Below are 56590 nucleotides of genomic sequence, written 5' to 3'. Positions count from 1 at the left end.
GATTGATTCTGGCCGACTACGGCCGTACCCGTGGCGACCGTTGACGACTGAGGGTCACAGCGTGTGGACTGTGCCGAAGCGATAAACCGCATAAGCGGGGCCACTCAAGCAGGAGGGATAAACGTGAGCGCGACCGCGGGTCAGGCGCAGGGCGAGCGCGGCCTGGCCGAACGGCTCGGCCTCAAGCCGGGTCAGGTGGTGCAGGAGATCGGTTGGGACGAGGACGTCGACGACGAGCTTCGCGACTCCATCGAGAACCTGACCGGCAACGAGCTGCTGGACGAAGAGAGCGACGACGTCGTAGACGTGGTGCTGATGTGGTGGCGCGACGGCGACGGAGACCTCTTCGACGCCCTCAGCGACGCCATGCGAGCACTCGCCGACGGCGGCCGGATCTGGCTGCTGACTCCCAAGGCCGGACGCGACGGCCACGTGGAGCCGAGCGACATCGGGGAGGATGCCGCTACCGCGGGTCTCTCACAGACCAGCAGCATCTCCGCCGCACCGGACTGGTCCGGGACCAGGCTCGTCACGCCCAAGGGCAAACGGTAGGGAGTCCGAGCGCCTTCCGTACGGCAGGATGAAGCCGTGAACGCACATCCTGCCGAGGTCGGCGCCCTGGCTCCGGATTTCGAGCTGCAGGACCAGCACGGCACCCCGGTGAGCCTGTCTCAGTTCCGGGGCACGAAGGTCGTGCTGGTCTTCTACCCGCTTGCCTTCAGCGGGATCTGTCACGGTGAGCTGTCCGCGCTGCGCGACCAGCCGCTCGACGGGGCACAACTGCTGACCGTGTCCGTCGACTCCCTGTTCACGCACCGTGCGTGGGCCGATCGCGAGGGTTACACGTTTCCGCTGCTCTCCGATTTCTGGCCACACGGACAGGTCGCGCGGGCGTACGGTGTGTTCGATGAGGCGAAGGGGTTCGCTCTTCGGGGGACCTTCATCATCGACGGCGAGGGTGTGATCCGGTGGTCGGTGGTCAATCCGACCTCCGCCGCACGCGACATCGCCGACTACATCAAGGCACTCGCCGACATTTCTTGACCTCGGAGGGAACGATGCCCTGCTACCGATGCGGGGCCCGGCAGACCGACCCGGTGCGCGGCGCCAGCCCGTGGCAGCGCGGGGTGCGCCGCGAAACGCAGGTGTTGATCTGCCCGGACTGTCAGCGGCTGCACGACCTCGACCTCGACTCGTGCGCGGCCTGCGGGTCGGTCGCGCTGATCTGCCGGCTGGGCGAGGTGGAGTGCCGGTCCTGCGGCGACGTACGGCTGGCGCGCTCGGACGCGCTCGCGGGCTCTCCCGTCTCCCCACCGTCCTCACCCCCCGGCCTCTCGGCGGAGGTGGAAGCGGCCCTCAACCGCGTACTGGGCCGCACCTGAGCTCCACGACCGGACACGAACCCACGGAGCCCTGAGCCCGGACACAGAGGCACGGGGGCCTGGACGGGGAGGACGGGGGCACGGGGGGCCTGGACGGGGAGGACGGGGGCACGGGGGGCCTTCACAGCGCCGCGAGCAGCTCTGAGCCCTCGGCAGGCTGCCCTGGGCCCCGAATCCTGGATCCCTCGGCGCAGGGCAGGGCTTGGGCAGGGCTCGGCCGGGTGGAGGTCCAAGCCAGGCCCGGCCAAACCGGGTCCAAGCCAGGCCCGGCCAAGCCGGGTCCAAGCCAGGCCTGCCCAAGCCCTGCGCCGCCCTGCCAAGCCGGATCCAAGCCCCGGGAATCCCTGCAGCGAATCCCTGCAGCGAACCCCGCGGGCGAAGAGACTCTTTCCAGACATTTGCTGAGCTGCGCTATCGTCTCCTCCGTGTCCGAGATGACTCCGAGCGTGAGCGAGAGCCCGAACCCGAGTGTGAGCGTGAGCCCGAACCCGGCTCCGAGCTCGTTCGTCGTCGCGCTCGACGTCGGCGGCACGTCCATGAAGGGCGGCCTGGTCAGCGACTCCGGTGTGGTGCTGCTGAGCGAGCGGCGCCCGACCCCGCGGGCGGAGGGCCCGGAGGCGGTCGTGTCCGCCATCTCCGACTTCATTAGCCACCTGGCCTCCTCGGGTGACGGCACCCCGGCAGGCGTGGGCCTGGCGGTCCCCGGCCTGGTCTCCGACAACGCCGCCGTCTACGCCGCGAACCTGGGCTGGCGCGACGTCCCCGCCACCAGCTTCACCACCCTGGACATCCCCGTCCTGCTCGGACACGACGTACGCACCGGCGGCCTCGCGGAGAGCATCCTCGGCGCGGGGCGGGGCCTGTCCGACTTCCTCTTCCTCCCCATCGGCACGGGGATCGCGGGCGCCTCGATCATCCGCGGCGAACCGTACGGCGGCTCCTCCGGCTGGGCGGGCGAGATCGGCCACACCCCGGTCTTCCCGGACGGGGAAGAATGCGCGTGCGGCCAGTTCGGCTGCCTGGAGACGTACGCCTCGGCCGCCTCGGTGGGCCGCCGCTACAGCCAGCGCGCCGGCCTGGAGGGCGTCAAGGCGGAGCAGGTGGTCTCCTCCGACGACCCGATCGCCGTAGAGGTCTGGGACGAGGCCGTGGAGGCCCTGTCGCTGGCCCTGGCCACGTACACGCTCCTGCTGGACCCCACGGTGATCGTCCTCGGCGGCGGCCTCGCCGAAGCGGGCCCGGCCCTCTTCGACCCGGTACGCACCCGCCTCGTCAAACGCCTGGCCTTCCGCGAGGCACCCCCACTGGTGCCGGCCGCACTCGGGGTCGACGCGGGCATGCTCGGAGCCGCCCTCCTGGGCTGGCGCGCCGCAGGCCGCCCCGAACTGGGCCCGGGCTGGACAGTGGATGTGCGATCGGGCCCCGTGGTGTCGTAAGGTGTAGTGCCGATCAGGGGCGGTTAGCTCAGCGGTAGAGCACTCGCCTTACAAGCGAGGGGTCACTGGTTCGAACCCAGTACCGCCCACCTGCGTAAACATTTGATCTCTGATCTTGAAAACGGCGTCTGAGTGACTAAGTGAGTGACTAACTCCCAAAGATCTTGTCCATCGCCGCAGCTCCCTGCATGATCACGGGCCGGATCTGGTGCCGGTAGACCGTCTCGGTGACCACCGTGTTGGAGTGCCCGACCAGGCGCGAGATGTCCTCGATGGGGACACCGGAGTCAGACAGCACGGACACAAAGCTGTGCCGCAACTCGCGAGGCGACCACTCCCGTCCGGTGAGCCCTGCCGCTTCCACGACCTTCCGGAAGTCGCGCCGTACGTTGTGAGCCGTCACGGGCGTGCCGGTCCGCGTGCAGAACACGAGATCCGTGCCCTTCCACCGGTCCCCCGCCTTCTCCTGAGCGATCTCTTGGGTTTCCTTGAGCAGGCGCAGCGCATCAACGCAGCGCCGGGGCAGCTTGAGCGAGCGGCGGGACTTCACCGTCTTGGTGTCGCCCTTCTGCCGGACGGACCACCAGACGTAGATCGCGAACTCCTCGTGCTCCCAGCCCGTGTCCCCCACCGGGAGCCACGCGGCCCGAGCCTCGTCGTAAGCCACGACGTGCGACCAGAGCAGCGCCCTCAGTTCCTCCGTACGAGCGCCGATCAGCAGTGAGAGGACGATGTAGGCCCGCATGCGCTCACCGCCCTCCTCAGCCTGTGTGAGGACGGCAAGAGCTTGAGCCAGCGTCAGGGCCTTGGACGGACGACCCGCGCGTCCCTCAGGGATGTCGCAGAGGTCCACGACGTTCCGCTTGACCTTGTCGCGACGCATCGCGCTCTTGACCGCCCGGTTGAGGATGCCGTGGATCAGCTTGAGTGACCGGGTGCCCAGTTCGCCCGTCTTACCGGCCAGCCACTTGTCGACGTCTTCCACGGACAGGTCCCGCAGCTTGCGGGCACCGAGGGCGGGGATCACGTGCGTGTCGGCGTAGGTGTTGTACATCTTGACGGTTGCGGGAGAACGCCCGCCGAGGCCGTGCTGAAGCCAGTAGCGGACCGCATTGGCCACCGTGTAGTTGGTGGGCGCGATGGCCAGGCCGTCCTCATGGTCGCGAACGATCTCTTTGAGCTTGGCCTTGGCTTCGGTCTTGGTCTTGCCGCTGGCCTTCTTGACGATGCGCTTGCCGGCCGGGGTGTAGCCGACCGTCACCGAGGCGATCCAGCGTTGCCGCTGCTCGTCCCAGTGCAGGCCGCCGTCTCCTCGGCTGCGTCGTTCGGTCATGAAGCCTCCTGTTCGAGTAGGGAGATGTAGTCCTCTATGGCTGAGGCGGGGATGAGCCGGGTGCGCCCCTGGGTCACGGAGCGGAGGCGTCCTGAGCGGATGAGTTCGTAGATCACGCTTCGACTGAGGCTGAGCAGGTGCATGGCCTCGCAGACGCGGTAGAGCCGCCGGTCGTGGGCGGGTGGGGGTGGGGTCATCCATCCGTCTGATCTGCCGCGATCTTGCGGGCGGTCTGGACGCGCTGGCGGATGTGTTCGGCCATGATCGCTTCGCCGGGGGTGTAGCCGATTCCGGCGAACCGCCAGTGGCCCAGGACGAGCGTGGTGACGTCGCCGAGGGCGGGCAGGCCGTGACGCTCGCGGGCTTCGGCCGCGCGATGGGCGGCACGAGCGTTGCGCAGGTCGGTGAGGTTGAGCGAGTAGGCGCGGCTCTTGCTGGAGAAGTGGCCGCGAAAGCCGAGCATGTGAGCCCAAAGACGGAGCCGGAGCGCCCGGAACTCAGGGCGTCCGCCGAGGTCCCAGCAGGTGCGGATCATGCGCCGTGCATGGTCGGTGACGGGCAAGGCGTCCAGGTTCAGACCGGGCTTGAGGCCCGTGCCGTGGCAGTGACCGCAGGCGGCCATCAGGCTCAGTCGCCCGCGTCCGGCGCAGGCCCGGCAGGACAGGCGGTGATCAACGGTGCCGGAGGCTTCGGCACCCTTGGTGGCGTACTTGGCGATATAGGAGGCGACGGCTCGTTCGCTGAGCCCGTCGGCGCTGGGGTCGAGCAGGATGGGGCGGATGTCGAGCTGGTCGCCCCAGGTGAGGGTCCACCGGCCGAGATCGCTCGGGGGTGTGGTGACGGCGACCTGGTGGGCGGCGGGTGGGATGGCGTGGGTGAGCAGGTGGTGGTCTGCCCAGTCGGGCGGCGGCTCGTTTGGTCCGGCGGGTCCGTCGAGGCGGATGATGGCGTGGAAGTGGATCAGGCCGCGCCGCTGGTACTCGGCGACCTTGGCGAAGGACACCTTGGCATGCTGGGCGAAGGCGCGGCGGGTCATCCCGGTCTGGTTGGCCAGCTCCTGGCGGATGGCCAGGGTGAAGCGGTGCCACAGCGCGCCCGCGTGTGCCTGCCACAGCACCGCCCGTGTAGTCGTAGCAGTCGGGGCAGATCGGCTGGCCGAGCCGTTCGTCCTGGGGTTCGTGCCGGAGGTGGCAGCCGACCGGACGCCCGTGCTCGCACAGCCTGTCGCGGTTGCGGGGACGGCAGGGACGGCCGTTGCGGTGCGAGTGGACGGGGCCGAAGGAGGGGGCGGTCAGGGTGACGAACACCCGCGCTGACGGTCTCGGGTACGCCCTTGCCGCCGGACAGGCCCGCCCGGATCAGGTGGAAGGTGTCGGCCTGGTAGGTCTGCGAGCACGCCGGGCACACCGACGCGCGGCGGTTGCCGCAGGCCACCAGGAGATGTCCCGAGGGCTCACCATCAGTTGTGTACGCGTGCAGGATCTCCCCCGTGCCCGCGTCCACGATCATCGACTGGCCGGCCAGGTGCACCGGATGGGCGCACCCGCCGGTCGCCGCAACCATGGACCGCCACCGCGCGTATCCCGGCGCGTTGACCAGGCGGGCCAGATCAGCCATCCGCTCGGCGCCGGATGGCTGATCGTCGTGCCGTTCCTCCTTGCTCATAGGGCACCACCTCCTTAGCTTGACTACCTGTACTACAGATTGACAGACATGGCGCATGCTCGTCAGCCTGTAGTACAAGTAGTCCTGAGGATTTACCAAGGAAGGTCACCATGGACACCAGCCCCGACGACAAGGACGCCCGCTGGCGCGTCATCGCCACCGACCTACGAGCCGCCATCCTGGACGGCCGCTATCCCCCCGGCGGCGCACTGCCCAGCGAACCCGAGCTCGTCAGGAAGTACGACGTCTCCCGCCCCACCGTCCGCAAGGCCATCGACACCCTCGTCTCCGAAGGGCTGGCCTACGTCATGCGCGGACGCGGCTCCTTCGTCCGCCCCATGCCCGAACGCCGCACCATCCTCATCACCGACCGCGACCGGCCCGACCTCGCAGCCCCCGGAAACCACCCCGACGTCCAGGCATTCGGCTGGGACCTCGCCCAACGCGACCGCGAACCTGAAGCCCCGCTCTTCATCGGCGAGAAGACCACCGCCAACCGCGACGTCGCGATCATGCTCAGCGTCCGCCCCGGCCACCCGATCATCCGCCGCCGCAGCATGTGGCACCGAGGCCACACCGCCGCCATCCACGGCGCATCGGCCCGCCTGGAGATCAACTCCTACACCAACGCCGACCTGCTCCCCGACTGGGATGACCCCAAGCGCCACGCCCAGTACCGCAAGCGCCCCGGCTTCTTCTACCAGTCCCTCATCCGCGAACACGGCCCCGTCCGCTGGATGACCCTCACCACCGCCCGCATCGCCTACGAAGACGAACGCACCGCACTCGGCATGGACTACGCCGAAGCCGTCCTCATCATCCGCCGCGCCATGGCCCACCCCAACGGCCACCCCATCGAGGTCACCGAAGTCAAAGCCGCCGCCAACCGCTACGAGATCGGCCACCACCGCGAACTCGCCGACGACCCCGAAGCCGACCTCACCCCACAAGAACTCAGCGACAACGGCATAGACCTCGTGATCTAGCTATGTGCACGGTCGGCGCTGACAGGTCACTTCGGCCCTCGACTGATGCCCAGTCGTCGGATAGGCCCCTGGTTGCAACCGGGACCGCCCCCGTACAGAACCGGGGAGGCTGCTTCGCTACGAAGTTGGATACCTCGGAAGCCGACCGTGCGCCAAGACCATAGCCGCCAGCGCCGACAAAAGGATCAGACTCATACGCGTCTGTCGACCGATTCTCCCTGGGGCTGCTTCATGCGAAGCAAGAGGCTCTGCGCCTCGGTACGAACGCCCTCGTCCTCATCGGAGGTCAACTCCCGCAACTGCTGGACAAGCTGATCTGCACCGCTCTCCGTTACCCAGCGGGGATCGCCACAGATTTCCGCCCACAGTTGATCAGCGGTTTCGAAACCCTGCGCACAAGCGAGTGCCGCCAGCACGGCGCGCAACCCATATGCGTCCCCCCGCTGCATGAGAGCTTTCGCCGTCTCCTGGGTGACCCCTGTGTCATCGGGATCCAGCAGGAGGCGGTGAAGGATCTCGGACACCTCAGGTACGTGTGCCGCTGCCGCAAGACGCCGTCCGGCGGTGGCTCTCACTGACCACAACGGGGAGTCGGCCTCATGAACGGCGCTGGTGATCGAGTCCACGCGTGGCCGTTCCTGGTCGGGGTCATCGCGCACTCGCTCCACTCTAAGCCCGTGGATGACGACCGTGCCGTCCGGTCTCCCGAAGGCGTCGATAACACCACGATCCTGGACAGAAAGCGATCATGCGAGAGAGGACACGCGTCTGTCGGCGAACTGGCTCAGAGTTTCTTTACAGGTTGAACTGGCTCAGAGTTTCTTTACAGGTTCAAGGCGACGGCGCTCCGCGTCGTGCGCACGGCCCCGCGCCCGCCTGCCGTCCCGGGCATGCGGCCTGGGGGCCGGTCCCGGGCGGCAGCGGCTCGGGCCGTGCCTCCACACGGCCGCCGCACCGCCGTACACCCTCTGTCGTCGACCTCCGCACCGTCGCCCCGCTCCGCCGCCGGCCCCCACCGCTTCGCGGCCCTTCGGGTGCTTCGCATGGGCGCCGGCCGCTCCGCTCACATAGGACGGGCAACTCTTCAAGCCTTGTGCCTCCGGCGGGAGCGCTCCGGCACCGAGGTGGTCACCTCGCACACCATCGACTCAGGCAAGCCCAGCAGCCCGACTCCTCCGCATCAAGCCCGGCCCTGATCGCAGGACAACGCATGATCGAGGAACGGCGACCGGCGAACGTACACGCGAAGCCGGGCTTGACACTCCGTCCCCGGCCCGCTGCCGCTACGCGGCGAGTCGACGGCGTACGAGGTGAGTACGAAGCTGCCCCCCGACCGGAACACGGCTGAGCGGCTATCGCGACGAGGGAAGAGGCGACGCGGGACGCACCGCCCCCTCTTCCGGGGGCGGTTCGGCCAGATGGACGCAGGCCTGGCAGGCACGCGTAGCTGTGGGCAGGAAAGGCAAGCACCAGCCGAGGGTCGGCAGCGGGCGCACTACCTCGCCGCACAAGCTGACCTTCTGCTTGGCCCGTACGGCATGCTGTACGGCGTTCCTCTCGTGGTTGGACAGGCCGAGCCGGTAGTCGCATGCTGGCTTCTCCGATCCTGCCGAATCATCGTGTACGAGCAGGTCATCCCAGTGGAATGGCCAGCGCTGCACCCCTCCGGGCAACTCGTGCGGCTGTCCGTCGAGTTTGAGCAAGCCCAGGGTGCCGTTACGCAGCACAGCTACCACGGTCCCGCGACGACCGAGCAGCACTGAGGCCCACGCTCGTGTCTGCGCTGGGCTGTGGAGCAAGTCCACGATCTCGGCATGACAGCCGATTCGCGACGAAGGGTTGCTCACAGCGCCTGCTCCGCTGCTTCCTGCTCCTTCAACCGCTCGGCCAGTTGAGCGACGTCATCCGCGTCGATCGTCTGGCAGAGACCGTGGTCCACCTCGTACTGGGATAGACGTCGGCCGTTTCGAGTTGCCCAGAGACGCCCTACAGAACTACGCCAAATACACCAACCGGGAAAAGCCGCTTGGAGATCTCCGAGAATTACCGGGGTTGACATGGGATCAGCGTGCTTACTTTTGCGTGACGAACCCACCGCGTTATAGAGACGTCCAGGACGTTATGGCGTTACGCTCAAAACGTCCCTGACGTCCTCTGTCCCGAGGTGTACCGTGGCCAACGTCGCCCTACGCAGCGCCATGCTGAACGCCAAGGTCACAAACCTGAGCCTGGCCGACCGGTGTGGCGTGGACGTCAAGACGGTGGAACGCTGGCTGCAGGACGAGGCTCGCGTCCCGCACCTGCGGCACCAGTGGGCCGCCGCAGAGGCACTAGGAGTTGAGACAGCCGTGCTATGGCCAGATGCAATTCGCAATACGGTGAAAACGGGGCCGGACAAGGAAGTATTGGCCGTTTATCCGTATCGCTCCGCGTGCCCGAAATCAATCTGGCGCAATCTCATCAACGCGGCGCGCAACGAGATCGTGTTCGCCGGTTATACGAACTACTTCTTGTGGCTGGAACACCCGAACCTGGCGAAGGCCCTCAAGCGGAAAGCGCAGCAGGGCTGCAAGATCCGGTTTCTCGTCGGCGACCCGGACAGCGAGGTCACCCAACGCCGCGAGGAGGTGGAGAACGTCCCATTGACCGTGTCCACGCGCATCCGGATCACGCTGTCGGAGATCGAGCAGCTACGCGACGTCCCCGGCATCGAGGCTCGATACGGCGACGAGCACATCGCCATGAGCGTGTTCCGCTTCGACTCGGAGATGCTGGTCACCCCTCACCTGGCCAAGCTGGTGGGGCACGATTCGCCGATGCTGCACCTGCGGCGGTACCAGGACGATGGCCTGTTCGACCGATTCGCGTACCACGCCTCCGAGCTGTGGAGCAACGGCCGTGACGTATGGCAGCAACCGCCGCCCACGGGCCAGATGCTGGGTGACTAACTGAGTGACAATCACCCCGGACGGCCCTGGACTTCAGAGGACCGTCCGGGACCATAACTCCAGGTGGGGGCGGGTATCGGCCAAGATCCCACCCCCACCTGATGTGCCTTACAAGCGAGGGGTCACTGGTTCGAACCCAGTACCGCCCACCTGCATCAAGAGCCCCGTCTCCAATCATGGAAACGGGGCTTCGTCCCATTTACCGGTGCGACAGAGCCCATTCGAAGATCCATTGGAGTTGTTCGCGATCTTTGCGTCGGCGATCCTGCGGTCAGCCTTGGCCGTGATGCGCTGATAGATCAGCGCTGCCCGAACCAAGTCATGCCCCATGCGCAGTATGAGATCTTTGGGGCTCGCGCCGGCGCTCGCCGCGATCGCGTTGCCGGCGTGTCGGAGATCATGGAGGCGGAGGCTCGGGAATCGATCTTTCTCGTGCTCGTGTCTCACTTGGCCGCGCGCCGTAAGTTCCTCCGGCAGAGGATGCCGAACCGTGAGCCGGTGAAGATCAGCGCATCGGGCCTCTAAGGTGGGTCAAGATGGTCGCGGAGCCGCGCAGGAGTCCATACGGTCGCAAGCCCGAAAAGGATTACCCTGGCACCTCCACCGCCCCGCGGCGCACCCGCCCCACACCCCGCCGCAGCCAAACGAACCCGCCGCAGCCAAACGAACCCGCCGATCCAAGCTAGCGCCATGCCGCCGCCAGGTTGCTTCACGAAAAGCCGCATACTGGCGCCATGTCGACCATGACAGCAAGACTCGACCGACTGCGAGCCATCGAAACCGGCCGACCCGTACACCTGCACAAGTTCTACCGACGCAATAAGCGGTTCCTCATCTTCGGCGCTGAACGACACCAGTACCGCAACACCCCGCTCGACCCGACCTCGGTCCTGGCCCTAGAAGACGATCTCGGCGTCCAATTACCACCCGCATACCGGGAGTTCCTGCTCCAGGTCGGCCCCGGCGCGGGCCCCTACTACGGCATCTGGGAACCGCAGGAGATCGTAAAAGAGACCGAGGGCGATCCTGCCAAACCCTTCCCGCTCACCCGTCGCGACGCCGAGGAGATCTACAACGCCTGGTACGCATGGGTCCAGGAACCAGAGCCCGACTCCGGTGGCGGCCCCAGCATCGAAGCCCCCTACCCCACACCTGGCTGCATCTTCATCGGCACCCAGGGCTGCTCCAGTGTCACCGCGTTGGTGACCACAGGAGAGCTGACGGGCACGGTTTGGGATGTCTGGCTCGACGAAAGCGCCTGGCGACCGGCCACGGCCGCCCCTGCCAGCTTGGAGAGCGAGCTCTATGACCTGGCCGCACCGACGTATCTCGGTCCTACGCCCACCTTCGACGCTTGGTATGAGGCATGGCTCACACGCGCCGATGTCGAACTGTCACCTCCAGGAGAAACCTCCTGAGCGGTGCCGCATCATCACGCAAGCCCCGTTACGCGCGAGCGCTCCCGTTGGTTGCCGACGCCGAGGCATGCCACCACACGTGATGCGTCGGGAGGCAGGAAGAGCTGAAAGTTGTAGGCGGACTCGGTGCTCTTGACGATGCCGAGGAGGAGAGGAGGTGCTGAAGTCCGCAGGTGCCATGCCGCGCGATCGCCTCGTCAAAGCCAAGGGACGGGTTCCCCATCCGGCGGGTAAGACGAGCGCGACGCCGGTAAGTCCTGGTCAGGGATAGCGCCTCGACCGGGTCCTGCCACACCTCGAAGGACGCTCCAGCCGTGAGCGCCCGTCGGCAAGCGCGGCCTGCTTCCCCTGCATTGTCGAGGAGTTGAACGAGCGTCTCTCTGTCCACGAAGGCAGCGTACGCACAGCGCGGTCTCCCGGTGCCATGCGATATACGTGCAATGATCACGAGGACATCGGCATGCAGGTACCGTTCCGTCCCAGGTAAATAGGGTCACAAGCTCCGTGCGGGTGGATCGCCCGTAGGGGCGCCGGGTTCGCTTCCGTGCCATCTGCATGCCGCAAGGCCGTGCCATATCCCGCAAGCAGCTCCTTACGAGCGAGGGGTCACCGGTTCGAACCCAGTACCCGCCACCTGCATGAGCACCCTGTCATCGATCTTGAGAACGGCGTCTGGGTGACTAAGAGGTCGCGCCGCTAGGTGATGGCGTCGTTCGGGGCGCTTGGTCCAGCAGTGGGTGATCCAGGCCCCGACGGATCAGGCTACGGATCGCGATGACGGTGTCGGCGAAGTCGAAGAACGCATCGACGATGGCCGTTGGGCGTTCGTGGCAGCGGGCGAGTCATTCGCCGACGCCGACCTGCCACGCGCAGTGCCCGTCACTTCCCAACGAGGCCAGTCGCAGCGGCGATCCGACCCAGGGTCCGGCGCAGGGCCGCCACCTCGGCGGGGTCGATGGCGCTCAGCAGTTCCTCGTCGTTCTGCCGCGCCAGCGAGAGCGTCTGGTGCCGTAGATCCCGGCCGGTCGGTGTCAGCTCGATGAGCTGACGCCGACGGTCTGCGGTGTCCCGTACTCGTCGTACGGCATCGAGCTTCTCAAGTTCGTCGAGCATGTCGACGACCACACTGGCGGTCACCCCGACGGCCTTGGCCAGCTCCAGCTGCGCCCGGGGCCCGTCGGCCAGGAGCTCAAGGACCGCACAATGCCGTGGCCGCAGGCCGAGCGGGGCCAAGCGATCCGCGAACTGCCCGTTCGCCTCCTGGCCCAGCTTGCCCAACAGGAAACCCACCGTGTTGATCAACGACTCTTCCACCATCACACCACCGATGCTAGCCTAACCATATGATTCGGCACCCGAAAGATATGGCTCCCTCATTAAATGTCCGTCGATTCGGCGCACTTGTCGTGCTCCTCACCGTGGTCACATCCGGCTACTTCGCAGTGTCCAGCCTGGCGGACCCGGGCGGGCTGGTGCCTGGAGGCGATCAGGCCGCCCCCAGGACCTATGCCGCCTACATGGCGGCCCGCAGCGTGGTGCTGCTCGGCGGAATGGTCTGGTTGCTGGCCCGACACGCCTGGCGTTCCCTCGGGCTGCTCCTCGCATTGAACGGCGCGGTCCAGATCGGCGATGCGGCGATCGGCGCTGCGCACCATCAGGTCCCTCAGACGATCGGCCCCCTGGTGTTCGCCGTCGCCCTGCTGACAGCCGCCCGGCTGCTCACCGGCCGCAATCCGACCGCCCCCGTATGAAAACCCTGGCTTCGGCCTGGGAAACCACGGAAGGTCCGGGTCATCGGGGCCGGGAGCCCTTCCCTTTACGGCGGGCCGGTACGGCGCGGCGGCCGGAGCCGGTTTTCGCGGGTTTCTGGGCCTGCCGCTGTGCCGGTTTCTCCGCAGGGGCGGCGGGGGTACGGCCCCGCGAGCTGTTCACTGTCCGGCCGCGGACGATACCGATGAAGTCTTCCACCAGGTCGGTGGTCGCGTCCGTGGGCCAGGCCAGCGCGACCTGGGACTGCGGCGCTTCCAGCACCGGCCGGTAAGTGAGGTCCCTGCGGTGATAGAGGCGTGCCAGCGACTGCGGAACCAGGAGCAGCCCGGCGCCGGCCGCTACCAGCTCGATCGCTTCCGCCGTTGTGGCCGGGCGGGTGAACGCGGGCTGCCCAGGCCGGACCGTCCACTCGATGGTGTCGTCCAGAGGATGGAGCACCTCGTCGTCGGCCAGGTCGGCGATGGTCACCTCGTCGGCGGCGGCCACCGCGTGGTCCTTGGGCACCACGACCACCGTGGTCTCCACGTAGAGCGGAATCACGCTGAGCCCGTCCCGGTCGACCGGCAGCCTGACGAATCCCGCGTCGGCGCCGCCGTCCCGAAGGAGACCCACCACCTCGGCCGCGGGAACAGTGGCCAGGGTGATCGGCACGTCGGGCAGCCTCTCGGACCAGATGTTGACCCATTTCGCGGGTGTCACCCCGGGCACGTACGCCAGCCGGAACGCCTTGGTCTCCCCATCAGTCACTTCCTCAGGGTATCGATGTCATGGAAACCCGTTCCGACTGACTACTCTTGACGTCATGACCTCGCCCAAATCGAAGAGCATCCAGACGATGAAGCCCGAGACCGCGGCCAAGAAGCTGGGTGTCCTCCTCTCGGCCACTCCCGCCGAGTTCCAGGCGGGCGTCGTCTCCAGGGACGAGCTGAACGAGTTGCAGGCGACGCCACCCGCCTGGCTCACTGATCTGCGCCGCAACGGCCCGCACCCCAGGCAGGTCGTCGCCGCGAAGCTCGGGATCTCCAATTCGGGCCTGCTCAGGGCCGGGATCACCGAACCGCTCACCACCGCTGAGATCGACGCGCTGAAGGCGGAGAACCCGGCGTGGCTGGAGCACGAGCGGTCCGTCCAGGCCGAGTCCCGCAAAGAAGCACTCCGCCTCAAGCAACGGCAAGACGGCTGAGGCCCTGAGGCTGGGGTGATGCGGTTCGCGCCGGGCCAGGCGCGGGCCACTGGCGACGACTCCTACCACATGGGGTCAACAGCGACGCGGGGGTACGCAGCCGATCAAGGTTGAGCACCCGATAAGGACGCCGTGCCGATCCGTACCTTGGACTCAAACGACGGACGTCTTCCGGTGGAACGCGGCAAGTGTCAGAGTATTGCGGTGGCTGAGCAACCCGATGACACGCGAAGGCTTCGCCCGACATGGCCGATCTGGGTCAACCTGCTCTTCATCGTCTTCGGCCTGTTCGTCCTCGTGACCCAGACCTTGGGGCTGCTCGCGGGCGGGCCCTGGGACCTGTTCGGCCGGAACCTGGGGTCATGGTCGTGGCTGGGGCGGCTCGTGGTGATCTTCGGCTGGGTCCTGCTCGTTCACCTGCATGTTCGAGATCTGCTGCGGAAGCACAAGAAGAGCGGGTTGGACGTCACGGGCGGATCCTCACCTCGCCGGTGAAGGTACGACCGTCGGTCAGATGACCGGCGACGGAACCGGTGCAGCCGGCCGCCGCCTTCGCGATGGCGGCGCCGTCCACCCGGAGTTCGCCGTGCGGGAGCGCCGTCGCGGCGAGCCTTCCGTCGGCGATCGCGCGGACCGTACTCAGGAGGATCCCGTGGGGCCCGCTCCCGGAACGACCGGATGAGTCGCGCCGGGGCGGGTTCACGTCGAGGCGGGCCGCCGCGGCGGGGGTTGCCCGGAAAGCGCCCGCCAAATCACGCCGAGCGGCCGATCGTGTCGGCGCGGACGGCATGCGCGAACGGCAGGCCCCGCGTGTACCGTTCCAGCTCGTCGAGTGCCGAGTGGGCCAGGCGGCGCAGCTCGCCGCCCACCGAGCCGGCGACGTGCGGGGTGAGCAGGACGTTCGGCAGGTCGTAGAGCGGCGAGTCCGCCGGGAGGATCTCGGGCTCGGTGACGTCGAGCACGGCGTCGATCCGGCCCGAGGCCAGTTCCTTGGTGAGCGCCTCCATGTCCACCAGCGAGCCGCGCGCGGTGTTGATGAGCGTGGCGCCGTCGGAGAGCAGTCCCAGGCGCCGCGCGTCCAGCAGGTGCCGGGTCTCCGGCAGCGCCGGGGCGTGCACGGAGACGACGTCGGAGGCGGCCAGCAGCTCGTCGAGGCCGACCGGCCGGGCGCCGAGCGCGGCCGCTGCGGTCTCGTCGAGGTACGGGTCGTTGATCAGGAGCTCGAGGTCGAACGGGCGGAGCAGGTCGAGCACCCGGCGGCCGATGTGAGAGCCCCCGATGATCCCGACCGTCCTGCGGTAGTTGCCCAGCGAGGGGAAGTGCGCCGCCCAGTCGAGGGCCCGGCGCTGCGTGCGGTAGAGGTCGCGGATGCCGAGGACGCGTTTGCCGGCGAACAGGATCGCGGCGACGGTGTACTCGGCCACGGGGAGCGCGTTGGTGGCGGCGCCCGACGAGACGGCTATGCCGCGTTCCCAGCAGGCGTCGGTGATCAGGCTCTTGACCGTGCCCGCCACGTGGACGACGGCCCGCAGCCCGGGTGCCCGCCGCAGCACGGAAGCGTCGACGGGCGGGCAGCCCCAGCAGGTGACGAGGACCTCGGCCGCGGCCAGCTCCGGCACGTCCGCGAAGTCGCTGACGACCAGGCCGGGGTCGACGTCCACCAGCCGGGTGAGCCGGTCGAGCTCGTCCGGCCCGAACAGGTCGTCCTTGAATCGCGGCTCCATGGCGAGCAGCGCGCGGGGAAGGGTCACTTGACGGCTCCAGCGGTCATGCCCGCCCTCCAGTACCGCTGCAGCACCACGAAGGCGATGACCAGCGGCACGACCGCCACCAGCGAACCGGTGATGGCGAGCAGGTAGTCCTCCGGATGGCCCTGGTTCAGCGACGTGGTCTGCCAGGTGTACAGACCCAGGTTGAGCGGGTAAAGGTGTTGGTCGGTCAGCATCACGAGCGGCAGGAAGAAGCTGTTCCAGATGCCGGTGAACTGGAAGAGGAAGATGGTGACGAAGGCCGTGCGGAGCATCGGGAATCCGATGCTGAGGAAGGTCCGCAGGTCACCGGCGCCGTCGACGCGGGTCGCCTCGATCACCTCGTCGGGCACGTACGCGGCGCTGAACACCCGGGCGAGATAGACCCCGAAGGGGAAGACCAGGCTCGGGAGGAAGACGCCCCAGAAGGTGTTCACGATGCCGGTCTTGGACGCCAGCAGGTAGATCGGCAGGGCCATCGCGCTGGCCGGTACGAGCACGCCGAGGAGGATCAGCCCGAAGATCTTCTCCTTGAACGGGAACGAGAGCTTGTCGAAGGCGTACCCCGCCGCCACGCACAGGGTCGTGGCGATGAGGGCGCCGCCCACGGCGTAGAGGGCGGTGTTGCCGAGCCACCGCAGGTAGATGCCGTCACCCGCGCTGAACAGGTGCGCCAGGTTGGCACCGAGGTCGAAGGTCCGCCCGAAGGCGAAGCCGCCGGTGCCGAACAGGTCACGCATGTTCTTCGTGGCCGCCATGAGCAGCCACAGCAGCGGCATCACCGTGTAGAGCACGGCGATGACGAGGACACCGTTGACGGCCGCACGCGAGAGCAGGCGCGGCATCGGGCGGGAGCCGGGCTTCCTGCGCCGCCTTGAGGCGGGAACCGGCGGTGCGGGCGTCGCGGTCAACGTCATGGCTGCACCCTCCGCGCCGAGAACCGGGTCACGATGAAGGACAGGACCCCGCCGAGCAGGGCGATCAGGATCGAGGCGGACGCGGCCAGGCCGTAGTCGTGGTTGTCGAAGGCCGCGCGCATCGCGTACATGTTCGGGCTCCAGGCGCTGCCGATCTCGGTCGACGCCCGGTAGATCACCTTCGGCTCGGTGAAGAGCTGCAGGGCGCCGATGACGGTGAAGAGCACGTTGAGCGCGATCGCCGGGCGGATGAGCGGGACCTTGATCCGCAGCGCGATCCGCAGCCCGCTCGCCCCGTCGACCGTCCCCGCCTCCAGGACGTCCCTCGGGACGGCCTGCAGGGCGGCGTAGAGGATGACCATGTTGTACCCGACCCACTCCCAGGTGGAGATGTTGACCACCGAGAGCAGGGCGTGGTCGGCCGACAGGAAGCTCCACTTCACGCCGGCCGACTCGAGCATGTCGATCACCGGGCTGAGCCCGGGCGTGTACAGGTACACCCAGATGATCGCGGCGATGAGCCCCGGTACGGCGTGCGGCAGGAAGAGGCCGAGCTGGAAGAAGCGTTTCGCCCGGACCATGGCCGAGTCGAGGAGCAGGGCGAGCAGGAGCGCGCCCCCGATCATCACCGGGATGTAGAGCAGGACGTAGGTCGCGATGACCAGGAAACTGTCCCGGAACGCCGCGTCGCCGAGCGCCCGGGCGTAGTTGCCGAGGCCGACGAAGAAGGTCTCGACGCCGCCGAAGCCGAGGCCGGAGCTGCGCTCGGTGAACAGGCTGAGCCACCCCGCGTACACCAGCGGCGCGACGGAGAAGGCGAGGAACAGCAGGAGGAACGGGCCGACGAGCAGGGCGGCGGTGCGCCCCTGCCCGCGGGCCGGACGGGTCGCCACGGCATCTCCTTGAAGGGGGGAAGTGGGCACTACTGGGCGACGCTCAGGCCGCGGTTCTTGAAGTCCGCCACGGTGGCCTGCTGGGCGCTCGTGAGCACGTCGGCCAGCTTCACCTCGCCGCCGGCGACCTTGCCGAGCGAGTCGGAGATCGCCGTCCCGGTCACGCTGGCGCTCGGCCCCCACGTCCAGCCGGCCGGGATCGACTCGTACGCCTGGGAGACGACGGAGAAGATGTCCTGGCCCCCGTAGAAGTCGGTCTTGAAGGCACTGGTGGCCGGCAGCAGGGCCGGCGCGGCCGGGAGCATGCTGCTGGTGCCGCTGGACAGCCAGGCCTTCATGCCCTCGGGATCCGTGGTGATCCACTTGATGAACTCGAGAGCCTGCTCAGGGTGCTTGGCGCCCTTGGGGACGGTGAAGGCCGAGCCGCCCAGCATCGCGGAGGCCGGCCGGCCGTCCCAGCTCGGCACCGCCGCGATGGCCCACTTGCCCTTCTGGTCGGGAACGGTGGACTGGAGGGCCCCCGCGCACCAGTTCGCGCAGATGTAGGAGACGACCTGGCCCTTCTGCACCGCCTGGAAGAAGGCGTCGTCGCTCGTCGAGTTGTACGTGCCGACCAGCCCCTTCAGGACCAGGTCGTTCCAGTACGCGGCCATCTTCTTGGACGGCTCGTCGTCGATGGAGACCTTCCACGACTGGCCCTCGGTGCCGTACCACCGGCCACCGGCCTGCCAGGAGAGCGCGGCCAGCACGCCGGCGTCGGCGGTCGCGAAGATCCCGCCGCGCGCCTTCGCGTCGGCCTTCTTCACGTCCGCGAGCAGCTTCGCGTAGTCGTCCCAGGTCTTCGGCAGCTCCAGCTTGTGCTTGTCGTAGAAGTCCTTGCGGTAGAAGAACATCAGCGGGGCGACGTCGCGAGGGATGCCCCAGGTCCTGCCTCCGAGGTTCACCAGTTGCTGGACCTGGGCGGGGAAGGTCTTGGCGACCACCGGGCCAGCGGTCTCGGTGAGGTCCTCCAGCTCGCCCTGGCTGACCACGTCGGGCAGCTGGTTGTACTCGACGATGGCCACGTCGGGGACGTTGCCGGCCTTCACCGAGCTGGCGAGCTTGGTGTAGTAGTCGCCGCCGCTCGGCACGTTCTCCCACTTGACCTGGAAGTCCTTGTGGGTCTTGTTGAAGGCGGCGGTGACGACGTCGGATGCCTTGACGAAGGAGCGGAAGGTGATGACGTCCGCCCCCGGCTTCGCGTCGGAGGCACCCGGATCCGTGCCCCCGCAGGCGGCCAGTGCCGACAGCGAGACGACAGCGCCCGCGAGCAGGGCCGTGATCCGCAGGCATCGAGGCTTCATGTGCACCGTCCAGGGAGGGAAGTGAAGATTGGTGCAATCATTTTGTTTCGAATGAAGCCTGTCAATGCATGTCGAGGCAGCCACCCGTTACGATCGCGTCACAAGCATGAAAAGTGAAAGAAAACGAAAGATGCTATGCGCGTGTCGCGCCGCACGACGCCCGGATCCGCAGGCTCGGCCGCAGCAGCAGGCCGCACAGCGGCCTGCCCGGATCGTCCAGCCGATCGACGAGCATCCGCACGGCCGCGGCCCCCACCTCCTCCTTGGGCGGCGACACGGCGGTCAGGGGGATGTCGGCGAGGGAGGCGACCTCGTCGTCGTAGGTCACGATCGCCAGATCCTCGGGTATCGAGACGCCGCGGCCGCGAAGCTGCCTGACCAGGGAAAGGGCGTCCATGTCGTTGTGCACGAGCGCGGCGCGCACGCCCTCCTCCCTGAAGGCGTCCAGGAAGTCGTCGACGTGCTCGTCCATCCCGGCCGGAGCGCCCACGGCGGCCCGCGGGAACATGCGCACGGGCCCCTCCCGCAGGCCGAGAGAGCGCTGGGCGAGCTCGTGTCCCTCGCGGATCCACGGGGTGGTCCTGCTCTCGCAGGCGAGCAGCGCCACCCGCTCGTGTCCCAGCCGGGCGAGATGACACGTGGCCAGATAGGCGCCGTACGCGTGATCGGTCGCCACCTGCTCCACCGCCGGCATCGACCAGCCCGCCTTACGCTCGACCAGCACCGCCGGTATGTCGAGCTCGTTGACCCACTGCTCCGTGGCGAGCGAGAGCGTGGGGTTCTCGCTCGGCGTCAGCAGCAGGCCGTCCACTCCGGACGACAGCAGCTGCGCCACCTGACGGCGGTCCTCTTTCAGGTCGTAGCGGGAGACCGCGAGGCTGATCCGCACGCCGAGCTCGCGCGCGGCCGCCTGCGCGCCCCTGATCACCGCCGGGAAGTAGTACGCGGTCTGCGGCACGAGCATGCCGAGCACGTACGGCTCGCGCTCCCTTTTCCGCTCGCCCGCGGCCGGCTCCTCGCCCGCCCGCGCCGGCGCCTCCGGAATCGACACGGCCCCGCCGTGCACCCGGACGAGCAGCCCGCGCCCGGCCAGCTCCCGCACGTCGTGCCGGATGGTCACGGCCGAGACGCCAAGCCTGGCGGCCAGATCGGCGACCTTGACCGAGCCCTTGCGGCTCAGCTCCTGCAAGATCGCCCCGTGTCGCTCCTCGGCCAGCACGTGGGGGCTCCTTCCGGCTCCGCGGATTTTCCTGCGTCATCGTACCGCTGACATTCGCTTTCGAAATCGATCGATTGCGTTTCCAGCGTGGAACGATCATTCCGGAGGTGAGGCCACCGAGGCGCGTTGGATGAGCTCGGAGCGGAGGGTGTGCATGGTGCGGGCCGGCTCGGCGCCGCCCAGGATGTCGAGGAGGACCTCGGCCGCCTTGGCGCCGAGCTGGTGCACCGGCTGGGCGATCATCGTCAGGGGCGGGTCCATGACCGCCGCCCACGCGCTGTCGTCGAACCCGATCAGCGCCACGTCGTCCGGGTAGGACAGCCCCGCCTGGCGCAGGGCGCGCAGGGAGCCGGTCATGCCGTCCGTCTCCGTGCAGAACACGGCGGTGACCCGGTCGGGGAGGGCGAGCATGCGGCCGACCTCCCCCACCACCCGCGCCTCCGTCTTGGGCCCGACCATCACCAGCTCCGGATCGAACGGGATGTGCGCGTCGTCGAGCGCGTCGAGGTAGCCCCGCAACCGCTCGCCGTCGGTCCACAGGTTGCGCGAGGCCGCCGCCAGCAGCTCGCGCCTGGTCGACGGCGGCCGCGCCACCGGCGGCCCCCACACGAACCCGACGCGGCGGTGACCGGCCGCGATCAGCACCTCGACCGCCTCGCGGGCCGCGTCGCGGTTGTCGATGACGACCGCGTCGAGGTCGAGGGCGGCCACCGCGCGGTCGACGAGCACGACGGGGATGCCCCGGTCCATGGCCGCCCTGATGTGGGCGACCTGGTCGCGGTCGAGCGCGGCCGACGCGACGACGACGCCGTCGACCCGCTTGTCGATGAGCACGTTGGTGGCCGCGATCTCCTCCTGCAGGTTCTCGTACGTGCTCAGCACGATCACGTCGAACCCCCGCGCCCGCGCGCTGTCGGAGATCCCCCGCAGCAACCCCGCGAAGAACGGGTTGCCGATGTCGGCCACGATCACGCCCAGGGTGTGGCTCACGCCCGTCGACATGCTGCGCGCGAGCGCGTTGGCGCGGTAGCCGAGCTTCTCGGCCGCCGCGAGCACCCGCGCGCGCAGCTCCGGGCTGACGTATCCGTAGCCGCCGAGCGTACGGGCCGCCGTGGCGCGGCCCACGCCGGCCTCGGCCGCGACCTCGGAGATCGTCGGCCCCTGGCCACGGTCAGCTGGCATGGATCCCGTCCCCCGTTCCTGATCGGCCCATCACATCGTAGTCAGCCGGCCGCGGCCGAAGGCGCCCTCGACGAAGCACTGGTCGCGGGCCGATTCCGCCCCCAGGGCCAGCGCCCGGGCGATCGGGCCGAGCCCCGGCCTGGCCTCGGAGGTCCAGCCGTCCCGCAGCAGCGAGACGGCGAACCCGGCGAGGAAGGCGTCGCCGCAGCCCATCGTGTCGACGATGCCGTCGGCGCGCCGGGCGGGAGCGCTCACCAGGGCGTGGCCGTCGTGGGCGATGGCGCCGTCCACGCCGCGGGTGCCGACCGCGAGCCGGGCGCCCCGCCGGACCGCCTCGGCCAGGAGGTCGCCGGTGGCGGCCGCGTCGAGGTCGGAGCAGGACAGCAGCACGAGATCGGCGTGCGGGCAGACGCGGTCGAGGTAGGCGGGGCGCCGGTACTCCTCCTCGCTGGACAGGTCGAAGCTGACCAGCGTGCGGAGCTCGGCCAGCTTCGGCAGCTCGGGCTCACTGCGGGAGTAGACGCTCGAATGCACGAGGTCGAAGCCGCCTGCGTAGCCGAGCAGGCCGTCGTCGAGCACGAGGGGCTCGCGTACGGTGACGCCGCCGCCGTTCCAGCCGAGGAAGACCCGGTCGCCGTCGTCGACCCGCAGGTGCGAGACGCCGCTCTCGCCCTCCCGAACGACGCAGGCGTCGATCGAGACCCCCTCCGCGGCGATCGACTCCCGCAGGAAGCCACCGAGCGAGTCGTCGCCGAAGACGCCCAGGTAGGCCGACTCGAGGCCGAGGCGGCGGGCGTAGACGGCGACGTTGACGCTGTTGCCGCCGGGGTAGTCGACGCCGCGGTCGATGAACCGGTCGACGATGTTGTCGCCGAAGCCGAGCACTCGCATGCGGGCCTCAGTAGTCCATGACCCGGTAGTAGCGGCGCAGGTCGAGGGAGTGGTCCCGGACCCGTTCCAGGTGCTTGCTGACGCGGCTCAGCACGGTGTCGAGCACGAGCGGCGCGAGCAGGCCGCGGAACTCGGGGCTGATCCCGGTGAGCGGGTAGTCGCGGGTGTCGAAGACGGTGACGTCCTTGGAGACGCGCCGGGCGAACGCCTCGGCGCGGTCGGTGAGCGGCCGCGTCTCGTCCTCGCCCTGGAAGATGATCACGCTGGTGTCCTCTTCGAGCAGCTCGAGCGAGCCGTGGAAGAACTCCGCGCTGTGCACCCTGGTCGTGCGCAGCCACTGCATCTCCTCGAGGATGCACATGGAGTAGAGGTACGTGAACCCCCAGAGGTTCCCGCCGCCGACGAGGAAGTGGTAGCCGCTGTCCTTGTGGGCCTCGGCGAACGCGGCGGCCACCGGCTCGGCCTGCCTGGCGACCTCGACGAGGATCCCCGGGACGCCCTCGAACTCGGCGGCGAACCTCTCGTACCCGTCGAACTCGCCCCGGCGCGCGAGCAGCCGGGTCATGAACAGCAGCAGCTGCATGTCGAAGGGCCAGGTCTTGGGCTGCGAGACGAGCGCCGCGTCCACCTTCGTGGCCACGGGCGAGTCGGGGTGGCCGGTGAAGGAGACCGTGAAGGCGCCCCTGGACCTGCAGTACTCGATCGCGCGGACGGTGTCGTCGGTGGTGCCGGAGACCGAGGTGAAGATCGCCACGGTGTCCTCGCCCAGGCGGGCGTCACCGGAGACGATCAGCTCGGCGGCGATCGCGGCGCGCACGTCGAGCGTCGAGCTGCGCCGGGCCAGGTGCTCGTACGGCCACATCTGGGCGTAGGTGCCGCCGGCGCCGACGAGGAGCACGTGCTTGAACCCCTCGTCCACGAGCCGGTCGACCAGCTCCTCGATCCGTGGGCGCAGGCCCACCGCGCTCGTCACCTGGGAGAGAAATTCCGGCTCGTTGAACCCGAGCATCTTCGCATCCTTTCCGGGGAAATGTCGCGCGCCGACCTGATACCGGTATCACGCGGCAGTCACGTTGACATAGAAGCGCTTGATTCGTCAAACAACCAGCTACTTCATGGTGACCAGAAAAGATCTTGGCGACTAGGTCTGGTACCGGTATCAGACGCGTTGTAAGGTCGGCCAACACCAAAGGCGTTCCTGAAAGAGAAAGGATGCCCATGCGCCCTCGCGCACTGCCGACGTTCGCGGCACTCCTCGGGACACTCACGCTGGCCGCCTGCTCAGGCGGCCAGCCCGAGCAGGCCCCGGCGGCCGACGCCGCCGCCCCGCCGGAGTTCTCCGGCACGCTGAGCATCCTCACCAAGTTCGCCGGCGACCCGACAGGCCCCTACTTCGAGAACCTCGCGGCCGAGTACCGGAAGAAGCACCCGCAGGTGAAGATCGAGCTGATCCAGGAGACCGACCAGAGCGTCAAGGACAAGCTCAAGACGCTCACGGCCTCGGACGCGCTGCCCGACGTCTACTTCACCTGGACCGGCAACTGGGCGGACAACTACATCCGCGGCGGACGCGCCGCCGACCTCACCAAGGTGATCGGCCCGGACACGGAGTGGGGCAGGACGTTCAGCCCCGGCTCGCTGGCCGCCTTCGCCCGCGACGGCAAGAACTACGGGATCCCCCTGTACGGCAACGGGAAGTTCATGGGCTACAGCAAGAGCGCCTTCGCCAAGGCCGGGGTCGAGGTGCCGAAGACGTTCGAGGACCTCGTCGCCGCCTGCGGCCCACTGCGCAAGGCCGGGTACGAGCCCGTCGCCTTCGGCAACAAGGACGGCTGGCCCGCCCTGCACTACCTGCAGCAACTGTTCGCCTACAACGTGCCGGACGCCGTGCTCCAGGCCGACTTCGTCCCGGCCACGGCCAAGCTGGACAATCCGGGCTACGTCACCGCGCTCAACCAGTTCAAGACGCTGGTCGACCAGTGCACCGACACGAAGAGCGGCACGAACGGCGTGCTCTACTCCTCGGCGCAGGAGGCCTTCGCCAACGGCAAGGCCGCCATGTACTACCAGGAGATCCTGGAGTTCGACAACGCGACGTCGGGCGAGCTCAAGCCCGCGGACTTCGGCATCTTCCAGCTCCCGGTCCCGGGCGACCACCCCGGCGACCCTGCGGTGCTGGAGGGCTCGCCCGAGGGCTACCTGGTCAACGCCAGGTCTCCCAGGGTGGCGCTGGCCGTCGACTTCATGAAGTTCGCCACGAGCGCGCAGAACGCCAGGACGCTGTCCGCGCCGCCGTACGGGCAGCCCAGCACGGTCGTCGGCGCGGTCACGCCGGAGACCTCCAGCAAGGCCGTCTACGAGGGCGTCCAGCTGGTCAACAAGGCGCCGAAGCTGGCCATCTGGCTCGACATGGTCACCGTGCCCGAGGTGGCGGACGCGTGGCTGGCCGGCGGCGAGGCGATCGTCAGCGGTGGCAAGACCGCCGAGCAGGTGCTCGAAAGCGTGCGCCAGGCCTCGGCCGAAGCCAAGTAGGGAGTCCGCACGTGCGCGCCACGCTCAGGCTCGTATGGGTCCTGCCCGCCCTCGTGCTGGTCGGAGTGTTCGTCTACCTGCCGCTCGTGCAGAACCTGCAGTTCAGCACGCTCAGGTGGGACATCTACAGCGGCAGCCAGGAATACGTCGGGCTCGACAACTACGCCAAGCTCGTCGACGACCCGGTGTTCTGGTCGTCGCTGGGCAACAACGCGCTGTATGCGGTGGTCTCCATCGTGTTCCAGGTGTTCGGCGCGCTCCTGCTCGCCGCGCTCATCGAGAGCATCGGCAGCGAGCGCTGGCGGCGCGGCCTGCGCGCGGTCTACTTCATCCCCTCGGCGATCTCGCTGACCGTCGCGGGGCTGCTGTTCTACTTCGTGTACGAGCCGAACCTGGGCCCGCTCAACCACGCGCTCAAGGCCGTCGGCCTGGGCCGGTTCGCCCAGGCATGGCTGGGCCAGGAGAGCACGGCCATGTCGGCGATCATCGCGATGAGCCAGTGGCAGGGCTTCGGCTACTCCACGCTGCTGTTCGCGGTCGCGATCCAGCGCATCCCCTCGGAGATCTACGGCGCCGCCGCCATCGACGGCGTCGGCCCGATCCGCCGGTTCGTCCACGTGACGGTGCCGCTCGTGCGCGAGATGACCGGGCTCATGGCGATCGTCACCATCTCGGGCGCGTTCCAGGTGTTCAACGAGGTCATGGTGATGACCGCCGGCGGGCCGAACAACTCGACGCAGGTGCTGGGCACCTGGCTGTACCGCAGCGGGTTCGTCCGCAACAACTTCGGCTACGCCGCCGCGGTCGCGACCGTCCTGTTCATGATCACGCTCGGCATCGCGGTGGCGCAGCTGTGGGTCACCCGCAGGAGAAGGGTGGAATGGTGACGCGCCTGAGCTTCCTCGCGGTGATCGCCCGCGTCTTCATGTGGGCCTTCCTGCTGGCCCTCGCGGTCGTCGTGGTCTATCCGCTGCTGTGGATGACCCTCAACGGGTTCAAGACCAACGCCGAGCTGTTCGGCGACCCGTTCGCGCTGCCCCTGCACTGGAGCTTCGAGAACTACCAGAAGGCGTGGAACCGCGGCGTCAGCGACTACCTGACCACCAGCGTGCTGGTCACGCTGACCTCGACGGTCGCCACGGTGTTCGTCAGCGCGTGGGCCGCCTACGGCCTCACCCGCGTGAACGTCCCGCTCAACCGGACGCTCACGGCGGCGATACTCGGCGGGCTCATGCTCGCCCCCACCGTGGCGCTCGTGCCGCTGGTGAAGATGTTCCAGGCGATGGGGCTGTACAACACGTTCTGGGCGCTGCTCATCCTCTACACCGCCTTCCGCGTCCCGTTCACGACCTTCCTCATCCGGGCGTACATGATCGACCTGCCCCGCGAGGTGGACGAGGCGGCCGAGATGGACGGCGCGGGCCGGTGGACGGCGTTCTGGCGGATCATCCTGCCGATGTGCAAACCGATCCTGACCTCGACGGTGCTGCTGCACATCCTCTTCACCTGGAACGAGTACCTCTTCGCGATGATCTTCACCAGCGGCACCGGCGTGCAGACCCTCCCTGTGGGCCTGACCAGCCTGATGAGCAAGCATGGCACCGAGTACCCGGTCGTCTTCGCCGGGATGGTGATCGCGGCGCTCCCCGTGGTCCTGCTGTTCTTCCTCGGCCAGCGCTACATCGTCAGGGGGCTCGCCGACGGGGTCGGCAAATAGGCAGGTGACGCTCAGGCGGCCGTCCAGCCGAGCAGCCGCTCCAGCGGCCAGGTGTTGACGACGCGGTCGGCCTCGATACCGCACCGCGCGGCCCGTTCGCAGCCGTAGTGCTGCCAGTCGAGCTGCCCGGGCGCGTGGGCGTCGGAGTCGATCGCGAACACGCACCCCATCTCGTACGCCAGCCGCATCAGCCTCTTGGGCGGGTCCAGCCGGTCCGGCCGGGAGTTGACCTCCACCGCGACCCCGAACTGCCGGCAGGCCTCGAAGACCAGCTCGGCGTCGAACGACGACTCCGGGCGGCGCTCGCCGCGCCTGCCGCCGGCCTTCACCACCCGCCCCGTGCAGTGGCCGAGCACGTCCACCAGGGGGTTGGCGATGGCGGTGACCATGCGGCGGGTCATCTCGTCGCCGTCCATGCGCAGCTTGGAGTGCACGCTGGCCACCACCACGTCCAGCCGCTCCAGCAGGTCGGGGGACTGGTCGAGGGAGCCGTCCGTGTTGATGTCCACCTCGATGCCGGTCAGGATCCGGAACGGGGCCAGCCGCTCGTTCAGCTCGGCCACCACGTCGAGCTGGTGTTCCAGGCGCTCGGCCGAGAGGCCCTTGGCCACGGTCAGGCGGGGCGAGTGGTCGGTCAGCGCCAGGTAGTCGTGGCCGAGCCCGCGGGCCGCCTCGGCCATCTCCTCGATCGGCGAGCCGCCGTCCGACCAGTCGGAGTGGCTGTGCAGGTCGCCCTTCAAGGCGCCGCGCAGCGCCTGCGTCTCCTCGTCGAGCTGCACGCCCTCGGTCGCCCGCAACCGCCGCAGATATGTAGGAACCTGCCCATCGAGGCTTTCGTTGACCACAAGGGCGGTGACCTTCCCGATGCCGGGCAGGTCGCCGAGTCCGCCGGTGCGGGCCAGCCGCACGAGCTCGTCCCTGGGCAGGTCGGTGACGACCTGGGCGGCGCGACGGAAGGCACGTACGCGGTACGTGGGCTCTCCGGCGCGCTCCAGCAGGAAGGCGATCTCGCGCAGGGCCTCAACCGGTTCCATGTGAGCGAACATACCTCGGGGCCACGACTACAGGATTGAACGGGGACGAGGGCCGCCGATAGGCTGAGCGGCCCATGAAAGCAGGATCTTGATGGCACAACCTCCGCAAACCCATCCCACGCCGCCACCGCCCGCGCGCAAGGCGTCCAAGGCCATCCCGCTGACCATTCTCGGTGTTCTGTCCGTCATGCTGGTCGGGTACTGCGCGGCCACCCAGGATGACGACGACGTCACCGCGGACTGCGTCATCCAGCTGGACGACGGCACGTACGAGGTCGTCGACGAGGACTACTGCGACGATGACGACAACGGCTCGCACCACTACTACGGCGGTTCGCGCGGGGCGTACATGTGGTACTACGGGGGCACCAGGTCGGGCAACAAGGTGCGCGGCGGCACCACGTACCGGCCCTCTGACGTGAACATCTCCACCCGCAACGGGAAAGAGATCCAACGGGGCGGCTTCGGCAACCACTGGGGCGGCGGGAGCTGACCGGTGCGTCGTGAGCATGGCACTCCCAGGGACGGCTGGGAGAAGACGATCGAGGGCCAGGGCCTGGCCTACCACCGGGCGGCGCACCCGTCGGGGCTGAGCAGACCGTACTGGGACGAGTCCATCCATTACGTGTTCTCCATGGACGAGGTCGAGGCGCTGGAGGAGCAGGTCGAGGAGCTCCACGAGATGTGCCTGCGCGCCGTGGAGCACGTGGTCTCGGCCCGGCGCTTCGCCGACTTCGCGATCCCCGAGTGGGCGTGGGACGAGGTGGCGCGCTCATGGGAGCGCCGCGACGCCCACCTGTACGCCCGCTTCGACCTGCGCTACGACGGCACCGGGCCGGCGAGGCTGCTGGAGTACAACGCGGACACGCCGACCTCGCTCGTGGAGTCGTCGGTCGTGCAGTGGTTCTGGCTGCAGGACGTCCACCCGGGCGCCGACCAGTGGAACTCCGTGCACGAGCGGCTCATCGAGCGCTGGCGCGAGATGCGGCTGCCGCCCGGGCCCACCCACTTCGCGTTCACGAACATGGACGAGACGGGCGAGGAGGCCATGACCGTGGCCTACCTGCAGGAGACCGCCGAGCAGGCGGGCCTGCAGACCGTCGCCGTCGCCATGGAGGACATCGGCTGGGACTCCCTCAACCGCCGCTTCGTGGACGTCGAGAACAGCGTGATCCGCTCGGCGTTCAAGCTCTACCCGTGGGAGTGGATGCTGGCCGACGACTTCGGGCGGCACGCCGTACGGCACTCCACCTGGATCGAGCCGCTGTGGAAGACGCTGCTGTCCAACAAGGCGCTGCTGGCGATCCTGTGGGAGCTCAACCCCGGCCACCCCAACCTGCTGCCCGCCTACCTCGACGGCCCGCGCGACCTGACCTCCTACATCGCCAAGCCGCTGCTGGGCAGGGAAGGCGCCTCCATGCGCATCGTCACCCCCGAGGGCACCCAGGAGACGCCGGGCGTCTACGGCCAGGAGGGGTACGTCTTCCAGGGCTTCGAGGCGCTGCCCCAGTTCGAGGGGCAGCGGCCGGTGCTCGGCGCCTGGGTGGTCGCCGACGAGGCCGCCGGGCTGGGTATCAGGGAGACGACCGGCCTGATCACCGATGACACCTCCTCGTTCGTTCCCCACCGCATCGCCTGACTCCCCACCGCATCCCCCGATAGGAATCAACGTGACTCTTCTCGAGACCCTCGCCCGCGGCTCGGGCGCCATCGCCGCGTACGCCGCCGTCGGCGTGATCCTGATGATCGTCGGCTTCTACGTGATCGACTGGGCCACCCCCGGCAAGCTGAGCGAGATCATCCGCACCCAGCGCAACCCGAACGCCACCCTGCTCGCCACCTCCGCCCTGGCCGCCGTCGGCCTGATCGTGGCCGCCTCCATCTGGTCCTCCGGCGGCCGGCTGGCCGAGGGGCTGGCGGGCACGGCGGTGTTCGGCCTGGTCGGCATCGTGGTGCAGACCGTGGCGATGCTGCTGTTCGACCGGATCGTCGGCATCTCCGTACGTGATCTCGTGAAGGAGCCCGAGCTGCAGCCGGGCGCGCGACTGCTCGCGGTCACACACGTCGCGATCGGCCTCATCACGGCCGTCGCGGTCATCTGACGCCCGGCGCCCGGTCCCAGGAGGACGACCGTCGCGGTCATCCGAACGGAGCTGGCACTCTAGGAGACGTGACAGACCGGACCCGCGAGGACACCACGCGCAGGCTCGAGCGGGCCATGGGCTCGCTCGGCACGGCGGCGATGGCGCGCATGGAGGACCAGCTGTTGTGGTTCCGCGCGCTCAGCGCCGAAGACCGGTCGTGGGTGGGGCTCGTGGCCCAGGCCGGCATCGCGGCGTTCGTCGAGTGGTTCTCGATCGCCGGCGAGGATCCCCCCACCCCCAGCATCGAGTTCTTCGGCACGGCTCCGCGCGAGCTCAAGCGGTCCATCTCGCTGCAGCAGACCGTCGACATCGTCAGGGTCGTGGTCGAGGTGGTCGAGGCGCAGGCCCACGAGCTGGCCGCGCCCGGCGGCGAGGACCAGCTCCAGCAGGCCATGCTCCGCTACACCCGCGACGTCGCCTTCGCCGCCGCCCACGTCTACGCCCGCGAGGCCGAGGCCAGGGGCTCGTGGGACGCCCGGCTCGAGGCCCTCATCGTGGACGCCCTCGTCCGCGGCGAGGTCGACGACGGCCTGCACTCCTGGGCGGCCGCGCTCGGCTGGACCTCCTCCCCCGTGGTCGTCATCGCCGGCCACGCCCCCGTCGACGACCCCCGCGCGGTCATCGACGGGCTGCGCGAGAAGGGCCGCCGCATCGGCATGGACCTGCTGGCCGGCGTGCAGGCCGACCGGCTGATCGTCATCGTGGGCGGCGCCGAGAGCGTCAACGACGCGGCCAAGCAGGTCGTGCACCGCTTCGGGATGGGCCCCATCGTCATCGGCCCCGAGGTCCCCGACCTGCACGCCGCGGCCAGGTCCGCCAGGGCGGCGCTGGCCGGGCTGAAGGCGTCCTCCGGCTGGCCCGACGCGCCCCGTCCGGTGCACGCCGAGGACCTGCTGGCCGAGCGGGCGCTCGACGGCGACGACGACGCCAGGCAGCAGCTCATCGAGAACGTCTACCTGCCGCTCGCCGGCACGCCCCTGCTCGACACCCTCGCCACGTACCTGGAGCAGGGCACCTCGCTGGAGGCGACGGCGCGGCTGCTGTTCGTCCACCCCAACACCGTCCGCTACCGCCTGAAGAAGATCACGGAGCTGACCGGCTACCAGCCCACGGAGGGCAGGTCCGCCTTCACGCTCCAGGTCGGCCTGATTCTCGGCCGGTTGGCGGAGAGCGCCGAAATGTGGCGCGCCCTAACGTAATGTCGCCGAAATCCCCACTGTAGGCTTCCTACAAAACCCCCCGGACGAAGTTCGTGCGGATCATTATCCGCGTGTCGGAGTTCTACAGGGCAAGGTGGGTTTTGTGCTTGTACTCGTCGCTCCGGGCCAAGGTGCCCAAACGCCAGGCTTCCTTTCTCCCTGGCTCGAGCTCCCCGGTGTGGCCGACAGACTCGGCGCCTGGTCGGAGGTCGTCGGGCTCGATCTGATCGCCTACGGGACCACCGCCGACGCCGACGAGATCCGTGACACCGCCGTCGCCCAGCCGCTCCTCGTGGCCGCCGCGCTGGCCTCCGCCGAGGTGCTCGGCGCGACGCCGGACGTGCTCGCGGGCCACAGCGTGGGCGAGTTCGCCGCCGCCGCGCTGGCCGGGGTGCTCACCCCCGAGCAGGCGCTCACCCTGATCCGCGAGCGCGCCCAGGCCATGGCCAAGGCCGCCGCGGTCACCGAGACCGGCATGACCGCCGTGCTCGGCGGCGTCGAGGACGACGTGCTGGCCGCCCTCGAGAAGCACGGCCTGACCCCCGCCAACATCAACGGCGCCGGCCAGATCGTCGCGGGCGGCACGCTGGAGCAGCTGGCCGCGCTCAAGGACGACCCGCCGACCCGTGCCCGCCTCATCGCGCTGAAGGTCGCGGGCGCCTTCCACACCCGCCACATGGCCCCCGCCGTGGAGAGCCTGCGCGAGGCCGCCGCCAACGTGGCCCCCGCCGACCCCACCGTCACGCTCCTGTCCAACTCCGACGGCCAGGCGGTCGCCTCCGGCGCCGAGTTCGTGGATCGGCTGGTCAGGCAGATCAGCAGCCCCGTCAGGTGGGGCGCCTGCATGGAGACCATGGCCGGGCTCGGCGTCACGAAGATGATCGAGCTGCTGCCCGGCGGCACGCTCACCGGCCTGGCCAAGCGCGGCCTGTCCGGCGTGCAGACGGTGGCGCTGAAGACCCCCGACGACCTCGACGCGGCCAGGGAGCTGACCAAGTGAAGATTCCCGACGTCGCCCCTGGCGGCAGGATCCTGGCCCTCGGCCACTACCAGCCGGCCAACGTCGTCACCAACGACGACCTGGCCAAGAACATCGACACCAACGACGAGTGGATCCAGTCCAGGGTCGGCATCAAGGAGCGCCGCGTCGCTCCCGACAGCGAGTCCCTCGAGGACATGGCCACCATCGCCGGCGGCAAGGCGCTGGCCGCGAGCGGCCTGTCGCCCGAAGAGGTCGACCTGGTCATCGTGGCCACCTGCACGCTCGAGACCCAGATCCCCAACGCCTCCGCCGTCGTGGCCCACCGGCTCGGCATCAAGGCGCCCGGCGCGTTCGACGTCAACGCCGCCTGCGCCGGGTTCTGCTACGCCCTCGGCACCGCGAGCGCCGCCGTACGCGCGGGCTCGGCCCGCCACGTGCTGGTCATCGGCGCGGAGAAGCTGTCGCAGTGGATCGACTGGACCGACAGGTCCACCGCCGTGATCTTCGCCGACGGCGCGGGCGCCGCGGTGGTGGGTCCCTCCGAGACCCCCGGCATCGGCCCCGTGGTGTGGGGCAGTTCCGGCGACAAGTCCGAGGCGATCGCCATCCAGGACCGCCAGAACTTCCTCCGCCAGGAGGGCCAGACGGTGTTCCGCTGGGCGACCACCGCGCTCCACCCGGTGGCGCTCGAGGCCTGCGAGCGCGCGGGCGTGGACCCGTCGGAGCTGACGGCGTTCGTGCCCCACCAGGCCAACCTGCGCATCATCGAGGCCATCGCCCGTAAGCTGGGCGCCGACAACGCCGTGATCGCCCGCGACATCGTCAACGCCGGCAACACCTCGGCCGCCTCGATCCCGCTGGCGCTCTCGCGCATGCTGGAGCGCGGCGAGGTCCGCTCCGGCGGTCTCGCACTGCTGCTCGGCTTCGGCGCGGGGCTGACCTACGCCGGGCAGGTCATCGAGATCCCTTAGCCTCCCCCCGCACTACCATCCAGAGCTTGTACGGCACAGCCGTGCAGAACCCAGAAATCAAAAGGAGAACCAGCGACATGGCTGCCACCGAGCAGGACATTCTTGACGGCCTCGGCAAGATCATCAACGAGATCACCGGCATCCCGGCCTCGGACGTGACCCCCGAGAAGAGCTTCGTCGACGACCTCGACATCGACTCCCTGTCCATGGTCGAGATCGCCGTGGCCGCCCAGGACGAGTTCGGCGTCGAGATCCCCGACGACCAGCTCAAGAACCTGAAGACGGTCAAGGACGTCCTCAACTTCATCCAGGGCTGAGAAGTCATCATTCTGACTAGCAAGGAGCGCGAAACGTGAGTGCGAACCGGGTACGTGTCGTCGTCACCGGGCTTGGCGCGACGACGCCCGTCGGTGGAGACGTCACCTCGACCTGGACGGCGCTCCTCGCCGGTCAGTCGGGTGTCGAGACCCTCACCACGGACTGGATCGACTCCGTCCCCGTGAAGTTCGCGGGGACGGCCGCGGTCGACCCCACCGAGGTGCTGCCGCGGCCGGAGGCCCGCAGGCTCGACCGCAGCGAGCAGTTCGCGATGGTCGCCGCCCGGGAGGCCTGGCAGGACGCCGGCGCCCCCGAGGTCGCGCCGGAGCGGCTGGGCGTCGTGGTCTCCAGCGGCATCGGCGGCATCAGCACCACGCTGAGCGCGTACGACACCTGGCGTGAGCGCGGCTGGAACCGGCTCTCGCCGTTCACCGTGCCGATGCTCATGCCCAACGGCCCGGCCGCCTGGATCGGCCTCGACCTGGGCGCCCAGGCGGGGGTGCACGCCACCGTGTCGGCGTGCGCGTCCGGCGCCGAGGCGATCGGCCACGCGATGGACATGATCAGGGTGGGCCGCGCCGACGTGGTCGTGGCCGGCGGCACCGAGGCCGCCATCCACGGGCTCAACATGGCGGCCTTCGCCGCCGCGCGGGCCATGTCCACCCGCAACGACGACCCGCAGGGCGCGTCCAGGCCATGGGACCGCGACCGCGACGGGTTCGTGCTCGGTGAGGGCGCCGGCATCGTGGTGCTGGAGTCCGAGGAGCACGCGAAGGCGCGCGGCGCGAAAATCTACGCCTACTGCGCCGGGGTCGGCTACTCCGCCGACGCCCACCACATCACGCAGCCCGAGCCCGAGGGCCGGGGCATCATCATGGCGATGACCCAGGCGCTCAACGACGCCGGCCTGACCGGCCTCGACATCAAGCACGTTAACGCACATGCCACCTCCACCCCTGCCGGCGACGTCGGCGAGGTGCAGGCCGTGGCCAAGGCCATCGGCACCCACCCGCTCGTGACCTCGACCAAGTCGATGACCGGTCACCTGCTCGGCGGGGCCGGCGGCATCGAGTCCGTCTTCACCATCAAGGCTCTGCAGGAGCGGATCGTCCCCGCGACCATCAACCTCGACGACCTCGACGACGGCATCGAGGTCGACCTGGTCTACGGGAAGAACCGCCCCCTGCCCGACGGAGACATCGCCGCGGTCAACAACTCGTTCGGATTCGGGGGCCACAACGTGGCCGTCGTGTTTAAGGGGGCATAAATGACCGTGCTGGACAACGGGATAGCGACCGACGGCACCGAACAGGAGCCTGCCGACCCCCGCGATCCAGCCGTCCGCCTGACCGCGCTGCTCGACGAGGGCTCGCTGCGGCTGATCAGCTCCGAAGACAAGAGCGGCGTGCTGGCCGCCATGGGCCGCGTCGAGGGTGTTCCCGTCGTCGCCTTCTGCAGTGACGCCCGCTTCCAGGGCGGCGCGATGGGCAGCGAGGGCTGCGAGCACATCGTGCACGCCTACGACGTGGCCGTCCGTGAACGGGTGCCGGTCATCGGGATCTGGCACTCCGGCGGTGCGCGACTCGCCGAAGGCGTCGAGTCGCTGCACGCCGTCGGGCGGGTCTTCGCCGCCATGACCAAGGCGTCCGGCGTGGTGCCGCAGATCTCCGTGGTCGTCGGCCCCGCCGCCGGCGGCGCCGCGTACGGTCCCGCGCTGACCGACATCGTCATCCTGGCCGAGTCCGGCCGCATCTTCGTCACGGGCCCCGACGTGGTCCGCAGCGTCACCGGCGAGAACGTCGACTCCGCGGCGCTGGGTGGCCCGGAGCCGCACAGCAAGCGCAGCGGCGTCGTGCACGTCGTCACCAAGACCGAGACCGACGCGTACGTCAAGGCGCGCCAGCTCGCCACGCTCCTCGGCCACCAGGGCCGGGTGCGCACGGGAGAAATCGAGGAAGTGGACTTCTCCACGCTGCTGCCCGACTCGGCGAGGCGCGCCTACGACGTCAAGCCGCTGGTCAACGGCCTGCTCGACGAGCCTGGCATCGAGCTGCACCCCAAGTGGGCGCCGAACATCGTCACATCGCTCGGCCGCCTCGGTGGCCGGACGGTCGGTGTGATCGCCAACAACCCGCTGCGGCTCGGCGGCTGCCTCGACGCCACGTCCGCCGAGAAAGCCGCCCGCTTCGTACGCATGTGTGACGCTTTCGGAGTGCCGTTGGTTGTCCTCGTGGACGTTCCCGGCTACCTGCCCGGGGTCGGGCAGGAGCACGACGGGGTCGTCCGGCGGGGGGCCAAGCTGCTGCACGCCTTCGCCGAGGCGTCGGTGCCGCGGGTCACGCTGGTGACGCGGAAGGCGTACGGGGGCGCGTACATCGCGATGAACTCCCGCGCGCTGGGGGCCACCAAGGTGTTCGCCTGGCCGACCACCGAGGTGGCGGTCATGGGGCCGGTGGCGGCCGTACGCATCCTCAAGCGGCGCGAGCTGGCCGCCGCGCCGGAGGAGGAGCGGGCCGAGCTGGAGCAGCGGCTGGCCGCCGAGCACGAGAAGCTGGCCGGTGGGCTCGACCGGGCCCGTGAGCTGGGGGTCATCGACGAGGTGATCAAGCCCGCAGAGACGCGCGGCGCCATCGCCAAGCTCCTCGCCCGGGCCACGCCCGCCCGCGGCGCCCACGGCAACATCCCGCTGTAGCTCTTTGACGATCGGCCCCGCACCGAGCATCGGTGCGGGGCCGATCGCGTGCTTCCCAGGAGGCCCCGCACCGTGCTTTCCAAGAGGCCCCGCACCGGCGTGGGTGCGGGGCCTCTTGGGCGTGACGTTCGCCCGTGGCGTGGGCAGGGTCAGACGGCGGCGTGGAGCCAGCGGACGGGCGCACCGTCGCCCGCGTACCGGAACGGCTCCAGCTCCTCGTCCCAGGGCCGTCCGAGCATCTTGTCCAGCTCGTCCTCCAGCACGCACCGCCCCTGCGCGGCCATCATCATCGCCGCCCGGAGCCGTTCCTCGGGGATCATGATGTCGCCGGCCGCACCGATGACCGCGGTGAAGGCACCGAGCGTCGGCGTGTAGGCGTGGCGGGACCCGTCCACTCCCGGTGACGCGTCCTCGGTGATCTCGAACCTGAGGCGCTGCCAGCCCATGAGCGAGGAGGCGATGGCCGCCGCGATGCCGGCGCGGCCATCCCACTCCGCCTGGGCCCGCACGACGTTGGGCGCGGCGGGTTGCGGAGTCCACGTCAGATCCACGGGCACGCCAAGGACACCCGCGACTGCCCATTCGATATGAGGGCACAGCGCGGGCTGAGCCGAGTGGACGTAAAGGACGCCACGAGCAGACACCGGACCTCCCGTTTCGGTACGAGGTGCGCCTTCCCCAACGGCCTCGCCCCGGGATGATCACAAGTGACTAGGGAGAGACTACCGTCGGTCGCTATCCGGCACCAGAGGGGGGCCATACCAACTTGGTGCGGGAGTGGCATGTGACAGTTGGACCAGCGGGGAAACATACCGCCTCATGGACATCCAATCTGTCGGCGCGTCGCTCATCCGGCCTGGTCAGGTGCTGACCGACCGCGCGGCGCTGTCGGCCGTCTCCCGCTGGACCCAGGCGGTCTCGGAGGCGGACGGCGTCTGCGTGATCCACCTGTCGCCCGGCGCCGACCCCTGCGAGATCACCGCCGAACTCCGCGAGCGGGGCCTGCGAGCGTCGCCGAACCACGTGTTCCGCGGCCAGCCCCTGTTCTTCGGTGGTCCCGCGTCCAGACCCTTTCCGACCCCGCCCATCGCCCACAAGCCGGGGCGGTCCCGCTCGGGCGTGGTCGTGGGGTTGCTCGACACCGGCATCGCCAAGCACCCGTGGTGGTCCGGCAGCGACTGGTACGGCGAGACCGCCCCCGAGAGCGCCGACGCCACGGAGGGCTCGCAGGCGGGGCACGGCACGTTCATCGCGGGCCTGCTGACCCGGCGGGCCCCGGGCGCGGAGCTGAGCGTGCACCGGGTGCTCGACGGCGACGGCATCGGCGACGAGGCGACCGTCGTCCGCGCCCTCCACCGCCTGCGCGAGCGCCCTCCGCAGGTGCTCAACCTCTCCTTCGGCGGCCACACCTACGACGACTGCCCGCCACCGCTGCTGTCGGACGCCATCGCCGCGCTGCCCGGCACGGTGACCGTGGCCTGCGCCGGCAACACGGGGTCCGACCGGCCGTTCTGGCCGGCGGCGCTGCCCTCTGTGGTGGGCGTGGCCGCCGTGGACGCCGCGGAGGAGCAGCGCGCCCCCTACTCCGGCTACGGCATCTGGGTGGACGCCTGCGCCCGCGGCGACTGGCTGACCAGCAGTTTCCTGGACGGCGGTGACTTCGCGGGATACGCGGCGTGGAGCGGCACATCGTTCGCCACCGCCCTGGTGGCAGGGGCCGTCGCGGACGGGGCCAAGAGCGAGCCGGCCAAGGAGGTCGCCAGACGGCTCTTCGAATCTGAGCGGGCCCGGCAAATTCCGGATCTGGGAGTTCTGATCCCGGCGAGTCTGTAGAGTTTACGCTCAGTCCTCAGCCAATCACGGGGAGGCATGATCGCCTACTCGTGCCGGACGGAAGGAGGCCGCGATGCGCGATTCAGCGGAGCTGCTCGCAGCGGCGGCCGAGGGCGACCGGACGGCCTGGGACGAGCTGGAGGCCAGGTTCGGGCCGCGTATGTGGGCGGTGGCCCGTGCGTGCGGCCTGAGCCCCTCCGACGCGGCGGACGCGGTCCAGGGTTCCTGGTTGCGCCTGCTGCAGCACCTCCCGAGCATCAGGGATCCGGCCGGAGTGGGGGCCTGGCTGGTGACGACCGTGCGCCGCGAAGCCCTCCTGCTGCTGCGTAAAGATCGTCCCGGGGTCTCCTCCTTCGAGGTCGTCGAAGACCCTGACCCGGAGTCCGCCGTCCTGGAGGCCGACGGCCGCCGCCTGCTCTGGAAGACGGTCTCCGACCTGCACGAGCCCTGCCGCTCACTCCTCCAGCTGGTCGCCGTCGACTTCGGCAACCAGCAGATGGCGTCACGGCTCGGACTGCCCGTGGGCAGCATCGGTCCGACCAAGGCCCGGTGCCTGGAAAAACTGCGCACTCTGATCTCAATACAGGAGACAGCGCAATGATCAACGACGAGTATTTCCTGGCAGCCCTCCGGTTGGCCTCCGGGAACGACCCGATTCCCGGCCAGGTGTCCGCCGCCGCGCGCGACGCCTACCGGCTCCGGGTCCCCGGGGCGGTGACGGCCGGCCCCACCGACCGCGGCGCCGCCGGCGGTGTACGCGATGACGAAGGCTCCCATCTGGTGCGCTTCGTCGTGGCGGGCCTCACCTTCGACCTGGAGATAACGATCGGCGACGGGCTCATCGACGTGGCGGGACACGTCTTCCCGTACCCGGGGGAGGGCGCGCTCATCGATGTGCGCACTCCCCATCTGACGCTCACCCGGCGGATCGCCGGCTCCGGCGACTTCGCCGCCACCGGCCTGCCGCCGGGCTGGCTGAGCGTGGTCTGCCACCGCCCCGGCCACAAGCCCGTTCAGACGCGATGGGTGCGCATCCGGCCCTGACGAGGCGACCCTGATCCCCTTGCCGACCAGCCGAGAGAGCCGCGTCGCCTCTCTCGGCCGTTTCCGTTCCAAGGCAGCGAGTTTCCATCCCAAGGCACCCCACATGAGCGCAACACCAGAGCGACCCGACGACCGAGATCCACTCGTCGTGGCGGCCGAGGCCGCTGTCATGCGCTCCCTGGTCGATCCCGACCACGCCCTTCGCGCCGGCCGTACCGTGCTCTCCACCGCCCGCCGCGTCGGCGACCCCGACGCCGAGGCCGTCGCGCACAGGGCCATCGCGCTGGCCTCCCGCGAGCTCGGCGACCTGCGCAGTGCCGAGCACCACCTCCGCGAGGCCATCGCCACCCCGGGCGCCCCGCCGGAGCGGATCGCCCAGGCCCGGCTCTCCCTCGTCACCGTACGCACCGAACTCGGCCACCCGCTCCAGGCCCTGCGGGTGGCCGCCCTGGCCTGGGCCCACCTCTCGCCGCTCGACCGCGCCAAGCTCGACACCCAGCGCGCGGTCGCCCTGGCCCGTCTCGGCCGCCACCAGGAGGCCATCGCCGCCTGCGACCGCGCGCTGCGGGCCCTCGTGACCGCTCCCGGCACCATCGACGACCGCAGGTTCCTGGCGGGCGGGCTGCTCAACCGCGGTCTCGTCCACTCCTACCGCGGCGACTGGGACGCCGCCATGCGCGACCTCACCGCCTGCCTGGAGATCTCCCGGCACTCGGGGCTGCGGCACCTGGGACGCCTGTCCGCCGCGAACCTGCCCTTCCTCGCGGTACGGCGGGGCGACATCGCGGGGGCGTTCAAGCTCTACCGCGAGGCCGAGGACACCCTGTTCGGCTTCCCCGAGCGGCTGGCCACGATGCGGGCGGACTTCGCCGGCGCCCTGCTGGCCGCCCATCTGCCGGGCGAGGCCAGGGCCATGCTGAGCCTGGCCGTGCCCGATCTCGAGGTGTCGGGGGCGCACGTGGCGCTGGCCGAGGCCCGGCTGAAGCTGGCGCAGGTGGAGCTGCTGACCGGCGACCCGCGCCGGGCGCTGGAGGTGGCCGAGCAGGCGGCTGGCGAGCTGGCCGCGCAGGACCGGACGTCATGGCTGCCGCTGGCCAGGGAGGTCGTCCTGCGGGCCCGGCTGACGCTCGAACCCGTCACGCCCGCCCTGGTCGCCGACCTGGTCGCGTGCGCGGACGAGCTGGAGGACGGCCTGGCGCACCTGGCGGGCGCCGCCGCGCTGCGGCTGGTGGCGGCCGAGGCGGCGCTGGCCGTGGACGACCACCCGACGGCCTCGGCGCAGCTGGCCCTCCTCACCGAGCACGCCGAACGCGAGGAGCCGCTTCCCCCGATCGGCACCCGGCTCACCCCGCTGGAGTCCGCGCCGGCGCGGGAGGCGGAGATCCCGGTGCCGGTGCGCCAGCACGCGCTCGCGCTGGAGGCGTCGCTGCAGGAGGACGCCACGGGGGCCTTCCGGGCGGTCCGCGTGGGGCTGTCGGAGGTGAGCGAGCGGGTGGAGACGTTCGACGATCCCTCGCTGCGCGCGCACGCGGCCAGGGCCGGGGAGCGGCTGGCGGGGTTCGGGCTGGGGCTGGCGGTGCGGGGCGGGTCCGCCGGGGAGGTGTTCGAGTTCGCGGAGCGGTGGCGGGCGGTGGCCGCGCCCTCGCACGCGTGCTCGCTGGTGGATCCCGAACGGGTTCGGGCGGAGCTGGGGTGCGGGGCTCTGGTGGAGTTCGTGGCGGACGAGGACGCGCTGCTGGCCGTGCTCGTCACCGGGGAACGCGTGACGCTGCGGCGGGTGGGCGACGCTCGGCAGGTCAAGGAGGCGATCGTCCGGCTCCGTCACGCGCTGCGCCGCCAGTGCTCCGGGACGCCGCATCTTCGCTGCGACCTGGAGAGCGTCGAGGTGGCGGCCCTGGAGGTCGAAGGGCTGCTGCTGCGCCCGCTCCTCGCCGAGCTGGGAGACGGGCCGCTGGTGGTGGTGCCGGTGGACGCCCTGCACACGCTGCCGTGGGGGGCGCTGCCGTGCCTGCGCGAACGCCCGGTCAACGTGGTCGCCAGCGCGGCCGGCTGGGTGCGGGCCCGGGAGCTCGCCCGCGCCCGCCGCAGCGGTCCGCCGGCGGTGGTGGCGGCGGCCGGGCCCGCCCTGGCGCACGCGCACGCCGAGGTGCGCAACGTGCTCGCCTGCCACCCGGACGGGCGCGAGGCGCCGGGGCGCACCGGGCCGGTGCTGGAGGCCCTGGCGGCGGCCGACGTCCTGCACCTGGCCGCGCACGGGGTCTTCCACGCGCGCAGCCCGCTGGTGTCCGGGATCACGCTGGAGGACGGCTCGCTGATGGCCTACGACCTGCTGGACATCCCGCGGTCGCCGGGGCTGGTGGTGCTGTCGGCCTGCAACTCGGGGATGTCGCGCACGCCGGTGGAGGGGGCGCCGCTGGGCCTGCCCGGAACGTTCCTGGCCAAGGGGTCCGCGTGCGTGGTGGCCGGGCTGGTGCCGGTGCGGGACGAGGGGGCCATGGCGCTCATGAGCATGTTCCACGAACTGCTGGTGGCGGGCCGGCCCCCGGACGCCGCCCTGGCCTCCGCCGCCGCCAAGACCGGCGAGACCGGCTTCGTCTGCTTCGGCGCGGGCGACCATCCGTTGTATTAGCGGTACGGGGCCCGCAGAGCTGATCAGCCCGGCCCCACACCGACGCAGGGCCAGGGCTGCGGGGCCCCGCAGCCGGAGGCCGGCCGTTGGCGGTGAGGTCAGCCGGTGGCGACCGGCCGGGAGGGGTCGGCCACCCAGTTGGACCAGGAGCCGACGTACAGGGCGGCGGGCAGGCCGGCCACCTCCAGGGCCAGCACCTCGTGCGCGGCCGTCACGCCGGAGCCGCAGTAGGCCCCCGCCTGAACCCCCTCCCGGACCCCGAGCCCGGTGAAGCGGTCCCGGAGGGCGGCGGGCGCGAGGAAGCGGCCGTCGGGCCCGACGTTCTCCGTCGTGGGCGCGTTGACGGCCCCGGGAACGTGCCCGGCCACGGGATCGATCGGCTCCACCTCGCCCCGGTAGCGTTCGGCGGCCCGGGCGTCGAGCAGCACGCCCTGGGTGGCCAGCGCCCCCGCCTCGTCGGCCGTCAGCGCCGGCATCCCGCCGGGCCGCGCGGTGAAGTCGCCGGACGCCGCGAGGTCGGGTGAGTCCTTCATGGTGGGCAGCCCGGCCTCGGTCCACGCGGGCAGCCCGCCGTCGAGGACGCGGACGTCCTGGTGACCGAAGTAGCGCAGCGCCCACCAGGCCCTGGCCGCGACCGTGGATCCGGCGTCGTCGTAGACCACCACGGGGCGCCCGTCCGACACGCCGAGCCGCCGCATCGCGCTCTGGAATGCGCCCGCCTCTGGCAGCGGATGCCGCCCGCCCGCGCCGGGCGGGGCCGCGAGATCCTGGTCGAGGTCGCAGTAGACGGCGCCGGGGATGTGCCCCTCGCGGTAGAACTCCACCCCGGGCGGCCCGCCGAGCCGCCAGCGGACGTCGAGCACCGTCACGTCATCGAGCGCGGCGAGCTCGGCCGGTGTGATCAGCGGGCTGGTCAAGGCGTACCCCCAGAGAATTCGTCGCCGGAACTCGTCACAGTATCTCCGGCCAGGTCACGTGCGGGCCTGCAGGAGCGGCACGTGCTGCTCGGCCGCCGTCATCGAGCCGTGGTAGCCGGTGAACAGGGCCTCGATCCTGTGATGGGTAGGCGCGATGATCGCCAGGTCGGCATACGGCACGGCCACGACGTCGCCGATGCGCCCCAGCCACGCGTCCCGCACCCGGGGGCCGAACCAGCCCGACTCCACCGCCTCCCGCCTGGAGACCACCCAGGCCTTCCCGCGCAGGGTCTCGCGCCACGCCTCCAGCACGTCCCGCGCGGCTCCGGGCTCGGCGTAGACGTGCCTGGCCCTGGCCTCGCCGCCGAGCAGCGCCACGCCCTCCGTGAGCTCGGGGACGCTCTCGGCGTCGATCTTCTCGGTGGCGTTGACCATGCCGTGGTCGGCGGTCACGTAGAGGGCGGATCCAGGAGGCAGGCCCTCCGCGAGCCGCTGGGCCATGTCGTCGACGACGGCGAGCTGCCGCAGCCACTCCTCGCTGCCCCAGCCCGTCATGTGGCCGGCGGCGTCCAGATCGCCGTAGTAGACGGTGACATGCGCCGCCCCTTGGCGCATGGACTCGTGCACGCGGGCCACGCGGTCGTCCACGGTGTCGGCGGCCACGTAACGGACGCCCCGGTAGACGGCCTGCGTCAGGCCGGTGCCCTCGAACTCGGCGGGGGCGACGTAGACAGCGTCGAGCCCGGCCCGGGTGGCGCGCTGGTAGACGGTCGGGGCGGGCTGCCAGAGCTCGGGATCCATGGTGAGGCCGTCGGGGAGGGTCCACCGCAGGCAGTTGAACAGGTGGCCGGTGCCGGGGACGGCCAGCGTCAGGCCGAGCATGCCGTGCTCGCCCGGGGTCAGGCCGGTGCCCAGGGAGCAGAGGCTGGTGACGGTCGTGGCCGGGAATCCGGCGGTGAGCGTCCGGCCCGCCAGGCCGGACAGGAACGGGGCGGCCTCGGCGTGCGCCCTCAGCAACTCGGCGCCCAGGCCGTCGACCAGGAACAGGCACACGCGATCGGCCGGCTCCAGGACGAGCGGCCCTCCGCCTGCCGCGCCGGGCAGACTCGCCGGATCCGAGGCGCCCGTCGCACCGGGCGGACTCGCCGTGTCCGGCTCGGGTGCGCGCACGCCCAGCGCCGCCAGCAACGCGTCGGGCAGGTCCGCGAGTGACCCGCCACCGTACCCCGGCACCAGCATGTCGTTCATCCTATGCCCTGGCGGATCTCCCGCTCAGGAAGCGCGGGCGGTGGCCTCGGAGAGGGACTTGGCGAAGGCGAGGACGTGGGTGACCGCTTCCGGGCCGTCGGCCGCCTCGCTGACCCGGAGGGACAGGTCGTCGGCCGTGATCGCGCCCGTGTAGCCGTGGTCGGCCTCGCAGTTTTCGTCGCCGCAGGTGGCCGGCTCCAGGTCCACGTGGGAGATGGCGCCCCAGCCGATCGTGAGCGTCACCTCCGTGGGAGGAACGCCGGGGACGTAGGAGGCGGGGTCGGGCACCACGCGCGTGACGGCGACCGACTGGACACGGGTCAGGCGCACGGCCTCCGTGGTCGTGGAGGCGTGGGACGTCGAGACGCCCTCCACCGCGGGATGCTCGTCGGTGTGGCAGACCAGCAGCCGCGTCGCCGAGAGCACCAGCACCGTGACGTGCCTGCGCACCTCCATGGCGGGATCGAACGTGGCCTCGTGATGGACCACGAAGGCGGTCACTGCCTCCTTACCCAGCGCGGATTCGACCGCATCAGTGACGAGGTCGGGATAGTAGCCGCTGCGCTCGATCGCTTCACGCAGGCCCGCGGCTGAGACTCGGGTTTCCCTCATGGGTCCATCCTGCCAGGGCGAGGCTGTGTGCTCACCCACTGGATATAACGCTCTATAACGTCTTTTATCCAGGCATCAGAGGGCGCTTTGGTTCACCCCATTCGCTCCCGTCGGCCGCCCTTCGCTGAGAGCTGATCAGGACAGCCTCCGGGGGCCGCCGTCGAGGCGTGGGCCCGCCGGGGTGCGGAGGGTGGCGCGGGCGCCGAGGACGATGACCCCCGACTCGCCGACGAGCACCTGGTCCAGGTCGAGCCTGGCCACCTCCGGCAGGTCGTGGGCCAGGCGGCCGACGCGTACCAGGAGGTCTTCCAGGGCGTCCACGGCCACGGGCGGGTAGCCGTACTCGCCGAAGAGCAGCGGGGCCGCGCGGACGGAGCGCACGAGCCCGGCGGCGTCCTCGCGGGTCAGGGGGGCCAGGCGGAAGCCCTGGTCGAGGAGGAGGCGCGCGGTCACCTCGCCGAGCCCGAACGAGACGAAGGGACCGAACGCGGGGTCCTCGACGACGCCCACGACGGTCGGGACGGCCGGCTGCGGCGCCATGCGCTGGACCGCCAGCTCCACGCGTTCGCCCAGCTGGTCGGCGAACTCGGCATAGGCGTGGCGGACCATCTCCGGCCCGGTGAGGCCGAGACGCACGGTGCCCGCGCGCCGCGAGGCGCCGGGGTCGGCCACCTTGAGCACCACCGGCCACCCGAGCCGCTCGGCCGCCCGCACCGCCTCGTCCGGCGAGCGCACCACTTCGGCGGGCCAGACGGTGAGGCCGTAGCAGGACAGGAGCTCGGCGGCGTCCACCTCGACCGGCGGGCCCGGCTGCGCGAACGCCCCCTCTTCCGACGCGCCGGTCCGTGCCGGAACGGTCGCGGGGAGGGCCGTCCGGACGAGGGCCTTGGCACGGACCGTGTCGATGCCGTCGAGCTCCGGCGGCGGCACCGCCGGGTGGGCGAACCACTTCGCGTAGCGGACCACATGGGCCAGCGCGCGCACGGCCTCCTCGGGCGCCGCGTACGAGGGGATCGAGCCGCGCGCGGGGGCCGTCCCGCACCCCGGCGGGCCCGTCTCGACGCGCAGGGCCTGGTGCATGCCCAGATGCCCCTGGAACGTCGCCAGCACCGGCTTGCCGGAGTCCTTCGAGACCCGCAGCAGCTCGGCCGCCACCGCGTCCGTGTCGCCGGGGATGGGCGGCATGTAGATCACGACGGCGGCGTCCACGTCGGGCGAGGCCAGCTCGCCGGCGAGGGCCGCGCCGAACTCCGAGGCCCCGGCGGCGGCTCCCAGGTTGACCGGCGAGCGGGGGTCGAGGCCGGCGGCGAGGCAGGCGTCGGCGGCCAGGAGGCCGAGCGCGTCGGAGTTGGTCACGAGCGCGACCCGGGGCCCGGCGGGCAGCGGCTGGTAGGCCAGCAGCTGGCCCACGTCGAACAGCTGGATGAGGTCGTCGACCCTGATCAGCCCCGCCTGCTCGAACAGCGAGCTGATCGCCGAGTCGGGCAGCCGCAGCTCCTCCGCCGAGTGCCCGGAGGGGGTGCCGCCGCTCTTGACCACCACGACCGGCTTGCTGCGGGCGATGCGCCTGGCCAGCCGGGTGAACTTGCGCGGATTGCCCAGCGACTCCAGGTAGAGCAGGATCACCTCGGTCGAGTCGTCTTCCTCCCAGTACTGCAGCAGGTCGTTGCCGGACACGTCGGCCCGGTTGCCCGCGGAGACGAACGTCGAGATGCCCATGCCGCGCTGTGCCACCCGCTGGAGCAGCGCCGTGCCGAGCGCGCCCGACTGGCTGAAGAACCCCACCTTGCCCCGGCACGGCAGGGTGGCGGCGAGGGTCGCGTTGAGCTGGACGGCGGGGTCGGTGTTGGCGATGCCGAGGCAGTTGGGGCCCACGACGCGCAGCCCGTACGAACGCGCGAGGCGAGCCAGCTCGTCCTGCCTGGCCTTGCCCTCCGGGCCCGTCTCCCCGAACCCGGAGGAGACCACGACCAGCCCGTGCACGCCCTTTTCCGCGCACTCCTTGACCACGTCGATCACGCCGGAGGCGGGCACGGCCACCACGGCCAGGTCGACGTCGCCGTCGATGGCCCCCACGCTCGGATAGGCCCGCACGCCCGCCACGGCCCGCACCTCCCGGTGCACCGGGTAGACGGGGCCGGTGAAGTCGGCGGCCAGCAGGTTGCGCAGGACGGTCTGGCCGACCCCGCCGGGCTCGCGCGAGGCGCCGATGACGGCGACCGAGCCGGGGGCGAGCAGCCTGCCGATGGACCGGGACTCGGCGCGGTGCTCGCGGGCGAGCGTCACCTCCGTCGAGGTCTCGGTGGGGGTGAGGTCGAGCGTCATGCGTACGACGCCGTCCTCGAACTGGCTCTGGGCCGTGTAACCGGCCTGGCGCAGCAGGCCCATCATGCGCATGTTGGCGGGCAGGACGTCGGCGACGAAGCGTTCGATGCCGTTCTCGCGGGCCGTGGCCGCCAGGTGCTCCAGGAGCACGGAGGCCACTCCCCTGCCCTGGTGCGCGTCCTCGACGAGGAAGGCGATCTCGGCCTCGCCGGGGCCGGTGCGGTCGTAGCGGATGACGGCGACCATCTCGGCGCCGATGGTGGCGATCAGCGCGACCCGGTTGACGTAGTCGACGTTGGTGAACCGCTCGACTTCCCGGTCGGACAGCCGGGGCCTCGGCCCGAAGAACCGGAAATAGATCGACTCGTCTGACAGCCGCGAGTAAAAAGAGCGGAGGCGGTCGGCGTCTGCGGGCTTGATCGGCCGGACGTGCGCCGTGCCTCCGTCGGCCAAAACGACGTCGGCTTCCCAGTGGGCCGGATAGTGTGCCTCCACAGTGTCGAGCGTAAACCCGCATTTCATATGCCAAGACCGGAGCCCCTGTTGGGCAACGCTTGTGCATCGACTGCAGCCCGGTGTCGTGGGACCGCCCCACGGGCACCCCGGAAGCTGTTAGTTTTGCCGTGGCCAGGCTCGTTCTGAAGGCAGCAAGGTGGTGACATCATGACGCGGGTCGTCGTGGTGGGCGATCTCATGACCGACGCGGTCGCGCGCGCCCGTTATGCGCTTGCCAGGGCGAGTGACACCCCGGCGATCGTGACCATGCACGGCGGCGGCTCGGGGGCCAACATCGCCTCGTGGCTCGCCGTCGAGGGCGCCGAGGTGGCCTTCATCGGCCGCAGGGGCGCCGACATCACGGGGCGTAACCGTGACATGGAGTTGATGGGCTACGGCGTCGACGCCCGGCTCGTCATGGACCCTGAGCGGCCCACCGGCACCTGCGTGGTGCTCGTCACGCACAAGGGCGAGCGCACCATGCTCTCCGACCCCGGTGCCAACGCTGCGCTGTCGCCCGAGGACCTGCCGCGTGACCTGTTCTCCAGCGGCGCGCACCTCCACCTGTCCGGCTACACGCTGATCAACGAGGGCTCGCGCGACGCGGGCCTGGCCGCGCTCGACATGGCCAGGCGCGGCGGGATGTCGATCTCGGTCGACTGCGCCTCGTCCGCGCCTCTGGAGCGTACGGGTGCCGAGTCGTTCCTGGAGTGGACCAACGGGGTCAAGCTGCTGTTCGCCAACATCGAGCAGGCCAAGGTGCTGACCGGCCGCGACGACGCCGAGGCCGCCGCCAAGGTGCTGACGGCGTGGTTCCCGCAGGTCGTCATCAAGATGAACTCCGAAGGCGCGCTGTGGTACGCCAACGGCCGCCCCGACCCGGTCCACGTGGCCGCCGAGCCGGTCGACAAGATCGTGGACGGCACGGGTGCCGGAGACGCGTTCAGCGCCGGTTTCCTGCCCGTCTGGCTGGCGGGCAAGCCGCCGACCGAGTCGCTGGCCGCCGGCTGCCGCCTGGCCGCGAAGGCCATCGCGCACCTGGGCGCCCGCCCGCCGTTCTAGTCCCACAGGGCTCCGTTGTGAGCGGTCCTGCACCGCTATGGTGGAGAAAATCGGGATGAGCGCGAAATAAGGGAGCCGGATGCGCGGCGTGCGTCCGTTACGGCCGGGCGACCCCACGTCGGTGGGTTCGTACAAGGTCACCGGCTTTCTCGGCGAGGGCGGTCAGGGCAGCGTCTACCTCGGCGTCTCCCCTTCCGGCGAGCAGGTCGCGATCAAGCTGCTGCACGCCAGGTTCGCCGACGACGAGCAGGCGGTACGCCGCTTCCGCCGAGAGGCCGAGGCGGCACGGCGGGTGGCCGAGTTCTGCACGGCACGCGTGCTTGAGGTCGGAGCCGTCGACGACCAGCCCTTCATCGTCGGCGAGTACGTCGACGGGCCCTCCCTGCAGCACCAGGTCACCAAGGAAGGCCCCGTCCAGGGCCCGGCGCTCATGCGGCTGGCGATCACCACCGCCACGGCCCTGGTGGCCATCCACGGGTCCGGGGTCGTCCACCGGGACTTCAAGCCCAGCAACGTGCTGCTCGGGCCGGACGGGCCCCGCGTGATCGACTTCGGCATCGCCCGGGCGCTCGACATCAGCCAGAGCCTGACCACCGGCATCGTGGGGACGCCCGCGTTCATGGCCCCCGAGCAGTTCCTCGGAGAGGCCTCTCCGGCGAGCGACGTGTTCGCCTGGGCGGGCACCATGATCTTCGCCGCCACCGGGCGCGGGGCCTTCGGCTTCGGGCCGCTGCCCGTGGTGATGCACCGCATCCTCAACCTCGACGCCGACCTGAACGGCGTGCCACCGGAGATGGCGCCGCTGCTGTGGGCCTGCCTGGCCAAGGACCCCCGGCGACGGCCCACCGCCGAGCAGCTGATGCGGGACCTCATCCGCGCCGGCACCGCCCCGCCACCCGCCCCTCCGGGAGCTCAGCCGATCAGCGCCCCTCAGGCGAACGGGGGGCACCTCCGTCCGGGGGCACCCCTGCAGTATCCGGTCAGCGGCCCCGTACGGCCGCCCGTGCCGGGGGCCTCGACCGAGCCTTCGCGGCGGCGCGGGCAGCGGAGGGCGCTGGTCTCGATCGGGGCGGCGGCCACCGCTCTCGTGACCGGGATCTCGGTGTGGCTCGTGGCGCGGACCCATCCCGAGGACCGCCGGCCGGACCCCACTCCCACATCCTCCTCGCCCGTGGCGGCCTTCGGGGCGGCCGTGACCTCCGTGGCGGACCCTTCGGCCAAGAAGGGCGGGACCCTGCGCGTCGTCTCGCCGTACGAGCTGGAGTCTGTCGATCCGGGGAACATGTACATGACGGATTCCATGAACCTGGTCCGGCTGTACGGGCGTTCGCTGACGATGTTCAAGCCGGTGCCAGGGGCCGCCGGGACGCAGATCGTGCCGGACCTGGCCGAATCGCTCGGCGTGCCGGGCAACGGGGGCAAAACCTGGACCTACAAACTCCGACAAGGCGTGAAATATCAGGACGGCACGCCGATCACCTCCGAGGACGTCAAGTACGCGATCCTGCGGAGCATGGATCCCTCCCGCACCCTGGGATCGGGCCACTTCGACCTCATGCTCGACCTCCCCTCCGGCTACCAGGGCCCCGCCAAGTCACCGGGCGCGAACACCGACTCGGCCATCCAGACCCCCGACGAACGGACGATCGTCTTCCGTCTCAAGCGGCCGTACGCGGCCTTCGACGACGTCGTGCAGCTCCCCGAGACAGTCCCCGTGCCGAAGGCCAAGGACACGCAGGACAGCGTCCTCGCCTCGGGCCCGTACAAGATCGAGAGCGTGTCCGCCGACAAGAAAAAGGTCGTCCTCACCCGCAACGACCAGTGGGCCGCCGCCACGGACCCCAACCGCAATGCGCTCCCCGACCGCTACGAGATCGACTACCAGGTCACCGACGCCGAGCAGCGGCTGCGGGCCGGCACCGCCGATTTCGGCTTCACGACCAGCTCGGCGAGCAGCGAGGCCGCGGTGCTCGCCGATCCGGCGCTCAGGAAACGGGCCGACGTCCCGGTGGGCACGTCCGTGCGCATGCTGGCGATCAACCCGCAGGTGGCGCCGTTCGACAAGGTCGACTGCCGCAGGGCGGTGGTCCGCGCGCTCAACCTCAAGAACCTCGCCCGCGCGTTCGGCGCCGGACCGGCACAGTCCCGGCTGCCCACGTCACTCGTCCCGCCCACGGTCGCCGGCGGCCGCTGGTCCGATCCGAACCTGAAGGCCGAGGGTGACCAGCAGGCCGCCAAGCAGTCGCTGGCCGCGTGCGGGAAACCGTCCGGGTTCACCGCGAACTACGTCTATCGGGACCTGGGCGCCGAGAAGCAGATCGCCGAGGTCGTACAGAACGACCTCGGCGAGATCGGCATCGACGTCAAGCTGCGGCAGGTCTCCACCGCGGAGTTCCACAAGACATACGGCGGCAACCCCGGCCAGCTCAAGCAGCAGGGCATCGGCCTGATCCCCAAGTCCTGGGCACCTGACTGGCCCGACCCCGAGTCGTTCCTGTCGTCGATCGCCGACAGCAGACAGATCACCGACACGTACTCGTTCAACGTGAGCGTCCGAGTCAAGGCGATCGACGATCTCATGGACCGGGCCAGAGCCGAGCTCGACGCGGGCAAGCGGGCCGACCTGTGGACCGAGGTGGAGCAGAAGCTCGCCGACGAAGCCGTGCTCGTGCCGCTGGTCTGGGTATGCCCGGTGCTGCTACGCGGCCAGAACGCCGCCAACGTCCACGTCAGCCCCGTCTTTGGCAACTACGACCTGCTCACCATGGGCCTCAAGTAGGCGCCTCACGAGGTGACCGCCAGGGCGAGCGGGAGGACCGCCGGAGCGCCCGCGTGCCGGATCAGGGCCGCCGCCAACGTCATCGTCCACCCTGTGTCGACGCGGTCGTCCACCAGCAGCACCGGCCCGCCGCACTGCGCGATCGAGGCGCCCAGCTCCTTGGGCATGGCGAGCGTCCCCCGGACGGCCTGCACCCGCTTCGCGCTGTTGAACTGCTGCCCGGGCGCTCCCGCCCGATAGCCCAGCTCGCCGAGATAGGACAGCCGGCCCACGGACGCCAGCCGCTCGGCGAAGCTCCGCACCAGCGTGGGGCGGGTCGCGGACGGAACGCTGACCACGGCCACGGGCCGCTCGCGCCATTCCCAGGACGCCAGCACCTGCACCACGGCCTTGAACACGTCGTCGGAAACCGGCCCGTCGCCCCCGTGGAACAGCTCCCGCAGCCGGTTGCCCCAGCCGATGTCGGTCAGCCGCCCGAGCGCGCGGCCGGGCTCGGCGCCCAGCTCCGGCTTGATCCGCCCGGACAGGTCGGCCAGCCCGGTGGGCCACTGCCTGCGGGCCTCGATCTCGACGCCGGGCCTGCTCAGCCGCTGGCGGGCGCCCTCGACGGCCTGCGCGCCGATCTCCGGCGAGCGGTGCCGCCCGGTGCAGTTGTCGCAGCGGCCGCACGGCGTGGCGGTCTCGTCGTCGAGGTGCCTGCGCAGGAACTGCTCCCGGCACTCGGACGTCGTCAGATAGCCCAGCATGGCCTCCTGCTCGGCCCTGCGCTCGGCGGCGATGCGGGTGTAGCGCTCGACGTCGTACGCCCACGGCTCGCCGGTGGCCTCCCAGCCGCCCTTGACCCGCCGGACCGCGCCGTCCACGTCGAGCACCTTGAGCATCATCTCCAGCCGGCTCCGGCTCAGGTCGACCGCCGTCTCCAGCGCCGGGGTGGACATGACGCCGCGCTCTTCGAGCGTCTGGAGCGTGGTCCGTACGACGGGCTCGGGCGGGAACGCCAGCGAGGCGAAATATGACCAGATATCCCGATCCTCGGTGCCCGGCAGCAGGATCACCTCGGCCCGCTCGACCCCGCGCCCGGCCCGGCCGACCTGCTGGTAGTAGGCGACGGGCGACTGCGGCGCCCCCACGTGCACCACGAACCCCAGATCGGGCTTGTCGAACCCCATCCCCAGCGCGCTCGTCGCCACCAGCGCCTTGAGCTTGTTGGTCAGCAGCGCCTCCTCGGCGGCCAGCCGCTCGGCCGGGTCGGTCTGCCCGGAGTAGGCGGCCACCTCGAACCCCTGGTCGCGCAGGTATCCGGCGATCTCGTGGGCGGCGGCGACGGTGAGGGTGTAGACGATGCCGGAGCCGGGCAGCTCGCGCAGCGTCTGCGCCAGCCAGGCCAGCCGCTGCTCGGCGGTGGGCAGGCGCACGACGCTCAGATGCAGGCTCTCCCGCTCCAGCGCCCCGCGCAGCACCAGCGTGCCGTCGCCGTCGTCGCCGGGCAGGCGCATCTGCTCGGCCACGTCACGGGTGACGCGGGCGTTGGCGGTGGCGGTGGTGGCCAGGACCGGGATGCCCGGCGGCAGCTCCTCGAACAGCGTGGCCAGCCTGCGGTAGTCGGGCCGGAAGTCGTGGCCCCAGTCGGAGATGCAGTGGGCCTCGTCCACCACCACCAGCCCGGCGCTCTCGGCCAGCTCGGGCAGGACGTTGTCGCGGAAGTCGGGGTTGTTGAGCCGCTCGGGGCTGACCAGCAGCACGTCGACCAAGCCCTCGGCGACCTCGCCGTAGATCTCCTCCCACGCCTCGGGGTTGGCGGAGTTGATCGTGACGGCCCTGATGCCGGCCCGCTCGGCGGCGGCGATCTGGTTGCGCATGAGCGCCAGCAGCGGCGAGACGATGACCGTGGGGCCCTCGCCGAGCTCGCGCAGGAGCCCGGTGGCCACGAAGTAGACGGCCGACTTGCCCCAGCCGGTGCGCTGCACGACGAGCACCCGCCGCCGATCCAGCACCAGCGCCTCGATCGCGGCCCACTGGTCCTCGCGCAGCACGGCGTGCTCCCCGGCCAGGGCCCGCAACCGCTCCTCGGCCTCTTCACGCAGCATCGCGACATCGGGGGCTTCACTCATGCCCCCCTTGTTACCAGCTTTCTCCGACGGAATGGGCCGCCGACCGCCATACCCGCCCCGCATTCGGTGGAACTGTGACCTCAGGGGGGCTCACCCGCACCCGCTATTTGTCGGCGTGCTCGGGGAAGGCGTTGACGGTGACGCGGTGCATGCGGCGGCGCTCGGTGTAGTCGGCCACCGCGTAGTGCTGGGTCGGGCGGTTGTCCCAGAACGCCAGCGTGCCGGGCCGCCACCGCAGCCGGAGCTGGTACTCCGGCGACCGGATGTGGTCGATCAGGAGCGGCAGCAGCGCCTCGTTCTCCCGGTCCGTCAGCCCCACCAGGCGGGTCGTGGAGGCGCGGTTGACGAACAGGGCCTTGCGGCCGGTCTCCGGGTGCACGCGCACCACCGGGCGCTCCACCGGCGGCCACTTGGCCTGGATCTCGGCCAGGTCGAACGGGTGCCCCTTCGCGATCGCCTTCTTCATCGACATCGTGATGTCGTGCTCGGCGGTCAGCTCGTCGCACAGCCGCTGCAGCGACGGCGAGAGCGTCTCGTACGCCAGGTACGTGTTCGCCCAGCACGTGTCCCCGCCCACGCTGGGCAGCTGGACGCAGCGGAGCAGGGAGCCCATCGGCGGGGTGGGCTCGAAGGTGTTGTCGCTGTGCCACTCGTCCCCGCCCTCGCCCTTCGGTGAGGTCTGGTCGAGGACGTGGATGGGGCTGGTGGAGTCCTTCTTGAAGGCCGGGTGGTTGAGCGTGCCGAAGTTCAGGGCGAATTGCAGGTGCTGTTCGTCGTCGATGTGCTGGTCGCGGAAGAACAGCACGAGGTGCCTGAGCCAGCCGGCCCGCAGGGTGGCGACCTCTTCCTGCGACAGCGGTTTGCGCAGATCGACCCCGGTGACCTCGGCGCCGATATGCATGGTCACGGGATGGAACTCGATCATGACGCCTCCGGATACAGGTAGGAATCCTCGGCCCGAACGTACGACCCAAGCAATTGCTTGGTCAAGGGGCGTCCGGGAGAGCCTTCCGTACACGCCGGGCGACTTGTGACGCCAACGAGTCGCGGGCACCCGAATACCTTCGGCACAATGTTCGACATGGCCCGACGCACGACTGCACCCCCGCCCGAGGACTTCGAGGAGCGGATCGTCGACATCGACGTCACCTCCGAGATGCGCACCAGCTATCTCGAGTACGCCTACTCGGTGATCTACCAGCGCGCCCTGCCCGACGCGCGCGACGGCCTCAAGCCCGTGCAGCGTCGCATCCTCTATTCGATGAGCGAGATGGGCCTGCGCCCGGATCGCGGCCACGTCAAGTCGTCGCGCGTCGTCGGCGACGTCATGGGCAAGCTGCACCCCCACGGCGACAGCGCCATCTACGACGCCCTGGTGCGCCTGGCGCAGCCGTTCTCCATGCGCCTGCCGCTCGTCGACGGCCACGGCAACTTCGGCTCGCCCGACGACCTGCCGGCCGCCATGCGATACACCGAGGCCAGGCTGGCCCCGGCGGCGATGCTCATGGTCGACTCCCTCGACGAGGACACCGTCGACTTCAAGCCCAACTACGACGGCCAGGAGACCGAGCCGGTCGTCATGCCGTCGGCGTTCCCCAACCTGCTGGTCAACGGCACCAGCGGCATCGCGGTCGGCATGGCCACCAACATGGCGCCGCACAACCTCAACGAGGTCGTGGCCGCCGCCCGCCATCTGATCAAGAAGCCGGACGCGACGCTGGACGAGCTGATGACGTTCGTCCCGGGTCCCGACCTGCCGACGGGCGGCTCGATCATCGGGCTGCAGGGCGTGCGCGACGCGTACGAGACGGGGCGTGGCACGTTCCGCATGCGGGCCAAGTGCGCGGTCGAGCAGATCACGCCCCGCCGCAAGGGCATCGTCGTCACCGAGCTCCCCTACAACGTCGGCCCCGAGCGCGTCGTCACCAAGATCAAGGAGCTGGTGAACGCCAAGAAGCTCCAGGGCATCGCCGACCTCAAGGACCTCACCGACCGCCACAAGGGCCTCCGGCTGGTCATCGAGATCAAGAACGGCTTCATCCCCGAGGCCGTCCTGGAGGAGCTCTACCGGCTGACGCCGATGGAGGAGACGTTCGGCATCAACAACGTCGCCCTCGTCGACGGCGAGCCGCGCACGCTCGGCCTGCGCGAGATGCTCCAGGTCTATGTCGACCACCGGCTCGAGGTGGTGCGCCGCAGGTCGGAGTACAGGCGGCGCAAGCGCGAGGAGCGCCTCCACCTGGTCGACGGCCTCATCATCGCCCTGCTCAACATCGACGAGGTCATCCAGGTCATCCGCTCCTCCGACGACTCGGCCGAGGCCCGCACGCGGCTGATGGACGTGTTCGACCTGAGCGAGATCCAGGCCTCCTACATCCTGGACACGCCGCTGCGCCGGCTCACCAGGTTCGACAAACTGGAGCTGGACCGGGAGAAGGAGACGCTGAGCGACGAGATCGCCAAGCTGACCGAGATCCTCTCCTCCGACGCCAAGCTGCGCCAGGTGGTCTCGGGCGAGCTCGCCGACGTGGCCAAGAAGTACGGCATGCCGCGCCGCACCGTCCTGCTGGAGGCGCCGGGCGTCACCCGCACCCCGGTCGCGGTCGTGGACCTGCAGGTGGCCGACGACCCGTGCTTGGCGCTGCTGTCCTCGACCGGCCTGCTGGCGCGCACCTCCGACGCCACGCCGCTGTCCGGCGAGGGCGAACGGTCGGCGCACGACGTGCTGGTGTCGGTCGTGAAGACGTCCGTACGCGGCGAGGTGGGCGTGGTGACGTCGCTGGGCCGGCTGATCCGGATCCAGGTCGTCGACCTGCCGACCCTGCCGACCACGGCCAACCCGCCGTCCCTGTCGGGCGGGCACCCGGTGTCCGAATACGTCTCGCTGCAGCCCGACGAGAAGGTCGTCGGCCTGGGCTCCCTCGACCCCGACGGCCCCGGCCTGGCCCTGGGCACGGCGCAGGGCGTGGTCAAGCGGGTGGTGCCCGACTATCCGGCCAACCGCGACGACTTCGAAGTGATCACGTTGAAGGACGGCGACATCGTGGTGGGCGCGGTCGAGCTGGTGTCGGAGTCGCACGACCTGGTGTTCATCTCCTCCGGCGCCCAGCTCCTGCGCTACCCGGCCTCGCAGGTGCGCCCGCAGGGCCGCCCGGCGGGCGGCATGGCGGGCATCCGGCTCGACGACGGGGCGCGGGTGATCTGGTTCGGGGTGGTGGATCCCGAGCGTCCCGCGCACGTGGTCACGATCGCGGGCTCCTCGACCGCGCTGCCCGGCACGCAGGTGGGCGGCGGCAAGCTGTCCGACTACGCCGAGTTCCCGGCCAAGGGGCGGGCGACGGGCGGGGTCCGGGCTCAGCGGTTCCTGAAGGGCGAGGACGAGCTGCTGCTGGCGTGGGCCGGCCCGGCGCCGGCCAAGGCGGTCTCGGCGGTGGGCAAGCCCGTGCCGCTGCCGGAGGAGATCGGTCGGCGCGACGGCTCGGGCGTGCGGCTGACCAACACCATCGGCGCGATCGGCGGCGCCCTCGCCTCCGGGCCCGAGGCCCTGCCGTCCGGGTCGGCGCCGGACGAGCAGACGTCCCTGTGACACTGTCGGGCGCCCGCGGCCGCGGGCGCCCGACAGTGTCACAGGG

The 56590-nt window shown here is 70.2% G+C and carries 51 protein-coding genes, 2 tRNA genes and 1 pseudogene (1 of these 54 cut by a window edge); 32 read left to right on the top strand and 22 right to left on the bottom strand.

Annotated features, from left to right (window positions below):
* The 6 genes from ABZX61_RS13030 to ABZX61_RS13005 form a co-directional block, all read left to right on the top strand.
* Positions 1–6 carry the 3' portion of a secondary thiamine-phosphate synthase enzyme YjbQ gene (locus ABZX61_RS13030; protein ID WP_355194151.1) on the top strand. It extends 402 nt beyond the left edge of the window, so only the last 6 of its 408 coding nucleotides appear in the window; its start codon lies beyond the left edge, outside the window; its stop codon occupies positions 4–6.
* Between the two features lie 117 nt (positions 7–123).
* Positions 124–552 (top strand): DUF3052 domain-containing protein, encoded by a 429-nt coding sequence (locus ABZX61_RS13025; protein ID WP_355194150.1) that lies wholly within the window; start codon positions 124–126, stop codon positions 550–552.
* Positions 553–588: 36 nt separating this feature from the next.
* Entirely contained in the window at positions 589–1044 is a 456-nt protein-coding gene (locus ABZX61_RS13020; protein ID WP_355194148.1) for a peroxiredoxin, read from the top strand.
* A gap of 14 nt (positions 1045–1058) precedes the next feature.
* The gene (locus ABZX61_RS13015; RefSeq protein WP_350723127.1) at positions 1059–1382 is read left to right on the top strand and encodes a hypothetical protein; all 324 of its coding nucleotides are present in this window, start codon (positions 1059–1061) and stop codon (positions 1380–1382) included.
* A gap of 434 nt (positions 1383–1816) precedes the next feature.
* Entirely contained in the window at positions 1817–2818 is a 1002-nt protein-coding gene (locus tag ABZX61_RS13010) for an ROK family protein (RefSeq protein ID WP_350723248.1), read from the top strand.
* Between the two features lie 17 nt (positions 2819–2835).
* A tRNA-Val gene (locus ABZX61_RS13005) sits at positions 2836–2907 on the top strand.
* A 59-nt stretch (positions 2908–2966) separates the two neighbouring features.
* Here the strand turns inward: ABZX61_RS13005 and ABZX61_RS13000 are convergent.
* From ABZX61_RS13000 to ABZX61_RS12990, 3 genes and pseudogenes are all read right to left on the bottom strand, one after another.
* A complete protein-coding gene (locus tag ABZX61_RS13000; protein WP_355194145.1) occupies positions 2967–4151 on the bottom strand; it encodes a site-specific integrase in 1185 nt (394 codons plus the stop codon).
* Entirely contained in the window at positions 4148–4348 is a 201-nt protein-coding gene (locus tag ABZX61_RS12995; RefSeq protein ID WP_319713682.1) for a helix-turn-helix domain-containing protein, read from the bottom strand. The genes ABZX61_RS13000 and ABZX61_RS12995 overlap by 4 nt, the downstream gene beginning before the upstream one ends.
* Positions 4345–5714 (bottom strand): annotated as a pseudogene (locus ABZX61_RS12990) (replication initiator). The gene ABZX61_RS12995 and the pseudogene ABZX61_RS12990 overlap by 4 nt, the downstream one beginning before the upstream one ends.
* 212 nt (positions 5715–5926) lie before the next feature.
* On the opposite strand from ABZX61_RS12990, the gene ABZX61_RS12985 reads away from it, so the two are divergent.
* Positions 5927–6802 carry a GntR family transcriptional regulator gene (locus ABZX61_RS12985; protein ID WP_355194143.1) on the top strand — a complete coding sequence of 292 codons (876 nt, stop codon included), beginning with the start codon at positions 5927–5929 and terminating at the stop codon, positions 6800–6802.
* 191 nt (positions 6803–6993) lie between these two features.
* Here the strand turns inward: ABZX61_RS12985 and ABZX61_RS12980 are convergent, their stop codons facing one another.
* The gene (locus ABZX61_RS12980; RefSeq protein ID WP_355194141.1) at positions 6994–7461 is read right to left on the bottom strand and encodes a hypothetical protein; all 468 of its coding nucleotides are present in this window, start codon (positions 7459–7461) and stop codon (positions 6994–6996) included.
* A gap of 1512 nt (positions 7462–8973) precedes the next feature.
* Between ABZX61_RS12980 and ABZX61_RS12975 the strand changes: the two genes are divergently transcribed.
* The 3 genes from ABZX61_RS12975 (at position 8974) to ABZX61_RS12965 (ending at position 11168) form a co-directional block, all read left to right on the top strand.
* Complete coding sequence (locus ABZX61_RS12975; protein ID WP_355194139.1) at positions 8974–9750, top strand: hypothetical protein; 777 nt, start codon at positions 8974–8976, stop codon at positions 9748–9750.
* A 67-nt stretch (positions 9751–9817) separates the two neighbouring features.
* A tRNA-Val gene (locus tag ABZX61_RS12970) sits at positions 9818–9899 on the top strand.
* Between the two features lie 585 nt (positions 9900–10484).
* Positions 10485–11168: an SMI1/KNR4 family protein gene (locus ABZX61_RS12965; protein ID WP_355194137.1), complete on the top strand. Its 684-nt coding sequence runs from the start codon at positions 10485–10487 to the stop codon at positions 11166–11168.
* An 879-nt stretch (positions 11169–12047) separates the two neighbouring features.
* Here the strand turns inward: ABZX61_RS12965 and ABZX61_RS12960 are convergent.
* Complete coding sequence (locus tag ABZX61_RS12960) at positions 12048–12485, bottom strand: MarR family transcriptional regulator (RefSeq protein WP_355194135.1); 438 nt, start codon at positions 12483–12485, stop codon at positions 12048–12050.
* A 26-nt stretch (positions 12486–12511) separates the two neighbouring features.
* On the opposite strand from ABZX61_RS12960, the gene ABZX61_RS12955 reads away from it, so the two are divergent.
* Entirely contained in the window at positions 12512–12919 is a 408-nt protein-coding gene (locus ABZX61_RS12955) for a hypothetical protein (RefSeq protein ID WP_355194133.1), read from the top strand.
* A 40-nt stretch (positions 12920–12959) separates the two neighbouring features.
* Here the strand turns inward: ABZX61_RS12955 and ABZX61_RS12950 are convergent, their stop codons facing one another.
* Complete coding sequence (locus ABZX61_RS12950; RefSeq protein WP_355194131.1) at positions 12960–13685, bottom strand: LysR family substrate-binding domain-containing protein; 726 nt, start codon at positions 13683–13685, stop codon at positions 12960–12962.
* Positions 13686–13740: 55 nt separating this feature from the next.
* Between ABZX61_RS12950 and ABZX61_RS12945 the strand changes: the two genes are divergently transcribed.
* Together ABZX61_RS12945 and ABZX61_RS12940 are read left to right on the top strand one after the other, a co-directional pair.
* Complete coding sequence (locus tag ABZX61_RS12945) at positions 13741–14121, top strand: DUF5997 family protein (RefSeq protein WP_350723152.1); 381 nt, start codon at positions 13741–13743, stop codon at positions 14119–14121.
* A gap of 204 nt (positions 14122–14325) precedes the next feature.
* Positions 14326–14616 (top strand): hypothetical protein, encoded by a 291-nt coding sequence (locus ABZX61_RS12940; RefSeq protein ID WP_355194129.1) that lies wholly within the window; start codon positions 14326–14328, stop codon positions 14614–14616.
* Between the two features lie 257 nt (positions 14617–14873).
* On the opposite strand, the gene ABZX61_RS12935 is transcribed toward ABZX61_RS12940, so the two are convergent.
* The 8 genes from ABZX61_RS12935 to ABZX61_RS12900 form a co-directional block, all read right to left on the bottom strand.
* Positions 14874–15872, bottom strand: a complete 999-nt coding sequence (locus ABZX61_RS12935) for a hydroxyacid dehydrogenase (protein WP_355194127.1) — start codon at positions 15870–15872, stop codon at positions 14874–14876.
* On the bottom strand, positions 15869–16786 hold the full coding sequence (locus ABZX61_RS12930) for a carbohydrate ABC transporter permease (RefSeq protein ID WP_355194125.1): 918 nt from the start codon (positions 16784–16786) through the stop codon (positions 15869–15871). Before ABZX61_RS12930 ends, ABZX61_RS12935 begins: the two co-directional genes overlap by 4 nt.
* The gene (locus tag ABZX61_RS12925; protein WP_355194123.1) at positions 16783–17679 is read right to left on the bottom strand and encodes a sugar ABC transporter permease; all 897 of its coding nucleotides are present in this window, start codon (positions 17677–17679) and stop codon (positions 16783–16785) included. The genes ABZX61_RS12930 and ABZX61_RS12925 overlap by 4 nt, the downstream gene beginning before the upstream one ends.
* 29 nt (positions 17680–17708) lie before the next feature.
* Complete coding sequence (locus tag ABZX61_RS12920) at positions 17709–19022, bottom strand: extracellular solute-binding protein (protein ID WP_355194121.1); 1314 nt, start codon at positions 19020–19022, stop codon at positions 17709–17711.
* Between the two features lie 133 nt (positions 19023–19155).
* A complete protein-coding gene (locus tag ABZX61_RS12915) occupies positions 19156–20241 on the bottom strand; it encodes a substrate-binding domain-containing protein (protein ID WP_350723165.1) in 1086 nt (361 codons plus the stop codon).
* Between the two features lie 96 nt (positions 20242–20337).
* A complete protein-coding gene (locus tag ABZX61_RS12910; RefSeq protein WP_355194119.1) occupies positions 20338–21423 on the bottom strand; it encodes a LacI family DNA-binding transcriptional regulator in 1086 nt (361 codons plus the stop codon).
* A gap of 30 nt (positions 21424–21453) precedes the next feature.
* Entirely contained in the window at positions 21454–22314 is an 861-nt protein-coding gene (locus tag ABZX61_RS12905; RefSeq protein WP_355194117.1) for a PfkB family carbohydrate kinase, read from the bottom strand.
* 7 nt (positions 22315–22321) lie between these two features.
* Positions 22322–23323, bottom strand: a complete 1002-nt coding sequence (locus ABZX61_RS12900; protein ID WP_355194115.1) for an SIS domain-containing protein — start codon at positions 23321–23323, stop codon at positions 22322–22324.
* A gap of 209 nt (positions 23324–23532) precedes the next feature.
* Here ABZX61_RS12900 and ABZX61_RS12895 point away from each other — a divergent pair, with 209 nt between their 5' ends.
* The 3 genes from ABZX61_RS12895 to ABZX61_RS12885 are packed head-to-tail and all read left to right on the top strand — an operon-like array spanning position 23533 to position 26563.
* Positions 23533–24846 (top strand): ABC transporter substrate-binding protein, encoded by a 1314-nt coding sequence (locus ABZX61_RS12895; RefSeq protein ID WP_355194113.1) that lies wholly within the window; start codon positions 23533–23535, stop codon positions 24844–24846.
* Positions 24847–24857: 11 nt separating this feature from the next.
* On the top strand, positions 24858–25733 hold the full coding sequence (locus tag ABZX61_RS12890; RefSeq protein WP_355194111.1) for a sugar ABC transporter permease: 876 nt from the start codon (positions 24858–24860) through the stop codon (positions 25731–25733).
* A complete protein-coding gene (locus ABZX61_RS12885; protein WP_355194109.1) occupies positions 25727–26563 on the top strand; it encodes a carbohydrate ABC transporter permease in 837 nt (278 codons plus the stop codon). Before ABZX61_RS12890 ends, ABZX61_RS12885 begins: the two co-directional genes overlap by 7 nt.
* A gap of 11 nt (positions 26564–26574) precedes the next feature.
* Here the strand turns inward: ABZX61_RS12885 and ABZX61_RS12880 are convergent, their stop codons facing one another.
* Positions 26575–27597: a PHP domain-containing protein gene (locus ABZX61_RS12880; protein WP_355194107.1), complete on the bottom strand. Its 1023-nt coding sequence runs from the start codon at positions 27595–27597 to the stop codon at positions 26575–26577.
* 91 nt (positions 27598–27688) lie between these two features.
* Here ABZX61_RS12880 and ABZX61_RS12875 point away from each other — a divergent pair, with 91 nt between their 5' ends.
* From ABZX61_RS12875 to ABZX61_RS12835, 9 genes are all read left to right on the top strand, one after another.
* Positions 27689–28090, top strand: coding sequence for a hypothetical protein (locus ABZX61_RS12875; protein ID WP_355194105.1), 402 nt, complete (start codon positions 27689–27691; stop codon positions 28088–28090).
* Positions 28091–28093: 3 nt separating this feature from the next.
* A complete protein-coding gene (locus ABZX61_RS12870) occupies positions 28094–29236 on the top strand; it encodes a glutathionylspermidine synthase family protein (protein WP_355194103.1) in 1143 nt (380 codons plus the stop codon).
* A 31-nt stretch (positions 29237–29267) separates the two neighbouring features.
* The gene (locus tag ABZX61_RS12865; RefSeq protein WP_350723178.1) at positions 29268–29699 is read left to right on the top strand and encodes a DUF350 domain-containing protein; all 432 of its coding nucleotides are present in this window, start codon (positions 29268–29270) and stop codon (positions 29697–29699) included.
* 116 nt (positions 29700–29815) lie between these two features.
* Entirely contained in the window at positions 29816–30940 is a 1125-nt protein-coding gene (locus ABZX61_RS12860) for a helix-turn-helix domain-containing protein (protein ID WP_355195164.1), read from the top strand.
* A gap of 103 nt (positions 30941–31043) precedes the next feature.
* On the top strand, positions 31044–31940 hold the full coding sequence (locus tag ABZX61_RS12855; protein WP_355194101.1) for an ACP S-malonyltransferase: 897 nt from the start codon (positions 31044–31046) through the stop codon (positions 31938–31940).
* Positions 31937–32893, top strand: a complete 957-nt coding sequence (locus ABZX61_RS12850; protein WP_350723182.1) for a beta-ketoacyl-ACP synthase III — start codon at positions 31937–31939, stop codon at positions 32891–32893. The genes ABZX61_RS12855 and ABZX61_RS12850 overlap by 4 nt, the downstream gene beginning before the upstream one ends.
* Before the next feature lie 77 nt (positions 32894–32970).
* Positions 32971–33210, top strand: a complete 240-nt coding sequence (locus tag ABZX61_RS12845; RefSeq protein WP_350723184.1) for an acyl carrier protein — start codon at positions 32971–32973, stop codon at positions 33208–33210.
* A 35-nt stretch (positions 33211–33245) separates the two neighbouring features.
* A complete protein-coding gene (gene fabF, locus ABZX61_RS12840; RefSeq protein ID WP_350723186.1) occupies positions 33246–34478 on the top strand; it encodes a beta-ketoacyl-ACP synthase II in 1233 nt (410 codons plus the stop codon).
* Positions 34479–35903, top strand: a complete 1425-nt coding sequence (locus ABZX61_RS12835; RefSeq protein WP_355194099.1) for a carboxyl transferase domain-containing protein — start codon at positions 34479–34481, stop codon at positions 35901–35903.
* A 149-nt stretch (positions 35904–36052) separates the two neighbouring features.
* Here the strand turns inward: ABZX61_RS12835 and ABZX61_RS12830 are convergent, their stop codons facing one another.
* Positions 36053–36547: a DUF3145 domain-containing protein gene (locus tag ABZX61_RS12830; protein WP_350723190.1), complete on the bottom strand. Its 495-nt coding sequence runs from the start codon at positions 36545–36547 to the stop codon at positions 36053–36055.
* Between the two features lie 175 nt (positions 36548–36722).
* Here ABZX61_RS12830 and ABZX61_RS12825 point away from each other — a divergent pair, with 175 nt between their 5' ends.
* The 4 genes from ABZX61_RS12825 to ABZX61_RS12810 all read left to right on the top strand — a co-directional run bounded on the left by ABZX61_RS12825 (position 36723) and on the right by ABZX61_RS12810 (position 41409).
* On the top strand, positions 36723–37736 hold the full coding sequence (locus tag ABZX61_RS12825; RefSeq protein ID WP_355194096.1) for a S8/S53 family peptidase: 1014 nt from the start codon (positions 36723–36725) through the stop codon (positions 37734–37736).
* Positions 37737–37809: 73 nt separating this feature from the next.
* Entirely contained in the window at positions 37810–38337 is a 528-nt protein-coding gene (locus tag ABZX61_RS12820) for a sigma-70 family RNA polymerase sigma factor (RefSeq protein WP_355194094.1), read from the top strand.
* Positions 38334–38780, top strand: coding sequence for a hypothetical protein (locus ABZX61_RS12815; RefSeq protein ID WP_350723195.1), 447 nt, complete (start codon positions 38334–38336; stop codon positions 38778–38780). Before ABZX61_RS12820 ends, ABZX61_RS12815 begins: the two co-directional genes overlap by 4 nt.
* A 103-nt stretch (positions 38781–38883) precedes the next feature.
* Positions 38884–41409 (top strand): CHAT domain-containing protein, encoded by a 2526-nt coding sequence (locus ABZX61_RS12810; protein ID WP_355194092.1) that lies wholly within the window; start codon positions 38884–38886, stop codon positions 41407–41409.
* Positions 41410–41507: 98 nt separating this feature from the next.
* On the opposite strand, the gene ABZX61_RS12805 is transcribed toward ABZX61_RS12810, so the two are convergent.
* From ABZX61_RS12805 to ABZX61_RS12790, 4 genes are all read right to left on the bottom strand, one after another.
* Positions 41508–42326, bottom strand: coding sequence for a sulfurtransferase (locus ABZX61_RS12805; RefSeq protein WP_355194090.1), 819 nt, complete (start codon positions 42324–42326; stop codon positions 41508–41510).
* A 54-nt stretch (positions 42327–42380) separates the two neighbouring features.
* Positions 42381–43574, bottom strand: coding sequence for a nucleotide pyrophosphatase/phosphodiesterase family protein (locus ABZX61_RS12800; RefSeq protein WP_355194088.1), 1194 nt, complete (start codon positions 43572–43574; stop codon positions 42381–42383).
* A 24-nt stretch (positions 43575–43598) separates the two neighbouring features.
* A complete protein-coding gene (locus ABZX61_RS12795; RefSeq protein WP_355194086.1) occupies positions 43599–44186 on the bottom strand; it encodes a DUF5998 family protein in 588 nt (195 codons plus the stop codon).
* A 135-nt stretch (positions 44187–44321) separates the two neighbouring features.
* Positions 44322–47033, bottom strand: a complete 2712-nt coding sequence (locus ABZX61_RS12790; RefSeq protein WP_355194084.1) for a GNAT family N-acetyltransferase — start codon at positions 47031–47033, stop codon at positions 44322–44324.
* A 141-nt stretch (positions 47034–47174) separates the two neighbouring features.
* Here ABZX61_RS12790 and ABZX61_RS12785 point away from each other — a divergent pair, with 141 nt between their 5' ends.
* Both ABZX61_RS12785 and ABZX61_RS12780 read left to right on the top strand, forming a co-directional pair.
* Complete coding sequence (locus ABZX61_RS12785; RefSeq protein ID WP_350723205.1) at positions 47175–48068, top strand: sugar kinase; 894 nt, start codon at positions 47175–47177, stop codon at positions 48066–48068.
* Positions 48069–48147: 79 nt separating this feature from the next.
* Positions 48148–50847: an ABC transporter substrate-binding protein gene (locus ABZX61_RS12780; protein WP_355194082.1), complete on the top strand. Its 2700-nt coding sequence runs from the start codon at positions 48148–48150 to the stop codon at positions 50845–50847.
* A 5-nt stretch (positions 50848–50852) separates the two neighbouring features.
* Here the strand turns inward: ABZX61_RS12780 and ABZX61_RS12775 are convergent, their stop codons facing one another.
* Entirely contained in the window at positions 50853–52958 is a 2106-nt protein-coding gene (locus tag ABZX61_RS12775; RefSeq protein ID WP_355194080.1) for a RecQ family ATP-dependent DNA helicase, read from the bottom strand.
* Between the two features lie 103 nt (positions 52959–53061).
* Positions 53062–53883 (bottom strand): TauD/TfdA family dioxygenase, encoded by an 822-nt coding sequence (locus tag ABZX61_RS12770; RefSeq protein ID WP_350723211.1) that lies wholly within the window; start codon positions 53881–53883, stop codon positions 53062–53064.
* A gap of 147 nt (positions 53884–54030) precedes the next feature.
* On the opposite strand from ABZX61_RS12770, the gene ABZX61_RS12765 reads away from it, so the two are divergent.
* Entirely contained in the window at positions 54031–56544 is a 2514-nt protein-coding gene (locus tag ABZX61_RS12765; RefSeq protein WP_355194077.1) for a DNA topoisomerase IV subunit A, read from the top strand.
* Positions 56545–56590: the final 46 nt, after the last annotated feature.

This window comes from Nonomuraea sp. NPDC003709 (assembly GCF_040610775.1).
Taxonomy (GTDB): domain Bacteria; phylum Actinomycetota; class Actinomycetes; order Streptosporangiales; family Streptosporangiaceae; genus Nonomuraea; species Nonomuraea angiospora_A.
The sequence above is the reverse complement of the archived record's forward strand: the minus strand, read 5'-3'. Positions and strand labels throughout refer to the sequence as shown.

What these genes read in the sequence shown, in the direction of transcription:
- ABZX61_RS12875 (WP_355194105.1), top strand. Translation starts at nt 27,689, where the DNA reads ATGGCACAACCTCCGCAAACCCATCCCACGCCGCCACCGCCCGCGCGC.
- ABZX61_RS12985 (WP_355194143.1), top strand. Translation starts at nt 5,927, where the DNA reads ATGGACACCAGCCCCGACGACAAGGACGCCCGCTGGCGCGTCATCGCC.
- ABZX61_RS13000 (WP_355194145.1), bottom strand. Translation starts at nt 4,151, where the DNA reads ATGACCGAACGACGCAGCCGAGGAGACGGCGGCCTGCACTGGGACGAG.
- ABZX61_RS12960 (WP_355194135.1), bottom strand. Translation starts at nt 12,485, where the DNA reads ATGGTGGAAGAGTCGTTGATCAACACGGTGGGTTTCCTGTTGGGCAAG.
- ABZX61_RS12825 (WP_355194096.1), top strand. Translation starts at nt 36,723, where the DNA reads ATGGACATCCAATCTGTCGGCGCGTCGCTCATCCGGCCTGGTCAGGTG.
- ABZX61_RS12895 (WP_355194113.1), top strand. Translation starts at nt 23,533, where the DNA reads ATGCGCCCTCGCGCACTGCCGACGTTCGCGGCACTCCTCGGGACACTC.
- ABZX61_RS13015 (WP_350723127.1), top strand. Translation starts at nt 1,059, where the DNA reads ATGCCCTGCTACCGATGCGGGGCCCGGCAGACCGACCCGGTGCGCGGC.
- ABZX61_RS12775 (WP_355194080.1), bottom strand. Translation starts at nt 52,958, where the DNA reads ATGAGTGAAGCCCCCGATGTCGCGATGCTGCGTGAAGAGGCCGAGGAG.
- ABZX61_RS12900 (WP_355194115.1), bottom strand. Translation starts at nt 23,323, where the DNA reads ATGCTCGGGTTCAACGAGCCGGAATTTCTCTCCCAGGTGACGAGCGCG.
- ABZX61_RS12880 (WP_355194107.1), bottom strand. Translation starts at nt 27,597, where the DNA reads ATGGAACCGGTTGAGGCCCTGCGCGAGATCGCCTTCCTGCTGGAGCGC.
- ABZX61_RS12820 (WP_355194094.1), top strand. Translation starts at nt 37,810, where the DNA reads ATGCGCGATTCAGCGGAGCTGCTCGCAGCGGCGGCCGAGGGCGACCGG.
- ABZX61_RS12995 (WP_319713682.1), bottom strand. Translation starts at nt 4,348, where the DNA reads ATGACCCCACCCCCACCCGCCCACGACCGGCGGCTCTACCGCGTCTGC.
- ABZX61_RS12845 (WP_350723184.1), top strand. Translation starts at nt 32,971, where the DNA reads ATGGCTGCCACCGAGCAGGACATTCTTGACGGCCTCGGCAAGATCATC.
- ABZX61_RS12945 (WP_350723152.1), top strand. Translation starts at nt 13,741, where the DNA reads ATGACCTCGCCCAAATCGAAGAGCATCCAGACGATGAAGCCCGAGACC.
- ABZX61_RS12785 (WP_350723205.1), top strand. Translation starts at nt 47,175, where the DNA reads ATGACGCGGGTCGTCGTGGTGGGCGATCTCATGACCGACGCGGTCGCG.
- ABZX61_RS12835 (WP_355194099.1), top strand. Translation starts at nt 34,479, where the DNA reads ATGACCGTGCTGGACAACGGGATAGCGACCGACGGCACCGAACAGGAG.
- ABZX61_RS12885 (WP_355194109.1), top strand. Translation starts at nt 25,727, where the DNA reads ATGGTGACGCGCCTGAGCTTCCTCGCGGTGATCGCCCGCGTCTTCATG.
- ABZX61_RS12955 (WP_355194133.1), top strand. Translation starts at nt 12,512, where the DNA reads ATGATTCGGCACCCGAAAGATATGGCTCCCTCATTAAATGTCCGTCGA.
- ABZX61_RS12910 (WP_355194119.1), bottom strand. Translation starts at nt 21,423, where the DNA reads ATGCCAGCTGACCGTGGCCAGGGGCCGACGATCTCCGAGGTCGCGGCC.
- ABZX61_RS13010 (WP_350723248.1), top strand. Translation starts at nt 1,817, where the DNA reads ATGACTCCGAGCGTGAGCGAGAGCCCGAACCCGAGTGTGAGCGTGAGC.
- ABZX61_RS12860 (WP_355195164.1), top strand. Translation starts at nt 29,816, where the DNA reads ATGGGCTCGCTCGGCACGGCGGCGATGGCGCGCATGGAGGACCAGCTG.
- ABZX61_RS12815 (WP_350723195.1), top strand. Translation starts at nt 38,334, where the DNA reads ATGATCAACGACGAGTATTTCCTGGCAGCCCTCCGGTTGGCCTCCGGG.
- ABZX61_RS12800 (WP_355194088.1), bottom strand. Translation starts at nt 43,574, where the DNA reads ATGAACGACATGCTGGTGCCGGGGTACGGTGGCGGGTCACTCGCGGAC.
- ABZX61_RS12930 (WP_355194125.1), bottom strand. Translation starts at nt 16,786, where the DNA reads ATGACGTTGACCGCGACGCCCGCACCGCCGGTTCCCGCCTCAAGGCGG.
- ABZX61_RS12905 (WP_355194117.1), bottom strand. Translation starts at nt 22,314, where the DNA reads ATGCGAGTGCTCGGCTTCGGCGACAACATCGTCGACCGGTTCATCGAC.
- ABZX61_RS12920 (WP_355194121.1), bottom strand. Translation starts at nt 19,022, where the DNA reads ATGAAGCCTCGATGCCTGCGGATCACGGCCCTGCTCGCGGGCGCTGTC.
- ABZX61_RS12765 (WP_355194077.1), top strand. Translation starts at nt 54,031, where the DNA reads ATGTTCGACATGGCCCGACGCACGACTGCACCCCCGCCCGAGGACTTC.
- ABZX61_RS12810 (WP_355194092.1), top strand. Translation starts at nt 38,884, where the DNA reads ATGAGCGCAACACCAGAGCGACCCGACGACCGAGATCCACTCGTCGTG.
- ABZX61_RS12780 (WP_355194082.1), top strand. Translation starts at nt 48,148, where the DNA reads ATGCGCGGCGTGCGTCCGTTACGGCCGGGCGACCCCACGTCGGTGGGT.
- ABZX61_RS12770 (WP_350723211.1), bottom strand. Translation starts at nt 53,883, where the DNA reads ATGATCGAGTTCCATCCCGTGACCATGCATATCGGCGCCGAGGTCACC.
- ABZX61_RS12965 (WP_355194137.1), top strand. Translation starts at nt 10,485, where the DNA reads ATGTCGACCATGACAGCAAGACTCGACCGACTGCGAGCCATCGAAACC.
- ABZX61_RS12790 (WP_355194084.1), bottom strand. Translation starts at nt 47,033, where the DNA reads ATGAAATGCGGGTTTACGCTCGACACTGTGGAGGCACACTATCCGGCC.
- ABZX61_RS12795 (WP_355194086.1), bottom strand. Translation starts at nt 44,186, where the DNA reads ATGAGGGAAACCCGAGTCTCAGCCGCGGGCCTGCGTGAAGCGATCGAG.